Origin of the sequence: Streptomyces roseolus (genome assembly GCF_014649855.1) — a bacterium.
Classification (GTDB): Bacteria; Actinomycetota; Actinomycetes; order Streptomycetales; family Streptomycetaceae; genus Streptomyces; species Streptomyces roseolus.
This window is the reverse complement of sequence record NZ_BMTV01000024.1, coordinates 1-57,671: the sequence shown is the minus strand read 5'-3', so window position 1 is coordinate 57,671 and position 57,671 is coordinate 1. Positions and strand designations below refer to the sequence as shown.

45 protein-coding genes and 4 pseudogenes are annotated in these 57,671 nt (G+C 73.2%); 22 read left to right on the top strand and 27 right to left on the bottom strand.

Translation table 11 applies throughout. The features are described 5' to 3' along the window. Positions 1–214: 214 nt before the first annotated feature. Both IE245_RS26315 and IE245_RS26310 read left to right on the top strand, forming a co-directional pair. Positions 215–2,632 (top strand): bifunctional serine/threonine-protein kinase/ABC transporter substrate-binding protein, encoded by a 2,418-nt coding sequence (locus IE245_RS26315; RefSeq protein WP_189951853.1) that lies wholly within the window; start codon positions 215–217, stop codon positions 2,630–2,632. 169 nt (positions 2,633–2,801) lie between these two features. Then, a pseudogene (locus IE245_RS26310) lies at positions 2,802–3,750 on the top strand (ATP-binding cassette domain-containing protein); the annotation flags it as partial. Positions 3,751–3,823: 73 nt separating this feature from the next. Here the strand turns inward: IE245_RS26310 and IE245_RS26305 are convergent. Beyond that, a complete protein-coding gene (locus IE245_RS26305) occupies positions 3,824–4,438 on the bottom strand; it encodes a response regulator transcription factor (protein WP_308436631.1) in 615 nt (204 codons plus the stop codon). Between the two features lie 529 nt (positions 4,439–4,967). On the opposite strand from IE245_RS26305, the gene IE245_RS26300 reads away from it, so the two are divergent. Beyond that, the gene (locus IE245_RS26300; RefSeq protein ID WP_189951849.1) at positions 4,968–6,059 is read left to right on the top strand and encodes a PP2C family protein-serine/threonine phosphatase; all 1,092 of its coding nucleotides are present in this window, start codon (positions 4,968–4,970) and stop codon (positions 6,057–6,059) included. 117 nt (positions 6,060–6,176) lie between these two features. On the opposite strand, the gene IE245_RS26295 is transcribed toward IE245_RS26300, so the two are convergent. Further along, entirely contained in the window at positions 6,177–8,573 is a 2,397-nt protein-coding gene (locus IE245_RS26295) for a SpoIIE family protein phosphatase (protein WP_189951846.1), read from the bottom strand. Positions 8,574–9,144: 571 nt separating this feature from the next. After that, positions 9,145–9,399, bottom strand: coding sequence for a zinc finger domain-containing protein (locus IE245_RS26290; protein ID WP_189951844.1), 255 nt, complete (start codon positions 9,397–9,399; stop codon positions 9,145–9,147). A 750-nt stretch (positions 9,400–10,149) separates the two neighbouring features. On the opposite strand from IE245_RS26290, the gene IE245_RS26285 reads away from it, so the two are divergent. Beyond that, complete coding sequence (locus tag IE245_RS26285; RefSeq protein ID WP_189951842.1) at positions 10,150–11,298, top strand: AI-2E family transporter; 1,149 nt, start codon at positions 10,150–10,152, stop codon at positions 11,296–11,298. Between the two features lie 400 nt (positions 11,299–11,698). Here IE245_RS26285 and IE245_RS26280 read toward each other — a convergent pair whose 3' ends face one another. Then, on the bottom strand, positions 11,699–11,899 hold the full coding sequence (locus IE245_RS26280) for a CsbD family protein (protein ID WP_229851521.1): 201 nt from the start codon (positions 11,897–11,899) through the stop codon (positions 11,699–11,701). A 106-nt stretch (positions 11,900–12,005) separates the two neighbouring features. Between IE245_RS26280 and IE245_RS26275 the strand changes: the two genes are divergently transcribed. The 3 genes from IE245_RS26275 (at position 12,006) to IE245_RS26265 (ending at position 14,638) form a co-directional block, all read left to right on the top strand. After that, positions 12,006–12,473 (top strand): MSMEG_6728 family protein, encoded by a 468-nt coding sequence (locus tag IE245_RS26275; protein WP_189951837.1) that lies wholly within the window; start codon positions 12,006–12,008, stop codon positions 12,471–12,473. A gap of 60 nt (positions 12,474–12,533) precedes the next feature. Further along, the gene (locus IE245_RS26270; protein ID WP_189951835.1) at positions 12,534–13,712 is read left to right on the top strand and encodes a spore photoproduct lyase family protein; all 1,179 of its coding nucleotides are present in this window, start codon (positions 12,534–12,536) and stop codon (positions 13,710–13,712) included. A gap of 392 nt (positions 13,713–14,104) precedes the next feature. Continuing rightward, a complete protein-coding gene (locus tag IE245_RS26265) occupies positions 14,105–14,638 on the top strand; it encodes an EF-hand domain-containing protein (protein WP_189951833.1) in 534 nt (177 codons plus the stop codon). A 78-nt stretch (positions 14,639–14,716) separates the two neighbouring features. Here the strand turns inward: IE245_RS26265 and IE245_RS26260 are convergent, their stop codons facing one another. Genes IE245_RS26260 through IE245_RS26245 form a run of 4 tightly spaced genes read right to left on the bottom strand, consistent with a single transcriptional unit; the run spans position 14,717 to position 18,991 of the window. Then, positions 14,717–15,712 (bottom strand): class I SAM-dependent methyltransferase, encoded by a 996-nt coding sequence (locus IE245_RS26260; protein WP_189951831.1) that lies wholly within the window; start codon positions 15,710–15,712, stop codon positions 14,717–14,719. Beyond that, on the bottom strand, positions 15,709–16,815 hold the full coding sequence (locus IE245_RS26255; protein WP_189951995.1) for an NAD(P)-dependent alcohol dehydrogenase: 1,107 nt from the start codon (positions 16,813–16,815) through the stop codon (positions 15,709–15,711). Before IE245_RS26255 ends, IE245_RS26260 begins: the two co-directional genes overlap by 4 nt. A 2-nt stretch (positions 16,816–16,817) precedes the next feature. Then, positions 16,818–18,227: an aldehyde dehydrogenase family protein gene (locus tag IE245_RS26250; RefSeq protein WP_189951829.1), complete on the bottom strand. Its 1,410-nt coding sequence runs from the start codon at positions 18,225–18,227 to the stop codon at positions 16,818–16,820. Positions 18,228–18,235: 8 nt separating this feature from the next. Next, a complete protein-coding gene (locus IE245_RS26245) occupies positions 18,236–18,991 on the bottom strand; it encodes a (5-formylfuran-3-yl)methyl phosphate synthase (protein WP_189951993.1) in 756 nt (251 codons plus the stop codon). A 716-nt stretch (positions 18,992–19,707) separates the two neighbouring features. Here IE245_RS26245 and IE245_RS26240 point away from each other — a divergent pair. The 3 genes and pseudogenes from IE245_RS26240 to IE245_RS26230 all read left to right on the top strand — a co-directional run bounded on the left by IE245_RS26240 (position 19,708) and on the right by IE245_RS26230 (position 24,394). Continuing rightward, positions 19,708–21,435: a SpoIIE family protein phosphatase gene (locus IE245_RS26240; RefSeq protein WP_189951827.1), complete on the top strand. Its 1,728-nt coding sequence runs from the start codon at positions 19,708–19,710 to the stop codon at positions 21,433–21,435. A gap of 1,231 nt (positions 21,436–22,666) precedes the next feature. Then, a pseudogene (locus IE245_RS26235) lies at positions 22,667–23,613 on the top strand (GlxA family transcriptional regulator). A gap of 154 nt (positions 23,614–23,767) precedes the next feature. Then, the gene (locus IE245_RS26230; RefSeq protein WP_189951825.1) at positions 23,768–24,394 is read left to right on the top strand and encodes a DJ-1/PfpI family protein; all 627 of its coding nucleotides are present in this window, start codon (positions 23,768–23,770) and stop codon (positions 24,392–24,394) included. Positions 24,395–24,562: 168 nt separating this feature from the next. Here IE245_RS26230 and IE245_RS26225 read toward each other — a convergent pair whose 3' ends face one another. The 4 genes from IE245_RS26225 to IE245_RS26210 all read right to left on the bottom strand — a co-directional run bounded on the left by IE245_RS26225 (position 24,563) and on the right by IE245_RS26210 (position 27,605). Then, positions 24,563–25,261, bottom strand: coding sequence for a DUF3618 domain-containing protein (locus IE245_RS26225; RefSeq protein WP_189951823.1), 699 nt, complete (start codon positions 25,259–25,261; stop codon positions 24,563–24,565). After that, the gene (locus IE245_RS26220) at positions 25,237–25,668 is read right to left on the bottom strand and encodes a phage holin family protein (protein WP_189951822.1); all 432 of its coding nucleotides are present in this window, start codon (positions 25,666–25,668) and stop codon (positions 25,237–25,239) included. The genes IE245_RS26225 and IE245_RS26220 overlap by 25 nt, the downstream gene beginning before the upstream one ends. A 3-nt stretch (positions 25,669–25,671) precedes the next feature. Then, positions 25,672–26,412: a hypothetical protein gene (locus IE245_RS26215; protein ID WP_189951821.1), complete on the bottom strand. Its 741-nt coding sequence runs from the start codon at positions 26,410–26,412 to the stop codon at positions 25,672–25,674. Between the two features lie 152 nt (positions 26,413–26,564). Then, positions 26,565–27,605 carry an ArsR/SmtB family transcription factor gene (locus IE245_RS26210; RefSeq protein WP_189951819.1) on the bottom strand — a complete coding sequence of 347 codons (1,041 nt, stop codon included), beginning with the start codon at positions 27,603–27,605 and terminating at the stop codon, positions 26,565–26,567. Positions 27,606–27,916: 311 nt separating this feature from the next. On the opposite strand from IE245_RS26210, the gene IE245_RS26205 reads away from it, so the two are divergent. Together IE245_RS26205 and IE245_RS37965 are read left to right on the top strand one after the other, a co-directional pair. Next, entirely contained in the window at positions 27,917–28,639 is a 723-nt protein-coding gene (locus IE245_RS26205; protein ID WP_229851520.1) for a hypothetical protein, read from the top strand. Continuing rightward, positions 28,548–29,225: a cryptochrome/photolyase family protein gene (locus IE245_RS37965; protein WP_189951817.1), complete on the top strand. Its 678-nt coding sequence runs from the start codon at positions 28,548–28,550 to the stop codon at positions 29,223–29,225. The genes IE245_RS26205 and IE245_RS37965 overlap by 92 nt, the downstream gene beginning before the upstream one ends. Here IE245_RS37965 and IE245_RS26195 read toward each other — a convergent pair. Next, positions 29,125–29,550, bottom strand: a complete 426-nt coding sequence (locus IE245_RS26195; protein ID WP_189951815.1) for an SSI family serine proteinase inhibitor — start codon at positions 29,548–29,550, stop codon at positions 29,125–29,127. The genes IE245_RS37965 and IE245_RS26195 overlap by 101 nt on opposite strands. 759 nt (positions 29,551–30,309) lie before the next feature. On the opposite strand from IE245_RS26195, the gene IE245_RS26190 reads away from it, so the two are divergent. The 7 genes and pseudogenes from IE245_RS26190 to IE245_RS26160 all read left to right on the top strand — a co-directional run. After that, positions 30,310–31,281: a GlxA family transcriptional regulator gene (locus tag IE245_RS26190; protein WP_189951813.1), complete on the top strand. Its 972-nt coding sequence runs from the start codon at positions 30,310–30,312 to the stop codon at positions 31,279–31,281. 66 nt (positions 31,282–31,347) lie between these two features. Then, positions 31,348–32,127: pseudogene (locus IE245_RS26185) on the top strand (MBL fold metallo-hydrolase). Positions 32,128–32,436: 309 nt separating this feature from the next. Continuing rightward, a complete protein-coding gene (locus IE245_RS26180; RefSeq protein ID WP_189951811.1) occupies positions 32,437–33,297 on the top strand; it encodes a haloalkane dehalogenase in 861 nt (286 codons plus the stop codon). A 417-nt stretch (positions 33,298–33,714) separates the two neighbouring features. Continuing rightward, the gene (locus IE245_RS26175; RefSeq protein ID WP_229851518.1) at positions 33,715–35,583 is read left to right on the top strand and encodes an NAD-binding protein; all 1,869 of its coding nucleotides are present in this window, start codon (positions 33,715–33,717) and stop codon (positions 35,581–35,583) included. A 288-nt stretch (positions 35,584–35,871) separates the two neighbouring features. Continuing rightward, positions 35,872–37,206 carry a nicotinate phosphoribosyltransferase gene (locus IE245_RS26170; RefSeq protein WP_189951808.1) on the top strand — a complete coding sequence of 445 codons (1,335 nt, stop codon included), beginning with the start codon at positions 35,872–35,874 and terminating at the stop codon, positions 37,204–37,206. A gap of 15 nt (positions 37,207–37,221) precedes the next feature. Beyond that, complete coding sequence (locus IE245_RS26165; protein WP_189951806.1) at positions 37,222–38,121, top strand: potassium channel family protein; 900 nt, start codon at positions 37,222–37,224, stop codon at positions 38,119–38,121. A gap of 82 nt (positions 38,122–38,203) precedes the next feature. Further along, positions 38,204–38,353, top strand: a pseudogene (locus IE245_RS26160) (DUF1684 domain-containing protein); the annotation flags it as partial. 193 nt (positions 38,354–38,546) lie between these two features. Here IE245_RS26160 and IE245_RS26155 read toward each other — a convergent pair. The 12 genes from IE245_RS26155 to IE245_RS26100 all read right to left on the bottom strand — a co-directional run bounded on the left by IE245_RS26155 (position 38,547) and on the right by IE245_RS26100 (position 50,450). Beyond that, on the bottom strand, positions 38,547–39,473 hold the full coding sequence (locus IE245_RS26155) for an LLM class F420-dependent oxidoreductase (RefSeq protein ID WP_189951804.1): 927 nt from the start codon (positions 39,471–39,473) through the stop codon (positions 38,547–38,549). 90 nt (positions 39,474–39,563) lie between these two features. Next, positions 39,564–40,133: an EF-hand domain-containing protein gene (locus tag IE245_RS26150; protein WP_189951803.1), complete on the bottom strand. Its 570-nt coding sequence runs from the start codon at positions 40,131–40,133 to the stop codon at positions 39,564–39,566. Between the two features lie 97 nt (positions 40,134–40,230). Then, positions 40,231–40,560, bottom strand: a complete 330-nt coding sequence (locus tag IE245_RS26145) for an alpha-amylase inhibitor (protein ID WP_229851517.1) — start codon at positions 40,558–40,560, stop codon at positions 40,231–40,233. A 150-nt stretch (positions 40,561–40,710) separates the two neighbouring features. Next, positions 40,711–42,186 (bottom strand): non-reducing end alpha-L-arabinofuranosidase family hydrolase, encoded by a 1,476-nt coding sequence (locus tag IE245_RS26140; protein ID WP_189951800.1) that lies wholly within the window; start codon positions 42,184–42,186, stop codon positions 40,711–40,713. Then, positions 42,186–42,947: a cupin domain-containing protein gene (locus IE245_RS26135; RefSeq protein WP_189951988.1), complete on the bottom strand. Its 762-nt coding sequence runs from the start codon at positions 42,945–42,947 to the stop codon at positions 42,186–42,188. Before IE245_RS26135 ends, IE245_RS26140 begins: the two co-directional genes overlap by 1 nt. Then, complete coding sequence (locus tag IE245_RS26130; RefSeq protein WP_189951798.1) at positions 42,944–43,804, bottom strand: DUF6807 domain-containing protein; 861 nt, start codon at positions 43,802–43,804, stop codon at positions 42,944–42,946. Before IE245_RS26130 ends, IE245_RS26135 begins: the two co-directional genes overlap by 4 nt. Beyond that, positions 43,801–44,847: a Gfo/Idh/MocA family protein gene (locus IE245_RS26125; protein WP_189951796.1), complete on the bottom strand. Its 1,047-nt coding sequence runs from the start codon at positions 44,845–44,847 to the stop codon at positions 43,801–43,803. The genes IE245_RS26130 and IE245_RS26125 overlap by 4 nt, the downstream gene beginning before the upstream one ends. Then, positions 44,844–45,884, bottom strand: coding sequence for an endo-1,4-beta-xylanase (locus tag IE245_RS26120; RefSeq protein ID WP_189951793.1), 1,041 nt, complete (start codon positions 45,882–45,884; stop codon positions 44,844–44,846). Before IE245_RS26120 ends, IE245_RS26125 begins: the two co-directional genes overlap by 4 nt. 27 nt (positions 45,885–45,911) lie before the next feature. Then, a complete protein-coding gene (locus tag IE245_RS26115; protein ID WP_189951791.1) occupies positions 45,912–47,315 on the bottom strand; it encodes a glycoside hydrolase family 30 protein in 1,404 nt (467 codons plus the stop codon). A gap of 33 nt (positions 47,316–47,348) precedes the next feature. Continuing rightward, positions 47,349–48,179 (bottom strand): carbohydrate ABC transporter permease, encoded by an 831-nt coding sequence (locus tag IE245_RS26110; RefSeq protein ID WP_189951789.1) that lies wholly within the window; start codon positions 48,177–48,179, stop codon positions 47,349–47,351. Continuing rightward, positions 48,176–49,147: a carbohydrate ABC transporter permease gene (locus tag IE245_RS26105; RefSeq protein WP_373305402.1), complete on the bottom strand. Its 972-nt coding sequence runs from the start codon at positions 49,145–49,147 to the stop codon at positions 48,176–48,178. Before IE245_RS26105 ends, IE245_RS26110 begins: the two co-directional genes overlap by 4 nt. A gap of 13 nt (positions 49,148–49,160) precedes the next feature. Beyond that, positions 49,161–50,450, bottom strand: a complete 1,290-nt coding sequence (locus tag IE245_RS26100; protein ID WP_189951787.1) for an extracellular solute-binding protein — start codon at positions 50,448–50,450, stop codon at positions 49,161–49,163. A 233-nt stretch (positions 50,451–50,683) separates the two neighbouring features. On the opposite strand from IE245_RS26100, the gene IE245_RS26095 reads away from it, so the two are divergent. From IE245_RS26095 to IE245_RS26085, 3 genes are all read left to right on the top strand, one after another. Then, positions 50,684–51,697 carry a LacI family DNA-binding transcriptional regulator gene (locus IE245_RS26095; RefSeq protein ID WP_189951785.1) on the top strand — a complete coding sequence of 338 codons (1,014 nt, stop codon included), beginning with the start codon at positions 50,684–50,686 and terminating at the stop codon, positions 51,695–51,697. Between the two features lie 323 nt (positions 51,698–52,020). Then, positions 52,021–53,553, top strand: coding sequence for a glycoside hydrolase family 43 protein (locus IE245_RS26090; protein ID WP_189951783.1), 1,533 nt, complete (start codon positions 52,021–52,023; stop codon positions 53,551–53,553). Positions 53,554–53,878: 325 nt separating this feature from the next. Beyond that, entirely contained in the window at positions 53,879–55,333 is a 1,455-nt protein-coding gene (locus IE245_RS26085) for an endo-1,4-beta-xylanase (RefSeq protein ID WP_189951781.1), read from the top strand. A 64-nt stretch (positions 55,334–55,397) separates the two neighbouring features. On the opposite strand, the gene araD is transcribed toward IE245_RS26085, so the two are convergent. Together araD and araA are read right to left on the bottom strand one after the other, a co-directional pair. After that, positions 55,398–56,111, bottom strand: a complete 714-nt coding sequence (gene araD / locus IE245_RS26080; protein WP_189951779.1) for an L-ribulose-5-phosphate 4-epimerase AraD — start codon at positions 56,109–56,111, stop codon at positions 55,398–55,400. Positions 56,112–56,137: 26 nt separating this feature from the next. Continuing rightward, positions 56,138–57,646: an L-arabinose isomerase gene (gene araA, locus IE245_RS26075; protein WP_189951777.1), complete on the bottom strand. Its 1,509-nt coding sequence runs from the start codon at positions 57,644–57,646 to the stop codon at positions 56,138–56,140. Positions 57,647–57,671: the final 25 nt, after the last annotated feature.

Sequence of the window (57,671 nt, the reverse complement as noted above, 5' to 3'; positions counted from 1 at the left end):
CGTCGGGTCGGCGTCGCGCCCCTGCGGAACCGGCGAGTTCCCGCCCGTCACCACGGCGGCCGCGAGCACCCGGCGTCCCCTTCCGACCGTCGGCTCGGCGCGGCACCCGCTTCCGGGCCCGCCCTTCCGGGTCTTCGGCCCCTCGCCACCGGGGAGGCGTGATCAAGCCGTCTTTCCGTCACCCGGTCGGCCCATCAGGATCTAGAGTGTGCGCGTGACCGAGGAGAACCACGCGCTCATCGCCGGCCGCTACCGTCTCGTCGAACCTATCGGCCAAGGCGGCATGGGCCGGGTCTGGCGCGGTCTTGACCAGCAGCTCTTCGGACGCGAAGTCGCCATCAAGGAAATCCTCTTCCCTCCGGGCATGGACGAGACCGACCGCGAGGCGCTGCTCAGGCGGTTCACCGGGGAGGCGCGCGCAGCGGTCACTCTCAGCCACCCGGGGGTCATCACCGTCCATGACGTCGTGGAGCACCGCGGCGCCCCCGTCATCGTCATGGAACTCATCCGCGGCCGGTCCCTGGCCGCGGAGATCCGTGACCACGGCCGGCTGCCCGTACGGCGGGTGGCGGAGATCGGCGCCGCCGTGCTCGACGCGCTGACCGAGGCGCACGCGGCGCGGATCGTCCACCGCGACATCAAGCCGGACAACGTGCTCCTGGCCAAGGACCGCGTCGTCCTGACCGACTTCGGCATCGCCCACCTCGCCGACGCCACGACCAAGCTGAGCCGCAGCGGGATCGTCATCGGCACCCCGCAGTACATGCCGCCGGAGCAGCTCGACGGCAAGCACCCGACTCCTGCCAACGACCTCTGGGCGCTCGGCGCCACCCTGTACCACGCCGTCGAGGGGCGCCCCCCGTTCGAGGCGGAGGGTCTCCACGCCCTCGCCGTGGCCGTGTTCACCCGTCCGCACCGGCCGCCGGTCCACGCGGGCCCGCTCGCCCCGCTGCTGGACGCGCTGCTCACCAAGGACCCGGCCGAGCGCGTGGGCGCCGCGGAGGCGGCCGGGATGCTCAGGGTCGTACGGGGCTCCGGCCCCTCCGCCACCGGCCCGGACCGTGGCCCCGGCACCGCGCGGGAAGCCGGAGCGGACGGTGCTCCGGGACCGGAACCCGCTCCCGGCCCGAAGGGGGCTCCGACGCCGGACGCGCCGGTGGAGCCCTCCTCCGCCCCGCCGCCGCCCGAGCGGGACCCCTCGTCGGCACCGTCCGTGCCGCCCCCCACCGTCCCCGACTCCTCCGGGGACGGCGCGGGTCCCGCGCACCACCACGTGCCCGACCGGCCGACCGCGCCGCCGGCCGTGGTTCCGGACGAGCAGCCCCCCACGCTCGACGCGACGGCTCCGCCGGAGCGGGGCGACCGGACGGCCAGGGGGCCGCGGGGCCTCACCCGGCGCTCCGCGGTCCTGGGGACGGTGCTCGCCGTGGTCGCCACGGGCTCGCTCCTGACCTGGTCCCTCACCCGCGAGGACGGCCCGCGGGGCGGCGGTGCGGCGGGCCGCGGGTCGGCGGCTTCCTCCGTCACGGTGCGGATCGGGGTGGACGCGCCCCTCAGCGGCGGACTCTCCTCGATGGGCACCGGCATCAGGAACTCCGCCGAACTCGCGGTCCGGACCGCCAACGAGACCGGGCACGTCCCCGGCGTGACCTTCGAGCTCATGGCCGTGGACGACGGGGCCGACCCCTCCAAGGGCGCGGCCAACGCCACCCGGTTCGTGTCCGACGACAAACTGGTCGGCGTCGTCGGCCCGCTCAACTCCACCGTCGCCCGCACCCTGGTGCCCGTGCTCTCCCGCGCGGGCGTGGTCAACGTGTCGCCGGGCAACACCGACCCCGCCCTGACTCTGGGCCCTGACTGGGCCACGGGCACCCGCGTCCGTCCGTACCCCACCTACTTCCGGACGGTCGGCACGGATGCCGACCAGGGGCCGTTCGCCGCCCGGTACCTGCACGGCGCCGGGAAGACCAAGCTCTACGTGGTCGACGACGCGAGCCCCCACGGAACCGCCGTCGCCTCCGGCCTCACCGCCGAATGGAAGAAGCTCGGGGGAACCGTCGTGGGCACCGAGCGGGTCGATCCCGCCGAACGCGACTTCGCGGGCCTCGCCCTCAGGGTGCGGTCCTCGGGAGCCGAAGCCGTCTGCTTCGGCGGCTACTACGACACCGCGGCACCGCTGTCCCAGCAGCTCAAGGAAGCGGGCGTGACCGTCCCCCTCATGGGCGGCGACGGCATCTTCGACCAGGCGTACCTCACCGGGAACCCCCGGGCCGACGGCGACCTCGCGACCCAGATCGGCGTACCGGCCACGGAGTCGGCGGCGGGACGCGACTTCCTCGCCCGGTACGAGAAGGCGGGCTACGCGCAGCCGCCCGGCTGGTACGGCCCCTACGCCTACGACGCGACCTGGGCCCTCATCGAGGCGGTGAAGGCCGTCGCGAAGTCGAACGGCGGCACCCTTGCCGGCGACACCCGCGCGAAACTGCCGCAGGCCGTCGAACGTCTGGCCTTCGACGGCGTCACCGGCCCCGTCGCCTTCGACGGCGGTGACACCGTCAACCGCCGCCTGACGGTGTACCAGGTGGACGGCGGAAGCTGGCAGGCCAGGACGACCGGTTCGTCCACCCCATGACGGGGCACGGGCGCCCCTCGCGCTCGCCCGCTCAACGCCAGCCGGTATGCCCGTCCTGGTTCGCGGGCCCGGAGTCCGCGCCCATGAGGCCGATCAGGAAGAGGACCACCACGATCAGCGCCAGAAGCACCAGCCAGAAACGGTCCTCGAATCCCGAAGTGTTCCGGCCCCGGGCGCCCTCTTCGGTGCGCTCACCTACCTCCTCCAAGCGCTGCTGCCGGCCCTCCACACGCTCATGGCCGTCCTGGGCGCCGCGGGGGCGCGCCTGTTCGTCGTTCTCGACCGGCTCACCGGACCGGCCCCCGACTCCCCCGCCGTCCCCGGCGGACGGCCCGCTCCCGACCCGCTCTCCGCCACCACCCCCGGCGAGCGGGTGCGCCCCCCGGCGGCGGGGGCGACGCCCGCGCTGGAGCTGCGCCGGGTCCGGGTGGCATACGGACCGGGGGCCCGCGCCGTCCTCGACGAACTGGACCTGACCGTCGAGGAGGGGGAGCAACATCGCGGTCGTCGGCCCGAGCGGCATAGGAAAGTCGACCCTCCTCCAGGTGGCGGCGGGCGTGCTGACGCCGGACCGGGGCGAGGCGCTCCTCTCCGGCCGCCCCGTCGGCGACCGTCCGTCGCCCGGACTCGCCGCCCTCCGCGCCCTGATCCCTCAGGAGGCGTACGTCTTCAGCGGCACCCTGCGGGACAACCTCCGCTATCTGCGCCCCGACGCCCGCCGGTCCGACGTCGACGACTCGGTACGGGCCCTCCGGCTCGAACCGCTCGTCGAGCGCGTCGGCGGGCTCGACCGTCCGGTGCGGCCGGACGCGCTCTCGCTCGGCGAACGCCAGCTGATCGCCCTCGCTCGCGCCCACCTCTCCCCCGCGCCTCTGCTCCTGCTCGACGAGGCCACCTGTCACCTCGACCCCGTGGCCGAGGCCCGGGCCGAACACGCCCTGCGCGCCCGGCCCGGAACCCTGGTCGTCGTCGCCCACCGGTTGTCGTCCGCGTTGCGGGCGGACCGGATCCTCGTCCTCGACGGCACCCGCGCCCGGTGCGGCACGCACGGGGAACTGCTCGTGCGGTCGGCGCTGTACCGCGATCTGGTGGGGCACTGGAACGACGTCCCGCGCTGACGGAGGGCCGCGTACCGGCGGGGAACTCTCGCGGAGACGTCACGCGGAGGCGTTCGGTCCCGACCGGCGGCGTTCAGGTCCACCCGGCTCCCTGGGCTATCCGGATGGCGTCCACCCGGTTGCGAGCGCCGACCTTGCGGATGACGCTCGCCATGTAGTTCCGTACGGTCCCCTTGGAGAGGCACAGCGTCGCGGCGATCTCGCCCACGGGAGCCCCCTTGGCGGCGAGCGAGAGCACGCTCAGCTCACGTCGGGTGAGGGGCATCTCGGCGGCCTGGAGGAAGCCGAGGGCGAGCGTTTCGTCGATGAAGCGCTCCCCCGCGGCGACCCGGTGGACCGCCTGGAGCAACCGGTTCTTCGAGCCGTTCTTGTCCACGAAACCGGTCGCCCCCGCCGCGTGCGCCCGGCGCAGCGCTCCGGGCCGCTGGGCGGGGGCCAGCGCCAGGAGGGCCGATCCGCCGGCCTCCAGTGACGCCGCCACCGACGCGGTCGGCGTGCCGGGCTCTGCCCCGGGGGGCGGCAGACACTCGGCGTCGGCGACGTACACGTCCGGCGCGGGCACGCTCGCAGGCCCCTGCGGCCAGTGGGAGACCGCGGAGACGACCGAGACCTCGTCGTCCGACCGCAGCAGGTCCACCAGCGCGGCACGCAGCAGCTGTGCCTCGTACACGACCGTGACTCTGATCATTCCCACCCCTTCGGTCTGCGTCACGCCCCCGGGGCGTGACGCGATCAGCCCTCACCCCTCTGCCCGTGTCTCCCGCGCGGGAACGCGGCACCGGGCGCACAGGGGGCGCACTTCGGGGCGCCGGGGCCGGTTCCGTTCCCCGCGCACGAACGGTGCGCAGGCCGACCGGGTGGGAGTGCGCACGGCGCCGGTCGGGAATGTCCGGATCCGGACGGATCCCCGGGGCCGGGGACGAGGGTGTGCGGCGTGCCCCGCCCTCCGGTCCGGGCCGGTGCCTCGGGGCGGGTGCCGCCCGGCGCCCGGGCCGGTCCGGCGAGCTCCGGAAGCTCCACGACGGCGACGCCGGCTTCCTCACGGCCCTCGTACGGGTGCGGGGCGCCCGGACGGCGATGCCCGGGCCTTCTGTCGGGTCTCGGCTTCGTGCCGGCGGTCACGGGCGCGGGGGCGGTGGCGTGGTGCCCGGAGAACCGCGAGCCGGGGCCCGCCCGCCACGTCGCTGAGCGGGCCCCGCGCGGATACTCTGGAATTCGTGATCGAGTCCGGACGGCCGCGGCTCCGTCGAAGCCACGGCTACGGCAGGCTCGTGCGGCTGTCGCCGGTGATTCTGACCGTCGTGATCGCCTGCTTGGCCTACGCCACCCCGCCGGAGATGGCCTTCAGCCGCCTCCTGCCCGCGGCGCCGGCTCTGGCCGCCGCCATGTGGCCGGTCCTCCCGACCGTCCTGCTCGGGACCGTCTGCCTCCTTCTGATGATCGGCCTCAGCCTCGTCTTCCCCGACCTGGGGACGTGGTGGACGTGCGGAGGGATCGTCGCGGTCACCGTGGCCGCCGCGTACGGAAGCCACGTCCGGCTCCAGCGGGAGCGCACCCTCTTTCAGGTACGGCTCGTCGCCGACGCGGCCCAGCAGGTGGTGCTGCGGCCCCTGCCGCGTCGTTTCCGGAACGTCGAGATCGAATCGCTGTACCTCGCGGCCGCCGCGGAAGCCCGCATCGGCGGGGATTTCTACGAGGTGGTCGACACGCCGTACGGGGTGCGACTGCTCATAGGCGACGTGCGGGGAAAAGGCCTGCCGGCGGTGGGGGCGGCCGCGGCGATCGTCAACGCCTTCCGGGAGGCGGCCCACGGAGAGGCCGCCATGACCGATGTCGCCCGCAGACTGGACGCCGGCTGCGCCCGGCACAACGCCGCCCATCCGCCCGAGACACCGATGGAACGCTTCGCCACCGCACTGCTCGTCGAGATCCCGCATCGAAGCGACCGCATCGCCATCGTCAACTGCGGACACCCCCCTCCGTTGGTCCACGGTCCGAAGAACGTGCGCGTCCTCGAGCCGTCCGCCCCCTCGCCCCCGCTCAGCCTGGCGGAGTTGATCGGTGACCGGTACCGTGCGGACGTCTTCGACTTCGCTCCCGGCGAGCTCCTCCTCCTCTACACGGACGGGGTCTCGGAAACCCGCGCCCGGGACGGCGAGTTCTTCCCGCTGACGGAATGGATGCGCCGACAGCCCCCCGTACCTCCCCGTGATCTGCTCACGGCCCTGCACCACGACCTCCTCCGTCACAGCAGGGGCGGCCTCGACGATGACATCGCCGCCTTGGCCGTACGCCTGCGCCCCCCATGAGCCGTGCGCACGGAGAGGCCGCGGGCTCCCGCGCCGCTCAGGCTCGGACCGGCCGGTCGGGCTCCGCCGTGCTCGGACCGCCGCTCGGTGCGGCACCGCCCCGGGCCCGGGCGGCCTTCAGGCCACGGGCAAGGCCTGTTCCGCCCAGATCGTCTTCCCTGCCGGCATGTAGCGCGTCCCCCAGTGCTCGGTGAGCTGGGCGACCATGAACAGTCCGCGTCCGCCCTCCTCGTCGCTGCCGGCGTAACGGGCATGCGGTGAGGTGTGCTGCGAGTCGGAGACCTCGCAGATGAGAGAACGGTCCCGGATCAACCGCAGGCCGATCGGGCCGGAGGCGTGGCGGATCGCGTTGGTGACCAGTTCGCTGACCACCAGTTCCGTGGTGAAGACCAGATCGTCCAGTCCCCACCGCCCGAGCTGTTCCGCGGCCGTCGCACGTGCGCGTGCGACGAGGGCGGGGTCCGAGGGCAGTTCCCAGGTCGCCACCTGACGCGCCCCCAGCGCACGGGTGCGCACGACGAGGAGCGTGGCGTCGTCCTGCACCTGGCCCGAGGCCAGCTCCGCGACGATCCGGGCGCACAGGCGATCGGGCGACGATCCCCGCTGCTCGCCGAGTACGGCCGCCAGCCTGTCCGTCCCCGCGGCGGTGCCCTTCCCCCGGCCCTCCACGAGACCGTCGGTGAACAGGACGACCAGGCTTCCCTCGGCGAGCTCCACTTCCGCGCCCTCGTACGGAAGCCGTCCCACCCCCAGAGGAGGCCCCGGCGGCAGACGCAGGAAGCTGACGGGGCCGTGCGGCTGCACCACGGCCGGCGGCAGGTGTCCCGCCGCCGCCCAGGTGCTCGTCCGGGAAGCCGGATCGTAGACCCCGTAGACGCACCTCGCTCCGACGGCTCCACTGCCGTCCGCGTCTTTCCCGTTCTGTTCCGACGCGTCCTTGCCGACCTGGTCGTTCAGCCGGGCCAGGAGTTCGTCGGGCGCGAGGTCCAGTTCGGCCAGCGTGCGCACCATCGCGCGCAGGCGCCCCATGGTGGCGGCGGCCCCCAGACCGTGGCCGACGACGTCCCCCACGACGAGTCCGACCCGTGCCCCCGAAAGCGGAATGACGTCGAACCAGTCGCCGCCGGCACCGAGGTGGCTGTCGGCCGGCAGGTAGCGACTCGCCGCCTCGACCGCGCTCAGCTCGGGCAGCGATCGTGGCAGCAGGCTGCGCTGGAGCACGAGCGCGGCGGTGTGCTCCCGGCGGTACCGCCGGGCGTTGTCGATGCACACGGCGGTCCGCGACGCCAGTTCCTCGGCCACTGCCCGATCGCCGTCGTCGAAGGGTTCCGAGCCCTCGCCCCGCACGAAGGTGACGAGGCCCCAGGGCGTCCCCCGTACGATCAGCGGGACGTACAGCCGTGTCGGCGCGACCACGGCGTCCGTGGTCGACCGGCCCTTGGCCAGGCTCTCGGCCTGCGACGAGCCGGCGGCGTACACGACCCCCGCACCCACCCGGGAGGGTCCTCCGTCGGAATCCGCCACGCGTACGAGGTCCGATGCCGTGACGGGCTTCGGTTCCTCTCCCTCGAGCACTTCTGCCGCCACGTCGACCAGCACGGCGTCGGCGTACCGCGGCACGGCGACCTCGGCGAGCTCCGCCGCCGTTCCGGACAGGTCGAGCGTCGACCCGATCCTCGCGCCGGCCTCCGCGAGGAGCGCGAGGCGCTGCTGCGCACGGTAGTGGTCGGTGACGTCGATGGACTGTTCGCACACGCCCACCGGCTCTCCCCGGCCGTCCAGCAGCCGGAAGTAGGACGAGGACCAGACGTGCTCGCGCCGCGGGTCGGCCGGGGAGCGCCCTCGGAAATGCACGTCGATGACCGGCTCACCGGTCTCGAGGATCTGCTGGACGAAATCCTCCGGCGGCGCCAGGTGCTGGGTGGTGAGGACGTCACCGGGAAAGAGTTCGGCCATGGAGCGGCCGAGCAACGCCGTGAGGTCGCCGCCGAGTTCCCGGACGCTGGACGCGTTGGCCCACAGGAGGCGCGCGCCGGGGCCGTAGATGGTCAGTGTCACCGGTGACTGGGTCACGAGCCCCTGCAGCATCGCCTGTCGGGTCTCCCACCAGCGGAGCCCCTCCAGCTCGGCCGCCACGAGGACGGCAAAGGGGGTCCGGCCGGAAGGGGCCCCGTCGGAGGCAGGGGCGAGGGGGTGCAGGGTCACCGCCACGCGTACGGTGTCTCCGCCGCGGTGGCGCACGTCCACGACGGCACTGCGTGTCCCGTCGAGGCGCAGCCGCTGGTCCGGCCCGGGCCTCTCCGATCTGTCGCGGTCGGCGTGCGAGGGAGCGATCAGGTCCACCGCCCGGCGTCCCAGTACCTCCGAAGCCGGATACCCCAGGAGGGCCTCGGCCTCACGGCTCCACCCGACGAGCACTCCGTCCGCGGCGATCAGGGCGAAGCCGGCCGGGGGCGGGCCGAGGTGCCCGCCTTCGCCCACGTCGCCGAGGGGAACGAACGGTAGCCCTTCCATGCCCCCATCATCCTTCCCCGCGGTCGCGGCCGCAGCGCGCTTGATCCGGGCCGGGCCGCCGCCGCAGGGCGCGGGCGGGCGCGCGGCCTGCCGGGGGCTTCGCCGAGGGGTCTCGTCGAAGTCCGGCGCCGGGAAGTCGTACGCCGTGGAACCGGGCCCGAACCGGAGCGGACCGTCCGGACCGGGCCACCCCTTGTGCCTGCCACCGGCAGGGGAGCAGCGGCGGCGGCCGATCCCGTACGACGGGCACACCCTGGCGGGCACCGCCGAGTACCGACGAGCACCGACGAGCACCGAGAGGAACCCCACGCGGCCGCCGCCCTCGGTGCGACCTTCGATCCGCTGCCGACTCCCGCATGGCGCTCCCGGGTACGGGTGAACGTGCGGATCCGGCGTTACACGGGGTAGGCGGGCGGTCCCGGACGTGACCCGGTGGACGTCCTCGCCGTGCCCGCACGCCTCGATACCGCGCGCGGCGGGCTTCGGTGGCCCGTCCGGTCCGGGCAGCCGTGGCGGTCGACGTCCGTGGCCCCCACCGGGCGGGGCCGTGCCACCACCGTGCCGCGCGATGTCAGCGGCCGGCCGCGACGAGCGGCGGGACGAGCGTGCGGTCCTCCAGGCCCTGCCGGTACGCCCCGCGCCGCTCGGCGTGGACGCTGCGGCGGGCCAGGCACAGCGTCCCGGCCGGCACTCCGCACGTGGGGCAGGGAACGCCGAACGCGCCGTGCCCGTACAACCGCTGCGTCTCGTACGCGGCGTCCAGGACCGCGTCGGCGATCCGGTCTCCGGAGGACGGCGCGCGGCGCGGCGTGAGGGTCCTGCTCATGCGGGCGATCTCCTGGGTTCGGCGGAGGACGGCGTGGTCGTCCCGGGACTTCGGTCGTGCCGTCGTGTACCCGTCGGCGCGGAAAGGAGTCCTGGTTCACGACTCGACTGCGATGAGCACCGTTCTACGGGACGGGTCTGACATCGATGCCCGCAGCGGATTCCGATGGCCTCGACTGAGGGACCGACCGGCGTCCTGCCGGGCTGTCCCGCGACCGTTCCGTCCGGCCGCCGAGATCCGTTCTCCATCGCTCCGGCCGGGTGGAACACGACCTGACGGGCGCTTGGCCAGAGACTCCCCCGATGTCCCGTCCGCCCCACCCGGCCGACGTCGTCCCCGGCCCGGGAAGGCAGCTGACCGGATGACCGTGACGATCACGCCCGCCGCCGAACCGGACGCGGTGTTCGGCGGAGTGGGCTCCCAGGCGGGCACGATCCACGCTGCTGTCATCACCGGCCGGGGCGGCCACGTCCCCGACGCCGGGTTCCCCACCACGGCATCCGCACCGCACCCTCGGGCCCTGCCCGTCGGGACCCGCTCGTGCCGGGTCCCGGCGCCACGGTCCGGCCGGTGGCGCGCACCGGCCGGGCCCGCCCCCTCGGCTCCTCGGTTCCCCGGCTCCTCGGCGCGACTCGTCCCGTCCTCGTGAGCGGCCGGGGCCGTGCCGAATCCCTCGGTGCCCGTCGTCCTGGTGTGGAGGACCGGGGCGCGGGCACAGGGGGCCGCCCGGACGGCTCTAGGGTGATCGGCATGTCTGCCTCTCTCAGTCCTGCGAGAACCCGTGCCGCGCTGCGCGCCTCGGCCCGCATATCGGCGGAGCTGCTGCTGGTCCTCTTGGGCACCGCGGTGATGATCTGGCTGCTCGGCCGGATGTGGTCGATCGTGTGGCCGCTCGTCATCGGCCTGCTGATCACTACGCTGACCTGGCCCTTCGCCCGCTTCCTGCGCCGCCGCGGCTGGCCGCCGGCGCTCGCCGCCTCGGTGGTCACCGTCCTCTTCCTCGCCGTCACCGCCGGCGCCGTCGCGCTCATCGCCGTACCGGTCGCCTCGCAGTCCGGCGAGTTGACCGACGGGGTCGTCGAGGGCATCCAGCGCCTGCGCGAATGGACCGCAGGTCCGCCGCTGAACATCGGCGACGACCAGATCACCAGCGCCCTGGACACCGCCACCGACCGCCTCCAGAACAGCGTCGGCTCCATGCTGACGACGCTCGCCACCGGCGTCGGCACGGTCGTCAACGGCGTCGTCACGGCCGTGCTCGCGCTCTTCCTGATGTTCTTCTTCCTCAAGGACGGGCCGCGCTTCCTGCCCTGGCTCGCCCGTCAGCTCCCCGGCCGCCTCGCCACCGACGCCACCACGATCGCCGAACGCGGCTGGGACACCCTCGGCGCCTTCGTCCGCTCCCAGGCGGCGGTCGGTCTCCTCGACGCCGTCCTCATCGGCATCGGCCTGTGGGTCCTGGACGTCCCCCTCGTCCTGCCGCTCGCCGTGCTCACCTTCGTCAGCGCCTTCGTGCCGATCGTCGGCGCGCTGTTCGCCGGGTTCGTCGCCGTGCTCATCGCCCTGGTCTCCAACGGCCTGACCGACGCCCTGATCGTGCTCGCCGTCATCGTGGTGGTGCAGCAGCTGGAGGGGAACGTCTTCCAGCCCATCATCCAGAGCCGCGGGCTCGGTCTGCACGCCGCCGTCGTCCTGCTCGCCGTCACCCTCGGCGGCAGCCTGGCCGGCATCGTCGGCAGCCTCCTCGCCGTGCCCGTCGCCGCGCTCATCGCGGTGGTGTGGGGGTACGTGCGCGAGCAGTTGTCCGAACCGCCGCGCCACGACCCCGACGGTGGTACGGGGCCGGGCCCCGGCGGCGGCCCCGAGGCCGTCGCCCCGGCCGTGACCCCGGCGTCCTGAGCGGGCCGGCGCCCGCCGCGTACCGCGTGCCGAGCGGTACGGGCACGCGGCCGGTGCCCTCCGCCGCCCCGGGCGTCGCCCGGACGTCGCTGATGCCCCCTGTCCCCGCCAGGGGGGGCGGGGGCGGGCGGGGCGCTGGGCGCGACGGTGCCGCGGTGGGAGGTGGTCGCCCTGCCGGCCTTCGGAGGGTCTTCCCCGGCCAGGAGGAGGCGGGTTCTCTCGCCATGGGTCCTGCCGCCGGGCGGGAGGCCCTGCTGGTGCGCGAGTGCCGTCGTCCTCCCCGTGTGCCCGTGAGACCTGTCGGCTGTCCGTGGACATGCGGCGGCCCGCACGCCCCGTGGGAGGGGCGAGCGGGCCGGCTGCTCGCTCATCGAGGTGCCTCGAACCCGAAGGAGGACCTTCAGGGGTTCTGGCGGCCTCGGAGGGAGTCCTTGACGCCCCTGGCCTGCTCCTCCGCCTTGCCCGCGGCCTCCCGCGTCTTGCCCTTGGCCTGGTCGGTCTTGCCCTCGGCCCGCATCCGCTCGTTGCCGGTCGCCTTGCCGACGGCCTCCTTGGCCTTGCCCTTGGCCTGCTCCATCTTGCCCTTGGCCTTGTCCGCCACGGGTCGACTCCTTTCCGGGATGAACATTCACCCATAAATTAGGGCAGATGCGGGGTTTCCGCTCATCGAGTCGAAGAGGTGGGGCCGGGGCGGGGAGCAGGTGTGCATGCAGACTTTTCTTCCGTACGAGAGTTTCTCCGCCTCCGCCGCCGTGCTGGACCCGAAGCGGCTGGGGAAGCAGCGCGTCGAGGCGCTGCAGGTGTTCCGGGGGCTGACCGTGCCGACGTACGGGTGGCGGCGGCACCCGGCGGTGCGGATGTGGGCCGGGTACGAGGAGGCGCTGGTGCGGTACGGGCTGGACGTCTGTGCCGTGTGGACCGGGCAGGGGCGGGGCGACACCTGCGCGGTGACCCTGCTGGACGACTACCGTGCCTGGCGGCCCTCGGGCACGGTGCGCGAGCAGGCCGAGCTCGCACGGGCGGGTGAGCTGCCGCCGTGGCTGGGGGACCCGGCGTTCCACCGCAGTCACCGTTCGGCGCTGGTGCGCAAGGACCCGGCGCACTACCGGGGCCGTTTCCCCGACGTGCCGGACGATCTCCCGTACGTGTGGCCCGCGTCCGACCGGAAGGGGTGACGGGCGGGGCTCGTAGACTGGGGCAAAGACATCGGAATCGGAATCGGCGGCGGAGCGGGCATGGGGCGGCCTCAGGAGACGGACGGGGAGGCCGAAGGGCTGTTCGGGGTGGCGGAGCTCGTCGCCGCGTCCGCGCCGGCCGGGGCGCGCGAGGGACGGGCGTTCCGGGACGGGCCCGAGGCGGCGCGGCTGCTGCGGGTGGCGGAGATCCACGCGGAACCGGGCGCCGCGGCGTCCTGGCGGGGGCGGCAGATCATCGCGCGGTTCCCCGGCGCCCGGCTCGTCGAGACCGGCTCGCACTGGCGCATCCCGCACCTGCACGGCAACGAGGGGAACGTCGAGCACTGGGTGCGGGTGAAGCGGGAGACGCTCGTCCTCGGCGAGCGCTCCTCCCTCACCGTCCGCCCCAACGGCCGCTCCGCCGACTGGATCGCCCCCGGGCTGTCCAACGGCTGCGCCATGGCCTGCGCGTACTGCTACGTGCCGCGCCGCAAGGGCTTCGCCAACCCCATCACCGTCTTCACCAACGTCGAACGGGTCCTGGCCGCGATCGGTCGGCACATCGCCGCGACCGGACCGAAGAAGGAACCCAACCAGTGCGACGAGCGGGCGTGGGTGTACGACGTCGGCGAGAACGGAGACTGCGCGGTCGACGACCTGATCAGCGACAACACCGCCGACCTCGTCCACGCCTTCCGCCGCTGGCCCACCGCCAAGGCGTCCTTCGCGACCAAGTTCGTCAACCCCGACCTGCTGCGGCTCGACCCCCGCGGGCGCACCCGGATCCGCTTCTCCCTCATGCCGCCGGACGACTCCCGGCTCCTCGACGTCCGCACCAGCCCCGTCCCCGCCCGTCTGGCGGCCGCCGGCGACTTCCTGGACGCCGGGTACGAAGTGCACTTCAACCTGTCGCCGGTGGTCGTCCGGCCCGGGTGGCGGAACGCCTGGGGCGAGCTGCTGCGGATGATGGACGACGTGCTCCCGCGGCGGGTGAAGGAACAGGCCGCGGCGGAGATCATCATGCTCACCCACAACGAGGACCTGCACGGGGTCAACCTCGGCTGGCACCCGCGCGCCGAGGACGTCCTGTGGCAACCGGACCTCCAACAGCCCAAGAGGTCGCAGAACGGCGCGCTGAACGTCCGCTATCGCACCCCGGTCAAGCACGAGGCCGTCGAGGCGCTGACCGGCATGATCGCGGAACGGACGCCGTGGCTGCGGGTGCGCTACGCCTTCTAGGACCGCGACGGTCCCCGTCGTGACGGTCCGACGGTCGGTTCGCCGGCCTGGTCACGGGGGCGGAGGCGGCCGAGGCCCGGCCTTGGGCGAGGCTCGTCGAGAGGCGCTGCACGAGGTGTCCGAGATCGTGCGCGGTGGGACGGCGCCGAAGCGGACGGCGCGTCGTGCCCCCACGACCCTGGCGGTGGGCGAGACCCGCCGGGGAAAGCGGAGGGCATCGCCCCGGACCGTGGGTGCCCGGTCCGAGCCGCCCGGGCCGACGGCCGGCGAACTCACTCCTTCGGGTACTCGCGACCGCCGCACCGCCACGGCCCTCCCCCCGGTGCGGTTACCTGGAAGCAATCATCGAGCCAGGCCCGCCACCGGCGGGCCGCACGAGACAGGTGACGGGCATGCGCGCTGAGGCCGCCAAGCGGGTCGAGCTGGTCTTCTCCCTCTTCGACGCCAACGGCAACGGAGTCATCGACTCCGGCGACTTCGACCTCATGACGGAACGCGTTCTGGAGGCGGCGGTCGCCTCGAACGCCGATGCCAGGCAAGCCATCCGGGCCGCGTTCCGCCGCTACTGGACGACACTGGCCACCGAGCTGGACGCCAACGGCGACGGCGTGATCACCGTCGAGGAGTTCCGCCCCTTCGTACTCGACCCCCAGCGCTTCGGTCCGACGGTCACCGAGTTCGCCAGGGCGCTCTCCGTCCTCGGCGACCCGGACGGGGACGGGCTGATCGAGCGCCCGCTCTTCCTGTCGCTGATGACGGCGATCGGCTTCGAGGAGGCGAACATCCACGCGCTCTTCGACGCCTTCGGCCCGGACGACGCGGACCGCATCACCGTGGCCACGTGGGCCGCCGGCATCGAGGACTACTACGCACCGGACCTGGCCGGGATTCCCGGCGACCAGCTGGTGGGCGCCCCGGCCGTATGAGCCGTACGGCACGGTCCGGTCGGGAGGGTCCCGGGGCGGCGACGGCCGTCCCGGGGCGCACCGGCGGGCCCGCGGGCGTCACGGTCCGGGCTTGTGGGCGAAGACCCACCGGTTCCCCTCCAGGGCGTCGTTCGGCTCGGGAAGCGGACCGCGTCCGTGCCGGCGGGTGAAGTCGAAGGGGGTGCGCACCGACGTGGACCAGCCCCTGGCCGTCAGGTGACCGGCCGAGTCGGGGCGTGGTCCCAGGTCGAACAGGTCGAGCAGGTCGATCCCGATCCGCTCCCGCGTCGCCGTGTAGATCGCGCTGTCGCGGTACGCCAGCAGGTCCTTCTCCAGCTTGGCCTCGAAGGCCAGGGCACTGCCCCCGGTGGTCAGCCGGTCCACCCTGTCGACGAGGTGCGTCTCGACGGGGCCCGGCAGGTAGAAGAGCAGCCCCTCGGCCAGCCAGACGCTCGGTGCGGCCGGGTCGAAGCCGGTGGAGGTCAGCGCGGTGACCCAGTCCTCGCGCAGGTCGGCCGGCACCGGGACGCGCTTCGCCCTCGGGGCGGCCGACAGGTTCGTGAGCACCTGCTGCTTGAAGGCCAGCACGCCCGCCCTGTCGATCTCGAAGACGACGCACTCGGACGGTAGTTCCAGCCGGAAGGCACGCGTGTCGAGTCCCGCGCCCAGCAGGACCACTTGACGGGCGCCGTCGTGGACCGCCCCGAGGACGAAGTCGTCGAGGACCCGGGTCCGCAGCCCGAAGTAGCGGGCGAACCTGCCCCACAGCGGGTCGTCGTCCCCTTCCGGGACCTGCTCGATGCGTACCGGCCAGTCCACGCACGCCGGGGCCGCACGTACGAAGTGTTCGGCGTGAACGTCCTGGGCCAGGCTGTCGTGGCGGTGGGTCTCGATCGCCCGGGCCGCGGCGACCAGGAGGGCGGTCAGCCCCACACCTCCGTCCACGCCTTCCGCATCGGCCGGCCGACTCGCCGTGGCGGCCGTTTCTCCTCCGGTGGTCGTTTCTCCTCCGGTGGTCGTTTCTCCTCCGGTGGCCGGATGGGGGGACTCCTCGGTGAGGGAGGTTTCGCTCATCGGTCTCTTCTTTCCGGCAGCAGGACGGGTTTGACCACGCGGCCGGCGTCGCAGTCGCGTTCGGCCTCGTTGACGTCGGCCAGCGGGTAGGTGCGGATCAGCTGGTCGAAGGGGAAGCGGCCGGCCTGCCACAGGCCGATCAGCCGGGGTATCAGCAGTCCGGGTACCGCGTCGCCTTCGCAGATGTGGCGGATGCCCCGGCCCCGGTCGAGCGTGCCCGGTTCGAGCGTCAGCCGGCTGTGGAGGCGTGCCACGAGGCCGAGTGTGCCGGTGGGACGCAGTGCCCGGAGCGCGTCGTTGATGAGCGGGGCCGAGGCCGTGGTGTCCAGGACGTACTGGGCTCCGCCGTCGGTCAGCCGGCGGATCCGTTCGGGGAGTCCGTGCGATCCGGCGGACAGCGGGGTCGCACCGAACCGCTCGGCCAGGTCCAGCCGCTCGGGACGGCGGTCGGCGGCCACGGTCCGCACGCCGGCGGCGGTGGCCGCCATCACGGCGGCCAGGCCCACGGCCCCCGCGCCGAGGACCACGAGGGTGTCGCCGGGTCCTGCCGCAAAGGTGTTCAGTACGGCTCCGGCACCGGTGAGGAAGCCGCAGCCCAGCGGCCCGAGCAGTTCGACCGGCAGGGCGGGGTCGACCCGGACTGCGTTGCGGGCCTGGACGAGCGCGTACGCCGCGAAGGAGGACTGGCCGAACCACCGGGGAGCGAGGCCCTTTCCGGTCGCGTCGGCGAGTCGCGGCGGATCCTCCTCGCGCCCCCCGAAGAGGTTGAGGGAGGCGAAGGAGTCGCAGTAGGCGGGGGCCGCGGCACGGCAGCTCCGGCAGTGTCCGCAGGAGTCGAAGCTCAGCACGACGTGGTCGCCGACCTCGGGCGCGGCACCGGGGCCACCGCCTGTCGCCACCACGACTCCGGCGCCCTCGTGGCCGAGGACCGCCGGGAGCGGGCTGCGGCCGGCAGACCGCCGTACCGCGAGGTCGGTACGGCACATCCCGGCTCCCGCGATCTCCACCAGGATCTCGCCGGGGCCGGGTTCCGCACCCAGGGTCACTTCCTCGATCGTGAACGGGTCCTCGTAAGAGCGCAGCACGGCCGCCTGGAACCTCATCGTCACGCCTCCTCCTCACGCGGCCGGTGGACGACGAACGGCCGGAGGTTGCCGTAGAGGCCCCACGGGCCGCCTGCGACACCGACGCCACTGTCCTTCACGCCCGCGAAGGGCTGGGCCAGGGAGAGTTCGGCGTGGTGGTTGATCCAGGCCGTGCCGCATTCCAGCCGGTCGGCCACCGCCTCGGCCCGGTCGAGATCGGTGCCCCAGACGGAGCCGCCCAGTCCGAAGCCGGTGCCGTTGGCCGCGTCGAGGGCCTCGTCGAGGCTCCGGTACGGCAGTACCGGCAGGACCGGTCCGAACTGTTCCCCGGTCACCACCGGGCTCTCGGGCGGGACGTCGCTGAGGACCGTGGGAGCGAAGAAGTACCCCGCTCCGTCGAGTCGGTGGCCGCCGGCCGCGGCCCGGGCGCCGTCCGCGAGGGCCTGTCGTGTGACCTGCTCGACCCGGGCCAGCTGGGGAGCGTTGTTGACCGGACCGATCCGGGTGGCCGGGTCGAGTCCGGATCCGACCGGGACGGTCTTCGCGCGCTGGGCGAGGGCTTCGACGACCTCGGCGTGGAGGCGGGCGGGGGCATAGACGCGTTTGACCGCCATGCAGACCTGCCCGCAGTTGCGGAACGCGGCCCAGAACAGCCGGTCCGCGATCCGGTCGACGTCGACGTCGTCCAGGAGGACGGCGGCGTCGTTGCCGCCCAGTTCCAGGGTGACCCGGGCGAGCGAGGCCGCCGCGCCCTCGGCGACGGCCCGGCCGGTCGGCACCGAGCCGGTGAAGGTGACGTGACGGATGCCCGGGTGGGCGGCCAGACGGGCACCGAGGGGCTCTCGGCCTGTGACGACGGTCAGGACGTCCTCGGGCAGGACGGTGGCGAGGACGCGGCCGAGCAGTCGGGTGGCGAGGGGGGTGTGAGGGGACGGCTTGAGGATCACGGTGTTGCCGGCCGCGAGGGCGGGCGCGAACTTCGCCGCCGCGAGCTGGAGCGGAAAGTTCCACGGCACGATCGCGGCGACGGGCCCGACGGGCCGCCAGCGGACCTCGCTGTGCACGGGTCGGCCGTCGTCGATCCGACGGGTCCTGGGGGCCAGGCCGGCGAAGTAGCGCAGCCGGGCCGCCGTACGGGCGATTTCGGCGTACGCCTCGTCCAGGGGCTTGCCCTGTTCCCGCGTGAGCAGCCGGGCGAGGTCGTCGCCCGCCGTTTCCACGGCGTCGGCGGCGGCGCGCAGGGCGGTGGTGCGAACGACACGGTCGGCACGCCAGCCGCGCCAGGCCCGCTCGGCCCGGGCGACCACCTCGTCCACCTCGTCCGGCTGCTGGTCGGGGGCCTCGTCGAAGGCCTCCCCGGTGGCCGGGTCGACGACGGCGAAGCGTGCGGCACGACGCCCGGGGGCGCGATCGGCTTCTGGTGTCGGCATCCGGGCGGTCAGCTCACGGCCGGGGTGCCGACGGCGTGTTCCCGGGCCTGCCGGTCCATCTCGGCCCGGAAGGCAGCGACCAGATGCGGCTGGATCCTCCCGACGTTGCGGTCGCCGCCGGCACAGACCGCTCCCCGCACGCCCACGATGTCCGTGCCGATGCGGGTCAGCGGACCGAGATCGGCCTGTTTGACGCTGCCCGCGAGGGCGGCGAGCAGACCGGACGCGTGGGCGCGCCGGACGAACTCGGCGCAGGCGTCGGGCGGAACGTGGTCGAAGAGCCGTGTGCCGTCCTTGATCGCGGTGTCCAGCATGGCCGCGTCGGCACCGGCGCGGGCGGCGATGTCGGGCAGGGCGAGCGGGTTGACGCAGCCGACGCGGTGGGCGTCGGCGTAGCCCGAGGCGACCACGAGCGCCTCGGGGCGGTGGTCCTTCACCGCACGGACGACCGCCCGCATGACCTCGACGCCCTGCTCGGGAGTCGTACAGCCGTACAGGCCGACCTTGATGTACGTGGCGCCGGAGACGACCGCGCCGAGCGCGGCCTGCGCCACCGTGCCGGGCTTGTACGGCACGTCCCCCACGGTGGCGGACACCGGCTTGTCCGTCGGCACCGCGTCGCGGATCTCCCGGATGACCCACGGGAAGTTGGCGCCCAGAGAGCCCTCGTCGGGCTTCTTGACGTCGACGATGTCCAGGTGTTCCGCAGCCTTCGCACAGTCGAGGGCTTCCTCCACACCGTCCGGGGAGATGAGAAGCAACACCATGAGCTCCTTCCGCCGCTTGCCCGCCCGGCCGAGGACAGGGGGCGCGGATCACCTGGTTCGTCCGCGGTGCGCTCATCCTTTCCGTCGCCCCGCGGGCACCGGTAGAGCGCACGGAGCTCTCCGGAGGTGCGTGGAGGCACGCGCACGACGCGATGGACACCGGCGTGCACCGGCGTCCGCCGGTGCACGCCGCCCCTGCCTCCGGATGCGCACTTGCCTGCTCCGCGCTGGTGGGGCCGGGCGAGCGGAGGCGACGTGCGGTCGGTCGGTCCGGAGCCGCTCGAGTCCGCCGGGCGGAGGGGTACGAGGTGTTGCGGTGCGCGTGGAGGTCGGCGGCCGCCCGGGTGGTGTCCAGCGGCTCAGCCCTCACAGCCGTACCCGGAGCCCCCGGCCCTCCGATCCTACGAATGACCGGTCAGGCCCACGCCGGGAAGGGGGGGACAGCCCTGAGACCGTTCCCTTCGGATCATCCGGTCGTCGGCGACAGGGCACCGCTCGCGGCCCCGGCAGCTCGGCCCACACTCCTATGGCCGCGTGGGCGCCGTACGTGGTCGCCGATACTCAGCGTGTACGGTTCCTGTGTTACCCAGCCGTCCCTGAGCAGCGGCAGCGCCGCGTCCGTGCGCGGTTGCCGGTGCCGTGGCCGGTCCCGCCGTCCGGCCCGGGGCCGGGTGCCGGGCGCACTGGCCTTTCCGGAGCGTGGAGGTGCGGGGATGAACGACACGACGGGTCCGGTGAGCCCTCGTGAGCGGTTGGCCATGCTGCAGCGTCTGCTGGGCGGGGCGCTGGACCGGCTGGGCGCCGGGGCCTACGCCGTGGACGCCGACTGGGCTCTGGTCGCCATGAACGCGCAGGCCGAGATGCTGCTCGGCCGCAGCGCGGACGAAGCGCTGGGGCAGGACGCGCACGACCTCCTTCACCGCCAGGCCAACGGAACGCGCATGCCGCGCAGCCAGTGCTCGATCATGGAAGCCTTCATCGGCGGCCAGGCACGCCAGGAAAAACAGGGCTTCTTCGCACGCGGGGACGGCACGCTGCTGACCGCGTCCTGGCTGGTGACCCCCTTGCGCTTCACCCCCCGGGAGACCGGGGCCCTGGTGGTCTTCCACGCGTACGACCCGGCCGGTGTCTCCCTGCCGGCGTCCACCCTCCACACAGGGCTGCTGCCCGAGCTGGAGCGGCTGGCACTGCTGGCCGAGACCACCACGCAGCTGACGGCCACCCTCGATGTCAACGAGGCGCTGGACCGGCTGGTCGGGCTGGTCATCCCCATGCTGGCCGACTGGATGGCGGTCGACCTGATCACGGAGAGCGGCCATGTCCAGCGCACCCTCGTCGCCCACGGTGACGAGGAGGGCGTCACCCGCAGACAGGACCTGCAAGGAACCCTGCTCTCCGTCCCCGAGACCTCTCCGCTGCCGCTGTCCCGCGCGCTGCGCGGTGCCGGCTCCACCTTGGCGACCCCCCAGACGTATCAAGGGCCGCCCGACACCCACATCGCCATCGAACAGCGCAGGCTCTTCGACGCCACCGGCATGCACTCCGCGGTCATCGCCCCCATCCGGGGCCTGCGCGAGGTTCTCGGCGCGCTCACCCTGGGCCGGTCCAGGCAGCCCGAGCCGTTCACCACCGCCGAGATCCCGCTCCTCGAGGACATCACCCGCCGGGCCGGTCTGGCGCTGGACAACGCCCGCCTCTACCAGCGTCAGCGCAAGGTCGCCGACACCATGCAACGCCACCTGCTGCCGCAGCTGCCGAGCGTGCCCGGCCTGGAGATGAACGCCCGCTACCTCTCCGCCCCCTACGCCTCCCAAGTGGGCGGAGACTGGTACGACGTCTTCCGCCTGCCCGACCAGGCGCTCGCCCTGGTGATCGGCGATGTCGCCGGACACGATCTGGACGCCGCGGCCGGCATGGCCCAGCTGCGCAACATCCTGCGCGCCTACGCCTGGTCCCAGCAGGAACCGCCGAGCGTCATCGTCGACCGCTTCGACCGGTCCCTGCCCCACATCACCGATGTCGGCATGGCGACGATGGTCCTGGGCCGGCTCCAGCCCCGGACCGGCGGGCAGTGGCAGCTGCACTGGACGAACGCCGGCCACCCTCCTCCCCTGCTGGTCACCGACGACGGCCGGGCCCGCTACCTCACCGGCGGGCACGGCATCCTGCTCGGTGCCCAGGCCGGCCTCCGCCGCACCGACGCCACCAGCACGCTGCCGCCCCGGTCGACACTGGTGCTCTACACCGACGGGCTGATCGAGTCCCCCAGCCACCCCATCGACGACGGACTGGACCGACTGCGCCGCCACGCCGCCCGCCTCGCCCGCCACCCGTTGGAGAATTTCATCGACGTCCTGATGGAAGCCCGTCCCTCCGACAACGACGACGACGTGGCCGTGCTCGCCCTCCGGGTACCTCTGGCCGGGGCCCCCTCACCGTGAACCGTGCCCTCTGTCCGAGGCGCTCGGACGGTCCGAAGGAAACGGCCTGGACCGGGCGGTGGGGCCGCTTCCGGCGGACTCGCCGGTGGCTCCGGCCCGGGCCGGGTGGGCGCGGGCTCGCGCGCGGGAGGACGCCGTGGCATGCGGCGAGGGCCTGGAGCCGCAGGGCGCGGTCCAGGCCCTGCCGGGGCGCGGCGGCGCAGTCGAAAGCGGCTCCGGGCCGGGGCTCCGCGAGCAGGCCGGAGTCGAACACGCCGCCGATCACGACGCACTTGCCGCGTGCCGCCGCCTCGGGCATGAGTTCCGCGTGGGCGCTCTGGTCGAGGAGGGCGGACCGGCCTGCGCACAGCACCACGTCGTCGTCCGTGTCGCGGGCGAACCGGTTCGGCATCCCGGTCCGGTTCGTGCCCGCGCCGATGGCGCCGATCACGCCCCGGGTGCGCAGCCGTTCCGGTTCCGGGTAGGGCCTCCTCGGCGTGGTCGTCCGGGTGGTGGAGGCAGACGATGCCGATGCGGTCGTGCCCGAGGGGTTCCCGGCTCTCGCGGATGCCGCGGCGCACGCCGGCGGCGACGCGACGGTGGGTGGCGGGCACGGCGAAGCCGTCGGTGAGGTCGTCCCCGCCTCCTGTGCCGGCCGGAGCGGTCGCCCGGCCTTGGCGGAGAGCCCGTGCGCGCCGCACGGGCGGTTCCGCAGGGCCGTGCCAGGCGCGCCTCGAAGCGGCCGGGCCCGTGTGGTGCGGGGCGGTGTCGAAGCAGCGGACGCCCGCGTCCCAGGCCGCGTCGACGGCGCTGCCTCCCTGTGCCACGTCGACCGGGGTGCCGGCTCATCGGGTGACCGGCGGAGTCCACGACGTTCCCGGGTGCTGCGGATCGACGCTTCGCAGGGGACTTCGACCGTGCACCAAGATCCGGCCCATTCCCGGGCCGGCTCGCTCTCCGGGAGCGACAGCGCCGACGTCTCCGCAGGCCAGGGTCTCGAAACGCCTGTGCCACCAGCACACGAAGAACATCCTCCAGAGCGACGGCCCCAGGAAGCCCGGATTCTTCTGACGGGGGGGAAAGCCGGGTGCTCGGAAGGAGCATCGTCCTTCGAGCGCCTGGTGCCCGGGGCCTGCGCCCGGGGCCACCGAGCGGTGCTCCGGCCGGGGTGTCCGTCCCGGGGCTGTTCCGGTCGCAGTGGGTGCGCAGGAGGCATCCGGGGGGCATGCGGGGGGTGCGTAACCTCGGACGCATGCACATCGTTGCGGTTCTCGCGCTCGACGGGGTGTCGGCCTTCGATCTCGCCATCCCCTGCCAGGTGTTCGCGCTCGTCACCGGTCCCGACGGATCTCCGGCCTACGAGGTCCGCGTCTGCGTCGACCGGTCCACGGCGGCGACGGCCGGGCCCTCGGCGCCCTTTCGCGTCTCCTCGTCGTACGGCTGGGACGGCGTTCTCGGCGCGGACACGGTCATCGTGCCCGGCGTCCCCGCCGAACGCGTCCCGGCTCCCCGCGCGTTACGGCTGTTGAGGGAGGCGGCGGAAGGCGGAGCCCGTATCGCGTCGATCTGCACCGGCGCCTTCGCGCTCGCGCACGCGGGACTGCTCGAAGGCCGACGGGCGACGACCCACTGGCGGTTCGCCGGCGCGCTGGCCGAACGGTTCCCCGGGATCGACGTGGATCCGTCCGTGCTGTACGTGGACGAGGGGCGGGTGCTCACCTCGGCCGGCATCGCCGCGGGCCTGGACCTGTGCCTCCATCTGGTCCGCCAGGACCACGGCGCCGCGGCCGCCGCGAGCGCCGCGCGCGTCCTGGTGATGCCGCCCCAACGAACCGGCGGCCAAGCCCAGTACATCGAATACCCACACCCGAGACCGACTCCGCCGACCTCGGCGAGACGCCGCAGTGGATGCGCCGGAAGCTGAGCGAGCCGCTGTCCCTGGCCGACATCGCGGCGCACGCGATGATGAGCCGGCGCAGCCTGGCGCGGCACTTCCGGGCCCAGACGGGAACCACGCCGCTGCGCTGGCTGCTCGCGCAGCGCGTCGAGCGCGCCAGGGAGCTCCTGGAGACGACGGAGCTGCCCTTGGCGCGGGTCGCGGAGGCCACCGGCTTCGGGGCGGTCGAGACGCTCCGCCATCACTTCGCCCGGCAGGTCGGCACGACGCCGTCGGCGTACAGGTCCGCTTTCCGCCGCTGACGGAAGCCGGGGGCCGGGCTGGCCGTATCTTGCGCACCGGGGGCACGCGTGCCGGTGTCGCCGGGGAGCGGCCGCCGGAAGACTGGACGCGTTCCCGCCTCGCGGCCCGGTCCGCGAGGCACACGTCCCCCCCTTTCTCCCCGGAGGCCCCTTCATGCCTTCTCCGTCCGTACGTCCGCGGCCCGCGCGCCCTCTGCGCGTCCACACCGTCCTCTACGACGGGGTGGAGGAACAGGACTTCGCCGGACACATCGAGGTGTTCGGCATCGTCGGCGGGGAACACCTCGCGCAGTCCTTCGTCACGGCGGACGGAACGCGCCGGGTGACGACCTCCTCCGGTATGGAAGTCGTCTGCCGGGACGCCTGGTCGCCGCGTTCCGCCGACGTGATCGTCGTCCCGGGCGGAGGCTACGGCGAGGGCTCCGGTCTCCAGCGGGAGATCCGGCGCGGCACCCTGCCCCGGGCACTCGCGGCCGCCCGGCGGGACGGTCTCGTCATGGGCGCGGTGTGCACGGGCACCATGCTGCTGTCCGCCGCCGGCCTGACGGCCGGACGCCGCTGCACCACCCACCACATCGCCCAGGAGGAGCTTCGGGCCCAGGGCGGTCACGTGGTCGGCGGCCGGATCGTCGACGACGGCGACCTGGTGACCGCCGGCGGCGTCACCTCCGGCCTGGACCTCGCCCTGTGGCTGGTCCGCCGCGAGCTGGGCGTCGACGCCGCGCTCGGCCTGGAAGCCATGCTGGAGTACGAGGCCCGCGGCACCGTCTGGACCGGCTAGACCGAGTCCCGTGCGGCAGGACGCGGCAGTCGCTCTTCGCGCGCGGCCAGGTTCCGGGGGCGGAAGCGCGGGCGGCGCCGTGGCCGGGAGAGGGGCCCACGAGCAGGGAACGGGCGGGCCTTCGCAGGCCCGCCCGTTCCACGGCGGAGGCGTCCGGACCGGGAAGGGTCAGGAGGCCGCCGACCCGGGGGTGCCGGGGGTGCCGGGGGTGCCCGGGCCGTCGGGGGTGCGGCGCACTTCCTCGGCGGCGTCCTGGCCCACCTGGCGCAGGCCCTGGGCCGTCTCCTGGCCGGCGCTCCGGGCGTGGTCCTTGGTCGTGTCCACCGCTTCCTGGGCCGTGCCCTTCACCGATTCCACGGCCTGGGCGGCGGGCTCCCGCATCTCCTCCTTGGCCTCCTGGGCCGCGTCGCGGACCGTCTCCTTGACGGGCTCCAGAAGTTCACCGGAGTGCTCGCGCAGCTTCTGCCCCGCGCGTTCCTCCGCCTCCGTGGTCGGGAGGAGGGCGGCGGCCAGCATGCCGGCGCCGAAGGCGACCAGTCCCGCGCCCAGCGGACTGCCCTGGGTCTGCCGCTTCACCTGCGAGGGCGCCTGCTGGACGGCCTCGCTCACGGTGCCGCCGACCTCCCTGGCGGTCGTCGTCACGCTGTCCTTGGCCTGGCCCAGGTTCTCGGACGCTCCGCCCGCCGCGCCCTGTGCGGTTCCCATCACGCGCTCCTTCACTCCGCTGACCCGGTGGCGCACCGAGTCGACCTTGCGCCGTGCCACCCTCCGCGGGGTCATCCTCTCGGCCAGAGCGTCGACGTTGTGCGCCAAGTGCGCGCGCCGGTACTCCGCGTCGGTCCTCAGCTCGTCGGGTGTCGGGCCCATCGTGCGTCCTCCTTCAGCGATTCCACGGCCTGTTCGGGCTTGAGATGGACGTTGCGCCAGCCGGCACGGCCACTGACGTAGAGCGCCGCGCCCACGGCGGCCCACAGGGCCGTGACGATCAGCGCCGCCCACGCGATGTCGACGACGTGGGCCAGGGCGAATACGGCGGTGAGGCTGCCGAACAGCAGCACCATGTGACCCGCGTAGCCCGCACCGCCCAGCATTCCGGCCGCCTTGCCGGCCTTCGCCGACTCCTGTTTCAGCTCGGCCTTCGCCAGTTCGATCTCGGTACGGACCAGGCCCGTCAGGTCCTGGCCGATCTCACCGACCAGATCACCGATCGACGGCTCCGGTGCCGCCGGCGGCGGTCCGGGACGGGTCGGCCGTTCCTGGTATGCGGTGGCCACGGGTCACCTCCCCTCGCCCGGGCGCGGCGAGCCGCCGTACGGCTGCGTGCCGCCCTGCGGCGGATAGGACGGCGGGGTCGGAACCACGTGCGGGGGCTGCGACTGGCCGTAGGTGTCGGTGAGGTCCTCATAGCCGGCGGGCACGCCGGAGCGGGCGGCCGGGGCGACGCCGCTCGGGGCCCGCTGCGGCGCGCCGGGGCCGTCGCCCCCGGTGTCGGTGCGGCCGCCGGTGTCGGGGGAGGAGGCCGCGCCCACTCCCTTGCCGGTGCGGCCCACAAGGAACCCGGCGACCGCGGCGCCCGCCAGGAAGGCCCCGGGGCGGCGGCGGGCGAAGTCCTGCAGGTCGCCGACCAGCCCGTCGGGACCGCGCTGCTCCATGCGTGCGGCGGCCTGTTCGCCCCCATCGGCCAGCTGACGGGCCACGCCCGCCATGGTGGAGTCGGGCTTGCCGCCCTCACTCATCTCCCGCAGCTCCCGAGCGAGCCGACGCACGTTCTCCGCCAGGCGCTCGGTCTGGGACTGCGCCTGTCCCTGGAGCTGGCCCCGCAGGTCATCGACAAGGCTCCGGGCCTGGGCGGTGGCCTCGCCGACGACGTTGGCCGCCTGCTCCTTGGCCGTCCCGCCCACCTCGGCGGCCTTGCCGCCGACCAGTTCGGCGCCCTCGCCCGCCTTGTCCTGGGCCGTGTGTGCTACCGCCGCCGTGGTGCTGTCCTGCCGGCGGCTCGATTCCTGGAAGTCACTCAAAGCTCCTCCTGGTCGATCGAAGGATCATCTTTCCCTCCCGTCCGCGCTTGCCCATGTTTCGCCCCTTCACCCCTCATATGGAACGAAGACGGCGGATCGGGACGCCGGCCCCTGATCACGGGCTCGAGGGGCCCGGTCGGGGCGGGTCGCGGTCACCCCCGGTCCCGCACCTCCGGACCGGGGTCGTCGGCGGTCCGGGCGGGCGCGACGAGCCGCTCGGCGGCGAGGTTCCGCAGATCGGCCGGGCGGGGGCGCGGGAGGCCGGGTCGGCGGTTGTCTGCGTGGGCCGTCGAGCTGTCGGTGCGGATCGTGGGCGGCTGCGCGGCACCGGACGTCCGCTCTTCCGCCCGGGAGGTCACGAGTGCCGTCCCGAGGCCGGTCCTCGTGTAGCGGACGACCCGACCTCGGCGGTGCCGGTCGACCAGTCCCGCCCGCAGCAGAATGCCGAGGTGGTACGACACGGTCGCGCTGCTCCAGCCGGTCCTCCGGCTCAACTCGACCGTGGACGCGGGCACGTCGAGGGTGGTCAGCAGCGCGGCCCTGGTCACGCCCACGAGTCCCGTCAGGGCCGGTTCCGCCGCGGCCGCCGGGCGCTCCCCGAGAGCGCCGATGCCGCGCGCCCGATAGAACAGCACCGGCGTGTGCGGACGTTCGGCGGCGAACAGCACCGGGCCGACATGCGTCGTGGCCGGCACGAAGAGCACCCCTTCGTCGGCCCAGTCGATGATCCCGGAGTAGGTGCGCTCCAGTACGAGCTCGGTGCCCGTCCACCGCATCCGCTCGCCGAGATCGTCGAGCACCGCCGCCGCGCCGTGCGCGGCCATCCGGTCGGCGCGGTTGCCGATGTCGGCGTCCAGAACCGCTCGGACCCGTGGCCAGTCCGGGGCCAGTACGGACTCGAAGAGGGTCGCCATCGCCGTGGCGGCAGCGGTCGCGACGGCGGCGCCGCCGTCGCGTGCCACTCTCGCGAGCGCCGGGGGCATCGGTCGCCGCCACCGCTCGTAGGCCGCCTCGCTCCGGTGCAGTGCGAGGACGTCGGGCCACACGCGCCGGCCGCGGATCGCGATGTCGAGCTGGTAGTCGACCTCGTCGCCCGGGGTCGCCGCGATACGGGCGGCCACTTCCGGCATCGACTCGCCGTGGCGCGGCACGGGTGTCAGGAAATCCGGGGCGTAACTGTGATCGGCGGGCACCAGGGCCTCCAGCAGCGCCAGCCGGCCCGGCGGGAGTGCCCTTCGGGCACGAGCGTGCCACTCCCGTGCGTGAGCCGCCGGATGGCGGTCGCGGTGCCGCAGCACACCGAGAACCTCCATGGCCGCGGACGTGGCGAACCGCGACCTGCTCCAAGCCCGTGCGTCCAGCCGCACCCTCATCGCCATTCCGGGAGTGTCCCATCGCCACCGGGGCGGGCCGAGGGATTCGAAGGGCCTCGAATGAGTGGAAGCCACCGCCGCCCGCGCCGGATGGTGATCCGCGACCGTGTCACCACGACCGAGGAGGCTCCTTGAGCTCCCCCCGAACGCCTGCGGAATCCGGCCACAGCCGGCCCGCCACCCCCGCCTCCGCCTCTGCCTCCGTCAGCCGGCGGGGCATCGTCCGCATGGGCGCCGCCCTCGGCTCGATGGGGCTCCTGGCCACCGCCGCCCCGGCATCGGCGGCCGGCGACGCTCCGGGCAGCGATCCCGAGCTGCGCAAGCCGATTCTGGTCGGCGCCAACCCCGGTCTCCAGCTCTTCGACGGGACGGGCTCGTGCACGGCCTACATCTCCGTCTGGCAGGTGGAGTGGTCCGCCCATGGTGCGGGAAACGTCGTGGTGCTCTGGCGGCCGGACGGAGTGCGGACCGTCGGGGAGGACCCCCGCCTCGCGCTCTGGCTGGCCGATCACTTCGTCCGCCATTTCCCCGAACTCGACGGCCTGCCGTGGTCCGCCCCCCGGTTCCACCGGTCCGCGGTCCGGGTTCGGCTCGATCTCGCGTCCGGCTTGCGTGCCCGGGGCGGGGGGATCGACGTGCGCATGGCCGAGGTCCTCGACCGGCGCGCCTTCACCACCGACCGGTTCCCGCTGGCCGGCGTCGAACACAGCCTGAGCCTGGTGTTCGGCCCGTGCGGACGGGCCCGGGCACTCGTCGACGGCCGTGTCCAGCCCGGCGAGATCAGCCGGGGAGGAACTCCGGACCGCCCGTCGTCGTCGGCGTTCCTCGCCGCGGCCGAGGTGTGGCGCGCCTGACCCGCGACCGAGACGGCCGCGGTCGGGTGCGCCCGGCTTCGCGCCGCCGCCGTCCTCGTCCTCCTGCGCCTCGGCGACGGCCGGCCCGGCGGGCGCCCGCCGGGCCGGCCACCCGGCTTCGCGGGCGGCCCCGTGTCCCGTACGGTCGCTCGACGACCTCACGGTGCTGCCGCCTCGTGAGCTCCCGGCCGGCGGGCAGCGCACGCTCCGCGTGGAGGACTTCCGCCGGCGTGTCCGCCGGGGCCGCCACCTCCTGGTGGAGGGCGGAGGGCCGGTGGGCGGCGCCTGGAACCTCGGTCACGAGGACCGCCGGCCGCCGCCACGGGGAGGGGCCTGGCGCCGGATCCGCGTGGTACGCCCGGTGCGTCGGTGGCGCCGCGTCCTTCCGGTGAAGGAGGCGGGGCCACCGGGCGCCGACCGGGGCCACCGGACGCCGACGCGGACGGCCGTCCCGTCCAGACCGGCCGGGACGGCCGCCCGCTCCGTCAGAACGCGAAGACGCTGCCGTAGGTGCTCTTCACGCAGGTGTTGCCGAAGGTGCGCTCGTAGGAGACGTTCCGGCCCTCCCAGACGCCGTCGACCGTGACGACGACGGGGTCGAAGTGCATCGGGCACATCACGCCCGGCGTGGGCCGCAGGGCGTCGAGGTCGCCGTCCACGCGGCGCAGCTCGGCACAGGCCGACGCGGCGTACGGGTGGGTGCCCGAGGCGGAGGGCGAACAGGTGAGGGTGGCCTCGCTGAACCGGAGGGCGGCGGGGTCGGCGGTGAGGGTGGTGTAGGTGTCTCCGTACCTGGCGGTCAGCACCAGGGAGGAGGCCTCGGGGGCCGCGGTGGCGGCGCCGGTGAGGGGACCGAAGGCGGCGGTGGCCGCCAGGCCCAGAGCCGCTGCCCAGCGCGCGGTGTTCCGCATGATGTGCGTCCTTACGCTCGATTCGAGGGTGTCGCCGGCCGGCAGGTCGTGCCGGAACGGCGAGCGCGAGTCTGCCGAGACCGCCGTGGGCGCTCACCTCGACCCGATGCGTTTCAGAAACCGTACGGATCGTACAAGTGGCAGGAAAGCGCACAATCTGTGGGCCGGCAGCTTGAGCGCAGGGCCCTTCGAGGGATCCGATCCGCCGGAATGACTCAATCCGCGTGTTCGATGATCGACCAGAAATCTGCCACGGGAGGAGGAGCGGGGCGCGTCGCGGGAGAGGGCTTCGTCGACGACCGGCAGGCGACGGACGACGGGCGACGAAGGGGAAGCCGGCGTCCGTGGGCGGCTGCGTCCGCCGCTCGGCGTGCCACGCGGCCGCCTCCCCTGCCCGGCCGGGCCAGGCGCGGGCCGCGCCCGCCGCACGCCAGGTTCTCGACGACGTACGGAGCACCAGCGGCCGCCGCCCCTGACCCGTACCGTCAGCGCGTCCGCGGCCCCGTCGAGGATCAGGGCCACGTCCGGGCTTCCGTCGTGCGCCGCCGTCGTCGTGACCGGCTCGGCGGCGTACGAGCGCCGGCGCCGCCGCCACGCCCTCGGGGGCGTCCCGGAGCCGTGCCGACGCCCGCGCGAAGCACCGCGGGGCGAGCGCGGACACGGCGACCGCGACAGCGCTGTCGATCCTGCCGCGAGCGTGGCCGAATGTGACAGAAGCTGGTCATTGCGGCCCTCGGGGCGGGGCGACATGATCGGCACATGCTCCCACCGCACAGAGTCGTCGTCGTGGCCTTCCCCGGCGTCGAACTGCTCAACGTCACGGGTCCGGCCGAGGTGTTCTCCGTCGCGACGCGGGTCGCCGGCGGGTCCGGCTACACCGTCCGTATCGCGACGGCCCAGGGCGAGCCGGTGACCACCTCCAGCGGGATCCGGCTGATGGCCGACCTGTCCCTGGACGAGGTGGACGGCGATGTGGACACCCTGCTGGTGTCGGGTGCCGTCCGGGTGCGCGACCACGACGTCGAGCCGGTCCTCGATCCCGGGATCATCGACTGGCTGCGCACCGTGGGCCCCGGTGTCCACCGGCTGGGTTCCGTCTGCTCGGGCGCGCACCTGCTGGCCGCGGCGGGACTGCTGGACGGCCGTTCCGCCACGACCCACTGGCGGACGGCCGCACGGCTGGCGGCCGACCACCCGCTCGTCTCCGTCGACCCGGATCCGATCTTCATCCGGGAGGGGCGGCTGTGGACGTGCGCCGGCATCGCGTCGGGGATGGACATGGCCCTGGCCATGGTCACCGAGGACAATGGTCCCGAGCTCGCGCTGGCCACGGCCCGGACGATGGTCATGTACGTCAAACGCGCGGGCGGCCAGAGCCAGTTCAGCGTCCCGCTCGCGCGTCCGGCCGAACCCGGCGACCCGATCGACGACCTGCGGACGTGGATCGGCGAGCACCTCGCCCAGGACCTGTCCGCCGAAGCCCTGGCCGCACACCTGCACCTGAGCGTGCGTCACCTCTCCCGGCTGTTCCGACGCCGCACCGGTACCACCCCGGCCGCGTACGTCGAATCCGTCCGGCTGGAGGCCGCCCGTCGACTGCTCCAGGACAGCACCCACACCCTGCCCGAGATCGCCGCGCTCAGCGGCCTCGGTTCCGTGGAGAGCCTGCACCGCTCGTTCCGGCGCCGCCTCGGGACCACCCCCGCCGCGTACCGGCGCCGCTTCCGCTGAACAGCACCCCGCTCACCCCATCGCTCACCCGACCACCCGCCCGGCACCGCGCGGCGGTGGACCGTCATGCCCAAGGAGAGAACCATGCCCCGAGCCAAGGTCGTCCCCCTCCCGGTCACAGGCCGGCACCACATCAACGCGTACCTGCTGCTGGGCCGCCGCCCCGTCATCGTCGACGCGGGGACGCCCGGCAGCGGCCGGAAGATCTACGAGCAGGTCGCCGACCACGGTGTGGACCCCGCCGACGTGTCCCTGATCGTCCTCACCCACGGCCACATCGACCACTTCGGCTCCGCCGCCGAGCTGCACCGCCTGACGGGGGCGCCCGTGGCGGGACACGTCGCCGACCTCGGCCCCTACCGCAGCGGCCGGGCCCGCGAGCCCTAGCGGCCCACCGGACCGATGGGCCGCCTCATGGCCAGGCACAAGAACCTGCACATCCGCGTGGAACCGCTCGAACCCGACGTCCTCGTCACCGGCGAGACCGACCTGGAGGACTTCGGGGTGTCGGCCCGCATCATGCCCACCCCCGGGCACACCGCCGGCTCGGTCTCCGTCCTCACCGACCGTGGGGACCTCGTCGCCGGCGACCTGATCGCCAACTCCTTCTTCGGCCTCGTGCGGGGCCGGCCCGCCAACCCGCCGTTCCACGACGATCCGCTGGGCAACCTCGCGAGTCTGCGCGAGATGCTCGCCCTGAACCCCACCCGCCTCCACGTCGGCCACGGCACCTCGCTGGAACCCGACCGGGTCCGGCGCTGGGCCGACCGGGAACACGGGCGGCTCTCCCGACGCGAAGCGGCGGGACGGCTCCCCGTCCGCGGGGAGAGCGGCGCGTCCCGGTAGAAGCGGCACGTCGGCCGCGGTGGCCGGGGCGTCCGGGGCGGCTCCCCCGGAGAGCCGGCCCTGCCGCCGGAACAGCCGCAGGACCGTGTCCAGCGCCACGTCCGGACCGAAGCGCCTGACGTCCCGCCGCCCCTTGCCAGGACGAGCGTCCTGGCGTTCCCGCCCGTTTCACGAGCTCCCCCCGCCGGCGGAGCGGGCGCGGCGGTCCCGTCGGGGACGAAGGCGGCGTCAGGGTGTCGCCCCGCACACTACATCTGTAGTATCACGGACGCGTCGGCATGACACCTCACCGAGCCGGAGGAGAGCGCCATGATGATCGACTTCGTTCCCGATCCGGGCCTGTACCCCTTCACCTCGCGGTGGTTCGACTCTTCCGCGGGCCGGGTCCACTACGTGGACCAGGGGTCAGGACCGCCGATCCTCTTCTGCCACGGCTCCCCCACCTGGAGTTTCCTCTACCGCCACGTCGTGGAGGGCCTGCGCGACCGCTACCGCTGCATCGCCGTCGACCACCTCGGCTTCGGCCTGTCCGAGCGCCCGGCCGGCTTCGGCTACACCATCGCGGAACAGACGGCGGTCCTGGGTGAACTGATCGACCACCTACGCCTCGACGGATTCCTCCTCATGGGGCAGGACTGGGGCGGACCGATCGGTCTCGGGGCGGCAGCCGCACGGGCGGACCGCGTCAGGGGGATCGTGTTGGGCAATACGGCGTTCTGGCCGATCGAGTCGCCGGCGAACCGGGCGTTCAGCGCGATCATGAGCAGCCGCCCCCTGCAACGGCGCATTCTGGAGAAGAACTTGCTCGTGGAGAAGCTTCTGCTCGGCAGAACCGGTCCCGCCCTGACAGCCGCCGAAGCCGACCACTACCGCCTGGTGCAGCCCACGAAGGAAGCCCGCCGCGGCCTCGCGGTCATGCCCAGGGAGATCCGCGCCGCACGGCCCCTGCTGGAGGAGCTCGCCCGGGAGGTCCCCGCCCGTCTCGGCGACAAACCGGCCCTGGCGGTCTGGGGCATGCGGGACATGGTGTTCCGGCCGGAGGCGTGCATCCCCCGCCTTCGCTCCTCCTTCACCGAACTGAGCGTCGTCGAACTCCACCGGGCGAAGCACTTCGTCCAGGAGGACGCGCCGGACCGGATCGTGGACGCGATCGCCCGACGGTTCCCCTGATTCCGGGTACGCACGAGCGAGTCCCCGGGTGACGCGTCTCCGAGCGGCCTCCGTGCGACCTCCGTGTCTCCGTACGGCCTCCGTACGGCCCCGGCACCGAACGGGCCACGAGATTGCCGGATCCGGGCAGTCGACGCGCCGACCAGGCCATGACACCCTACGCACGGCGAAGGCGCACCGACGCACGGCGGGGGCCCTGACGCGGGCCCCGTGCGGGCCCCGGTGCGGGCGAGCGGCGCGGGGGTCCGCGTCATGTGGGTCCGCGTCGCGGGAGTCCACGTCACGGCGTCCCACCGGCGCGTTCCTCGTCCTCGCGCTCAACGACCTTGCCAGGGGCGCCACTTACACGGTCGAGTATCACCGGGCCGGGCCGGGCCAGGCCGGGACGGTCGGTCCGGCGCCTCGGAGGGGGGAGACATGACCGCGCTGCCGTACCAGGAAGGCCCGTGGACCGACGGTCACATGGTGGTCTGTGGCGATGACGGGCTCGCCCGCCGGCTGGCCGCCGAACTGCGCGACATCTACCGGCGGCACGTCGTCCTCGTCGTGCCCGACGGTCAGGCGGGCGAGGCGGGGACGGAGCCGGCCGCCGCGCGTCGTCCCGGGGTGGCTCCACCGCTGCGGGAGCTGTCCGCCCCGGCGCCGACGCGCGAAGCCCTGCGGCGTGCCGGGGTGGACGAGGCGGCCGCGCTCGCCCTGCTCTACGAGGACGACGAGACGAATCTGCGGGCGGCGCTGGCCGCGCGCAGGCTCAACCCGGGGCTGCGGCTGGTCGTCCGCATGTACAACCGCAAGCTCGGCGACCACCTGGAGGGGCTCCTCGACCAGGCCGCCCTCGTCACCGCGTCCGCCGCGGACCGGACCGTCCTGGACGCGTCCACGACCGTGCTGTCCGACGCGGACACCGCCGCCCCCGCGCTCGTGGCCACCGCCATCGCCGACACCCGCAAGGTCGTCCAGGCCGACGGACTGCTGCTCCGTGCGGCGGAGCGCCCGGCCCCCGGCCGGGGCGAGGTGTCCGATCCCGGCCTGTGCACCCTCGCCCTGCTGTCCTCCACCGCCGGCGACCCCGCGGGGGCCGAAGGCTCCGACACCAGCGGCTCGCAGGGGCCCGAGCTCCTCCCCGAGGACCGGACCGTCCAGGCGTCCCAAGGACGGGGAGCCGTCGTCCTGGAAGCCGTACGCCGGTCCGGGCCCGCCCTGCCGCCCCGGCGGTTCGCGCGACGCGGAGCGCCGCTGGGCGAGGTGTTCTCCAGCCGGTTGCGGTGGGCGGTCGCCGGCGTCGTGGCCGCGGTCCTCGCGCTGACCGCCACCACGGCCGTCCTGACCGACGCCGACCCCACGCACGCGGCGTACCTGACCCTGCTCGACCTCTTCTCGATCAACGACCCCGCGCTCGACGGCTCGACGACCCGGCAGGTCCTCCAACTGCTGTCCGGTCTGGTCGGCCTGGCCCTGCTGCCCCTGCTCGTGGCCGGAGGCCTGGAGGCGCTGGGCACGTTCCGCGCGTCCGGTGCTCTGCGGCGCCCGCCACGCGGACTGTCCGGGCACGTCGTGCTCCTGGGGCTCGGCAAGATCGGCGCCCGGGTCCTCGCCCGGCTGCGGGAGTACGACGTCCCCGTCGTCTGCGTCGAGCAGGACCCGGACGCCCGCGGCATCCCCCTCGCCCGGGACCTCGGCGTCCCCGTGATCCTCGGCGACGTGACCGAGGACGGCGTCCTCGACGCGGCCCGCGTCCACCAGGCCGACGCCCTGCTCGCCCTCACCAGCTCCGACACCACCAACCTGGAAGCGGTCCTCGCCGCCCGGGCCCTCAAGGGCGACCTGCGCACGGTCCTGCGGATCTACGACGACGACTTCGCCACCGCCGTCTACCGCACCCTGCGCTCCGCCCACCCCGACGCCGTCACCCGCAGCCGCAGCGTCTCCCACCTCGCCGCACCCGCCTTCGCCGGCGCCATGATGGGCCGCCAGATCCTCGGCGCGATCCCCGTCGAACGCAAGGTGCTGCTCTTCGCCGCGCTCCTCGTCGCCGGCCACCCCCAGCTGGAAGGCCGCACCGTCGCCGAGTCGTTCCGCCCGAACGCCTGGCGCGTCCTCGCCCTCGACACCGCCGACCCGGCCGCCCGCCGCCCCGACCTCGCCTCCACCCCCCACGGAGGCGAGCAGCCCCAGCTCCTGTGGGACCTCCACCCCGGCTACGTCCTCCAGCCCCGGGACCGGGTCGTCATCGCCACCACCCGACGCGGCCTCGCCGAACTCCTCGCCGTCGTGCCCGGCCGTTGACGTGCCGACGCCGTCCGGCCAGGGCCTCCGCCGACCGCTCCGGCCCCCTCCCTGGACCGTGGGGGCCCTTCGGCCGGCTCCGGGCCGAAACGGCGTACGAACCGGTCCGCCCCCTGCGGGTCGCCCGCTCCCCCTCGTTCCGGGAAGGGATCCGAAGGGGCTCAGGCAGACGGAGACACCTCTTTCTACAGATTTGTAGAGGAGTGGTGGTCGCTGGTCGGGAGCCGGCCCGGAACGCCCCGCCCCCGGCGACGTGCGCGGCGCCGGTCGGCCGCGCATGCTCGAAGCATGTCCGAGGTGACGACCACCGACCTGTACGAGGTCACCATGGCGCTCTCGTACCTGCGGGAGGACATGCGGGCACCGGCCACGTTCAGCCTGTTCGTGCGGGACCTTCCGCCGGGGCGGGGCTTCCTGGTCGCCGCCGGCCTGGAACCGGCCCTCGACCGTCTGGCGCGGTTCCGGGTCGGCGACGCGGACGCCGAGGAGTTCGCGACGGCGCTGCGGCGGCCCGTCGCGGACCTCGCACCGCTGCGCGGACTCTCCTTCGACGGGGAGGTGCGGGCCGTTCCGGAGGGCAGGATCGTCCTCGCCGGAGAGCCGCTCCTGGAGGTCACCGCGCCGCTCCCCCAGGCGCAGCTGGTGGAGACCTGCCTGCTGTCGCTGCTCTGCCACCAGACGGCGGTCGCCTCCAAGGCCGCCCGGTGCGTGCTCGCCGCCGCCGGGCGCCGACTGGTGGACTTCTCGCTCCGCCGGACCCACGGCCCCGGGGCCGGCGTGCAGGCGGCCCGGCTGTGCGCCCTGGTTGGGTTCGCGGGCACCAGCAACGTCGCCGCCGCCTGCCGGTACGGCATCCCGGCGGCCGGCACGATGGCCCACTCGTACGTCGAGTGCTTCCCCTCCGAGGAGCGGGCGTTCCGCGCCTTCGCCCGGACCCACCCCGGTCCGGTGACGTTCCTGGTCGACACCTACGACACCGGGCGCGGGGTCGCGACCGCGGCCCGCGTGTTCGCGGACCTCGGGCTCGCCGCAGGATGCGCGGTCCGGCTCGACAGCGGCGACCTGGGGGCGCTGGCCCGCCGGGCCCGTGCCGCGCTCGACGCCGCCGGGCTGACGGACGTCCGGATCATCGCGAGCGGCGGCCTGGACGAGTACGGGGTGGACCGGCTGGTGCGGGAGGGCGCGCCGATCGACGCGTACGCCGTCGGGACGAAGGTCGGCACGGCCTCCGACGCGCCGTATCTGGACGCCGCGTACAAGCTGGTCGAGTACGACGGCCGGCCCGTGATGAAGCTGTCGTCCGCCAAGGTCACGACGCCGGGCCCGAAACAGGTCTTCCGCGGGCCGGGGCTGCGCGACGTCGTCGGCCTGGCGAACGAGGAGCCGCCCGAGGGCACGGAGCCGCTGCTGCGGACCGTGATGCGCGGCGGGCTCCGCACCGGGCCACCGGACACCCTCGCGGCGGCCCGGGCCCGCTTCGAGGCGGACCTCGCGGAACTCCCGGAGTCGGCACGGAGCATCGACGGGCCGGTCCCGCCGGTCCCCTCGGCGTCGACCCGGCTGTCGGCGCTGACGGCCGTGGTCCGGCACCGGCTCGCCGCCCGGACCGGGGCGGGACCGTAGCGGAAGGGAGGCGCGATGGCCTGGCTGGTGACCGCGTCGGGGGCTCTCCTGGTCCTCGTCATCCTCCGGGACGTCTTCCACACCCTGTGGCATCCGACCCGTCACGGCGGCCTGAGCAGGCTCGTCATGCGGACCGTCTGGCGCGTGTCGGCCCATCGCGGCTCGCGCCGGCGGCCGGCCGGGCTCGCCGGCCCGCTCGGCATGGTCGCGGTCGTCGCCGTGTGGGCCCTGACGGTGGCCGTGGGCTGGGCGCTCGTCTACTGGCCCCACATGCCGGACGACTTCTCCTACGCGTCCGGGCTCGCCCCCGGCGAGCACGCGAGCCCGGTGGACGCCCTGTACGTCTCCCTCGTCACCCTGGCCACGCTCGGGCTCGGCGACATCGCTCCGGCGACGGGATGGCCGCGCGTGCTGGCCCCGATGGAGGCCCTCGTGGGCTTCGTCCTGCTGTCCGCGACCGTGGCGTGGATCCTCGGCGTCCACCCGGCCCTCGCCCGCCGCAGAACGCTCGCGCTGCGCCTCTCGCACCTGCGCCGCAGCGCGACGACCACCCGGTCCCTCGACTCCGGCGGCGGTGCGGCGATGCTCGACGGGCTGGCGTCCGGCCTGGCCACCGTCGACTTCATGCAGTACGCCGAGTCGTACTACTTCCACGACGCCGACGAGCACACGGCCCTGCCCCGGCAGCTCGGCTACGCGCTGGGCCTCGCCGCGCGGGCGGCGGAGGCGGACCATCCGGACGTGCGGCTCTCCGCGTCGGTCCTGGACAGGGCGCTGGACGACCTCGCCGGCGTGCTCGACGAACGTTTCCTGCGCACGGGCGGCGGACCCGGGCAGGACTTCGCGGCCTTCGCCCTCGACCACGGGCAGCCCTGGGAGACGGACGGCCCTCCCGCTGCCCGTGGACGCGGGTGACCCTGAGGACTCGACCGCTTCGGGGAGCGGGCGGCCTCGGGGCCGGACCCGTCGCCGGCCGGTCACGGCGGCATCGGCGCTCCCCCGGGCCGACGACGCTGTGGTGCTCCACTTCAACCGCGCCGCCGATCTGCCGTGCGCCTACACCGGCTTCGCGACCTGCCCGCTGCCGCCGGCCGAGAACCGGCTGCCCGTCGCGATCGAGGCCGGAGAGAGGATCCCCCGCGAGCGCCGCCGCTTCCGTCGCGGTCGTCCGTGGGCCGGCCCCCCGGCCGAACCGGTCACCGGGGTCGCCGGCCCGAGGGTGACCAGGAGCACGCCGGCGCCCGCGGTGACCAAACGGCCGCGGGCGCCGGTGAGCCGGCCGATACCGATGGGGCCCGGCTTCCGGCCCCGGTCGGCATGCCGACCGGAGGGGGCGGGGCTCAGCCTCGCGACAGCTCTCCGAGCAGTTTCCAGGTGCGGCGGCGGTCGTCCTCGCCGCTCAGGTCCGTCGCCGTGAACACCACTTCCGTCGCGCCCGCGTCACGGTAGCGGCGGATCTCGGCGGCCACGGTCTCCTCGTCACCCAGGACGGCCAGGTCGGCGGCCCGGCCGGCGCCGGAGAGTTCGATGACGCGCTGGTAGGAGGGGACCCTCTCGTAGAGCGCGAGCGCTTCCGCCGCGCGCCGCCGCACTCCCTCGGCGTCGTCCGTCACCGCGCCGGGCACGAGCGCCACGATCCGGGGCGCGGGCCGGCCCGCCGCGTCCGCCGCTGCGGTCACGGCCGGGACGATGTGCTCGGCGAGCGCACGTGGCCCGGCCAGGAACGGAAGGATCCCGTCGGCGAGTTCGCCGCTCACGCGCAGGGCCTGCGGCCCCATGGCCGCGACGAGCACCGGCACCGTCGGCCGGGCTCCCGGCACGGACGCCGAGTAGGGCGTCGTCGCGGTCAGCAGCTCGCCGTGGAAGTCGGCCTCCCCCGTTTCGAGGAGGGGCCGCAGGGCGGTGAGGAACTCCCTGAGCAGACCGATGGGCCGCTGGTACGGAAGCCCGAACGCGCCCTCGGTGAGGTGCCGGGTGCCGAGGGCGAGCCCGAGGTGGTAGCGGCCGCCGGTGGCGGCCTGTGCCGTCTGCGCCTGACTGGAGACGAGCAGCGGATGCCGGCCGAAGATCGGGAGCGCGGCCGTCCCCACGTGCAGGCCCGGCACCTCGCGGCCGACGATCGCGGCCAGCGAGGGCGAGTCGTACGCGAAGGACTGACCGAACCATCCCGAGTGGAGACCGGCGTCCCTCGCCTCGCGCGCGAGGGCGACGGTGTCGTCCAGGGGGAGCTGCCGGGAGGTCGAGCTGAGCGTCACTCCGAGATTCATGTACGCCCCAACAGGTGCCTCCCTCCCCGGAATTCCTGCTCCGGGCGAATCGCCCGGGGGACCGCCACCGTCGGGGCCGGGACGGACGGCTCAGCTCCGGTCGGCGACCGGCTGCCCCATCCACCAGTTGCCGGCGGCTTCGGGATCCGGGCTGGTCCAGAACTCCACGACGGCGCTGGTGAATTCGGCGGGCGACAGCGTGCCGTCGCCGTCGGTGTCGAGGTGACGGAACGCCTCGGCCGCGTCCTCCTCGGTGAACCCGGGGAAGTGCCCACGCTGGAAGGCGAGGAACTCGGCGGGGCTGACCCGCCCGTCCTGGTCGATGTCCGCGATCCGCAGGTAGGTCTCGGCGATCCTGCCGAGGGTGGCCTCGGCGACGCCGGGGCTGTCGGCCAGCGCGCGGGTCGAGGCGACGAACCGCTCCCGCGGGATCCCGTCCTCTCCGGCCGGCAGGAACGGCAGGTGCACCTCCCGCCAGATGCCCAGGTAGGCGTCGACGATCCGGCGCGCCTCCGGGGAGCCCTCGGCGTGCCCGAGGGAGGACGCCACGCGGCGTCCCATCACCACGTGGTCGTCCTCCGTCAGCACGCCGTTGCCGTTCACGTCGAGCTGGTCGAAACCACGCTCGATCTTCGCCGTCAGAAAGTCCCGACCGGTCATCGCCGCTCCTCGTTCCGCGTGTCCTGCGGCAGGACGCGGGGTGCGCCTGCCACGCGGGGCAACGAGGCGCCGCCCGGAAGGAAACGCTCTGGCCGGATCAGCTGCCGGTGGTCGCGGCCGGGTCGCACGTCCGCAGCCCGGTCACGTAGTTGCCGTCCGTCCCGTAGCCGGCGAAGGTCGCCCGCTCGCCGGACGGGATCACACGGCACGGGGCCCACTGTCCGTTCGTGTAGTCGACCGTTATGGCGACCGCGTCGCCGCAGCCGTTGTGGACGTCGGTGTAGCGCCAGCCCTGGGCGTACTCCACGCAGGCGGGGGCGGCGGACGCGGTGGCCGCGGCGGCGGACGGGGCGGCGGGCAGGGAGAGCAGGAGCCCCGCCGAGGCGAGGGCCGCCGCGCGCGGCAGACGGTTCATCAGATCGGTCATGCGATGCATCTTCGAAGCACTCCCAGCCTTGCGCAAGTGTCTGCAAACATTTTCAGACAGATCCGACGCTCGGGTGTATCACCGCAGTTCACCTGACCTTCAGGGATCTGCAAGCGCTTCCCTTTTTTCAAGTCCGCCTGCCGCAGTTCGTCAGCGCTGCAGCGTCAGCAGGCCCGGACGGTAGGGCCACTGGCCGTAGTCCCCGCCGGAGCCGGGGGCGCGGCCCTGGTAGAGGAAGCGCAGGTTGCAGGGGTCGACCGTGAAGGTCTGGTCGGCGCTGGTGCGGATCAGTTCGCCGTGGCTGATGTCGTCGGTCCAGGTGGCGCCGCTGTTGGCCTTGCCGGCGAAGGGGTTGCTCTCGGTGGCGGCCTGGGGCGTCCAGGTGCCGTTCAGGCTGGTGGCCGTGAACGAGCGGAAGTACCGGCCCTGGGAGCCGATCGCCTCGACGATCATGAGGTAACGGTCCTGGCCCTGCAGCTTGTAGACCTGCGGGGCCTCGAACAGGTTGTTCGTCGTGTCGCTCATGATCGTCGTGTACGACGAGCCGAAGCTGGCCGGGAAGTTCCCGATCGGCATGCTCGCCCGGTAGATCCTGCCGTTGTCACCGGCGAAGAACAGGTGCATGTTCCGGTCGTCGGCGATCAGCGTCTGGTCGATGGGCCCCGTTCCGGAGCCGGTGATGGATCCGGAGAAGAGCTCCTGCTCAGCCGACCAGCCGTTCGGGTTGGTGGGGTCGGTCGACGTCCGGTAGGAGAAGGCGGTCCTGCCCCACTGGTAGGCGAGCACCCAGATGTTCTTCGGCGCGAAGTAGAAGAGGGTGGGGGCGACGACGGACGTCGACATCGCGTTCTGGGACGCCGAGGCCATCTCGGACCAGTCGGTGAACGGGCTGAAGTTCATCGAGCCCCAGCCCGCGCCCGTGCCCGCGGCGCCGTGCGTGGTCGCGTAGACGAGGTGCCGCCCGTTGTGGGGGGCGACGGTGAAGTCCTTCAGCGAAGCCCATCCGGCCTTGGGCTGCGCCAGCGCGCCCGTCGACGACCAGCGGTACGTCGAGGGGAGGGCACAGGTGCCGGGGGTGCCGCCGCCGGCGACCTTGACGAGCTGCCACTGCTGGTTGGCGCCGCCCCAGTCGTCGTACTGGACGACGTTCGCGCCGTCGGCGGTGGAGCCGCCCTGGACCTCCAGGGCCTTGCCGCTGTGGCGGGCGACGAGGCGGACGTGGCCGTCCGGGCTGTCGGCGAGCCGCCACTGCTGGTTGGTGCCGTTCAGGTCGGTCCACTGGACGATCGCGCCGCCGTTGGCGGTGGAGAGGTTGTGGACGTCCAGGACCTTGCCGGAGTGGCGGGACTTGACGCGGTAGTAGCCGTCGCCGGAGGCGACGAACTGCCACTGCTGCTGGTTCTGGTCGTTCCTGGTCCATTGGGTGATGCGGGCGCCGTCGCCGGTCGCGAGGTTGTGGACGTCCAGGGCCTTGCCGCTGTTGCGGTTGACCAGGACGTACCAGGCGTTGGTGTCGACGGTCGCCGCGGCGGCGGGCGGGGCCGTGAGGAGAGTGGCCCCGAGCAGCAGGGACGACAGGACCGCGAGGACGAGCCCCAGGACCAGGGGCGGGCGGTGGAATCTCATCAGGAGAGCTCCTTCGGGGAAGAGGGGTGGGGTGCGTCCGACGAGCCGCGCGGCGGCCGCGTCGGAGGATCGGGGGCGGGGGCGGGAGCGGGGGCGGCGTAGGGGTGGAGGAGGCCGCACATGCCGAAGCCCGGTTCCGCCGGGTGCTCCAGCCGGGCCACCTCGCCGTGGTCGAGGTGGGAGAGGTCTCCGGCTCTGAGGGCCGCCAGCTGGGAGCCGGTCGCGAGGGCCGCCGCCAGCGGGCCGTCGCGCCAGCGGAGCCACCAGGCGTCCAGGAGGTCCCGCTTCAGCCGGTGGGCCGCGGCGTGGAACTCCGCCAGCCCGCCGTCGCGCAGGGCCAGGAAGCCCTCGACCGCCAGGTCGCGGCGGCGGCGTGCCGCGACGGCGTGGTCGCCGGTCAGGGTGGCCGCCGCCCGGTAGGCCTCGGGATCGGCGAGGACGGCCGGGGGGAAGGTGAGGACGGCGTCGCCCGCCTCGGGGAGCCCGCTGTTCTGCATGAGCACCACGAGGCGCAGTCCGCCGGTGTCGACGAGGCGGTGGATCGTGCCGGGGGTGAACCGGACGACGTCCCCGGGACGCAGCGGGGTGTCGGCGAAACCGGAGGCGGTGAGGGTCTGGACGCTGCCCTCACCGGCGATGACGACGTACGCCTCCGAGCAGACGAGGTGCATGTGGGGGGTGCCGCCGCGGAGCCCGTCGGCGGCCTCCCAGTCGTACACGGTCAGCGCGGAGATCCCCACGCCGCCGGGGAGGGGGCTCACCACGGGTGTTCCTGGACGTGGCGGGAGAGGCGGGCGGGGGTCCACGCGCCGCTGGCGACGACGATCCGGTAGCGGCGCGCCAGGGTGTCTCCCGGGGCCAGCGGCAGTTCCTCGTCGAAGGCCAGGGACGGGTTGACGGCGGGGATGGGCTCGCTGCGGACGAACCAGCGGCCGGGGGCGGCCGGATCGTCGAGGAACAGCAGCGTGGAGGCACGGTCCACCTCGTCGTGCCGGCCGACGAAGGCCAGCCGGTCGCCCTTCTCCCCCATCGCCGGGCCGATCACCTCGCCGCCGGTGAAGTCGCGCGGGCCGCGCCAGAACAGGCCGGAGTATCCGGCGAGTTCCCTGCCCTGGGTGCCCGGGCTGCCGAACACCAGGGTGCTGTCGTGGACGTTGGTGAGCGCGGTGGTGACCTCCAGGGTCCAGGAGTCGGCCTCGACGTCGCACGCGGTCAGGGTGCGGCGTTCGTCGATCCAGTGCTCCCCGGCCATCGTGTGCCAGGCCAGGTCCTCGGTGATCCGGGCGCGGCCGTGCTCCGTCGCGGCGGACACGGCGAGGCTGCGCATCGTGCCGAGGTTCGGCAGGTCGACGTAGCCCCGGCCCCGCAGGTAGGTGCCGCCGCCCCAGAAGTTCTGGCCCGACACCCACGACGCCGTGAACTGGACGCCCTTGTGCCAGCGGTGGTCGTGCGGCCGGTAGCCGGTGACCGTGTCGCCGGCGAGCGTGCGGACCGGATGCAGATAGGGCTTGGGTGCCTCGAAGGGGTCCATGACCGGCCGGTGCACGTACCGGAAGAGGTCGACCCCGCGCGTCCTGACGGTCAACGAGTCGTCCTGTTCGACGATTTCGAAGGTCATCGGAACACCTCCGGGCGGCCGCCGTGGAGCGAGCCGTAGAACGGGTCGGCCGGGTCGATCTCGCCGCGCCGGACGGGGCGGCCGGTGATCGCGGCCTTGTACAGGGCGGTGACCAGTTCCATCGTGGGCCGGCCGAGGTCGGGCCGGGTGCCCGCCTCGTAGGCGTCGAGGAAGGCGGCGAGCTGGGCGGTGTGCGAGCTGGGCAGGTCGTCGGGCGGCTCCCACGTCACGTCCGGCGACCCGGGGGTGAACGTCCAGTCCGCGTTGGAGTAGCCGTAGAGGTGCCGCAGTTCGACCGTGGCGTCGGTGAGGTCGAAGCGCAGGTAGCTCTCCTCGCGCGGGGACAGGACGCTGTTGACGACCGTCGCGAGGGCTCCGTTCTCGAAGCGGACCAGGGCCGCGGAGACGTCCTCGGTCTGGACGTCGCGCTCCAGGCGGCCGGCCATCGCGCGGACCTCGGCCCACGCCCCGAGCACGTCCAGCATCAGGTCCATCTGGTGGATGCCGTGGCCCAGGGTCGGGCCGCCGCCCTCGCTCCCCCAGGTGCCGCGCCAGGGCACGTCGTAGTAGGCGTCGTCGCGGTACCAGGCCGTGACGCACTGGGCGACCAGGGGACGGCCCAGGGTCCCGGCGGCGATCCGGTCGCGCAGGTACCGGGCGCCCGAGCCGTACCTGTGCTGGAACACCGCGCCCGCGGCGGCGGGGCCCTCGGCGGCCTGGATCCGGTCGAGCTCGGCCAGCGACAGGGCCACCGGCTTCTCGCACCACACCCACGCTCCCGCCTCCAGGCAGGTCACGGCCTGTTCGGCGTGCAGGAACGGCGGCGTGCACAGGTGCACGACGTCGGGGCGCTGCTCGCGGAGCATGGTGGGGAGGTCGGTGTGGACGGCGGGGATGCCGTGCTCGGCCGCGAAGGCCTCGGCGCGCAGGGCGTCCACGTCGACGGCCGCCACGATCTCGGCCCGGTGCGCCTGTGCCCGGAGGGCGGGGACGTGGCAGATGCCGGCGATCCCGCCCGTTCCGACGATCGCCGTCCTGATCATCCGCCCAGCACCTTCCTGATCGCGTGGTAGGCGGGCTTGGGCGCCAGGTTCTCGTCGTAGGGCAGGGCGGCGCCCTCGCCGGGGAAGACGGAGGGGATCCACGAGTACTTGTCGGTGTAGTCCCAGATGGTGACGCCGACGCACTTGCGGACCTCCAGGCAGGCCTTGACGTAGTCGGCGTACCAGGCGGCCTGGGTGGCGAGCTTCTCGGGGGTGGCCGGGAGCTCCATCCGGATGTCGAGTTCGGTGACCGCGACCTCGACGCCGAGGTCGGCGAAGCGCTGGATGTTCTCCTTGACGCCGGCGGGGTAGCCGTACTGGAGCGCCAGGTGGCCCTGGAGGCCGAAGCCCTCGACCGGGACGCCGTCGGCCTTGAGCTGCTTGATGAGCGCGTAGTAGGCGTCGCTCTTGGCGTTGATGCCGTCGACGTTGTAGTCGTTGAGGTAGAGCTTGGCGTGCGGGTCGGCCTCGTGGGCCCAGCGGAGGGCGTCGGCGATGTAGCCGGGGCCGAGCGTCTTGTAGAAGATCGACTCGCGGTAGGTGCCGTCCTCGTTGAAGGCCTCGTTGACGACGTCCCAGTGGATGACCCGGCCCTTGTAGTGCCGTGCGACCGTCTGGATGTGGTTCTTGAGGACGGGGCGCAGCTCCTCGGCGGTCCAGGTGCGGTCGGTGAGCCAGGCGGGGAGCTGGCTGTGCCAGACGAGGGTGTGGCCGCGGACCTTCTGGTGGTGGGCCTTGGCGAAGGCCACGACCTCGTCGCCGGCGGTGAAGTCGAAGACACCGGGCTCGGGTTCGGTGGCGTACCACTTCATGGCGTTGCCGGGGGTGGTCTGGCCGAATTCGCTGCCGAGGAGCTTCAGGTAGGCGGCGTCGGTGAACTCGGGGTTGTCGGTGGCGGAGCCGAAGTACTTGTGGTGCTTCTTGGCGAGTTCGCCGAGCGTCTTCGGGCGGGGCTCGGCGGTCGCGGGCGCGGCGGCGAGGCCGGCCGCGAGGCAGACGGCGGCGGACAGGGCGACGAGGTGCCGGGGCAGGGGCATGGGGTGCCTCCTCGGGGGTGGTCGGGCTCAGTCGAGGACGATGGTGGTGAGCGCGCGGGGGGCGAGCTCGGCCGTGAGGGTGGTGCCGTGGACGGAGGCGACGGCGGCCGGGGCGATCGAGCGGGTCTCGTCGGTGACGTAGGCCTCGGGGTGCCGGTCGTGGCCGCCGCGCAGGCTGAAGGTGGTGGAGGTCTCGGTGGTGGCGGTGTTGAGGATCTCGATGACGCGGCTGCCGTCGGTGTTGCGGAAGGCGGTGATCCGGAGGGCCGGGTCGGGGTCGGTGACCGGCACGCGGACGGCGTCGGGGCGGATGAAGCGGCTGAAGGCGGCGAGCGCCCAGTACCGCTTGGAGACCCGGTAGTCGTCACCGGGGTCGGCGAGCTGGATGAGTCCCCGGGTCGCGCCGAGGGACGCGCCGGTCCAGTAGACGTAGGCGCTGGCGTTGCCGACGGTCAGGGTGTTCTGGATGTCGGCCGCGACGGTGAGGCCGTCGTAGCCGCTGCCGTCGTCCCAGTTCTCGTTCCAGGTGGTGCCGTCCGGTGACCATTCCGACATCCACACGCGCTTGTCGGTGGGCTGCGGGACCGTGGTCGGACCGCTGTAGCGGTGACCGGTGATGGTCTTCACGGTCTTGTCGGCCTCGGGGTCCGCCTCGATGGCCTCGGTGAAGGCGACCTGCCGGTCCCAGCCGGCGGCGTCGCAGCAGACCACTTCCGTCTTGAGTCCGGAGGCGCGGACGGTCGGCCCGAGCACCTTGAGGAAGTCGACGGCCTGCTGCGGGGTGAACCGCATCGAGGCGTAGGTGGCCGTCCAGTCGGGTTCGTTGGTGAACCCCAGGTCGGTGATGCCGATGCCCTCCCGCTGGTAGAACTTCGCGTACTGGACGAGGTAGTTCGCGTACGCCCGGCGCCATTCGGGCCGCAGCTCGCCGCCGTCGTTCTCGCTGTCGTTGGTCTTCATGAAGGCCGGCGCGCTCCAGGCGTCGGCGAAGAACCGCTTGACGCCGTACTTCTTGGCCTCCTTGGCGAGCCAGACCTGGCCGCCGTCCCAGCCGTCCCAGACGTACTGCGGGGTGGCGTCGGGGCCGCCGGGGTCGGTCGGCAGGATCGTCGGCATGTGGTCGTAGACCCGGTCGGTCGACGAGCCGATGCCGAGGCGCAGGATGGACAGGCCGGCGCCCTTCTCCTTGCTCAGCAGCAGGTCGAGCACCTCGCGCCGCTTGGCAGGGCTGAGGCCGCGCGCGCCGTGCAGCAGGTCGGCCCGCTGGAAGGCCATGGAGAAGCCGAATCCGTCGATGGGCTGGAGCGCGCCGCGGAAGTCGACGGTGGTGCGGGCGGTGGCGGTGGCGGCGGGAGCCAGTGGGTCCGCCGACGCGGCCTGAGTTGTGAGCGCTAACAAAATGACGGTCGTCAGTGCGGTCAGACGTTTCACGAGGGTCTCCTGGGAGGGGGACGGGGGCGCGGGTCAGCCCTTGGTGGCGCCCGCGGCGAGGCCGCCGATCAGCTGCCGTTCGGCGACGGCGTAGAAGGCGAGGGCGGGGACCATGGCGAGCACGATGTACGCGAGGACGAGCGCGTAGTCGGTCGAGTACTGCCCCTGGAACTGCTGGACCCCGACCGGGATCGTCTGCCACTTCGGGTCGTTGAACACCAGCAGCGGCAGGAAGAAGTTGTTCCAGCTCGCGACGATCGCCAGGACCGAGACGGTGCCGAGCGCCGGCCGCGCCATCGGCAGCAGGATCCTCCAGAAGAAGCGGAACTTGCCGCAGCCGTCCATGACGGCCGCCTCCTCGACCTCCGCCGGGATGGTCCGGAAGAAGCCGCGCAGGATGATGATCGTCATGGGGAGCCCGAAGGCCGCCTGCGGGAGGATCACCCCGAGCGGGTGGTCGAGCAGGCCGAAGGTGCGCAGCATCAGGAAGAGCGGCAGGACGGCGACCGCGAACGGGAACATCAGCCCGATCGTGAACAGCCCGTAGAACAGCTCCCGGCCGCGGAAGGCGTACCGGGCGAGGACGAACGCCGCCATCGCGGAGGCCGCCACCGTGACGAAGGCCGTGCCGATCGCGATGCCCGCGCTGTTGGCGATCTGCCGCCAGAACATCCCGTCGCCGAGGATGCCGGTGTAGTTGCCGATCTTCCATTCCTCCGGCAGCCCGAAGGGGTTGCCGGTGAGCTCGCCGGTGCTCTTGAACCCGGAGATCACCGCGTAGACCAGCGGTACGACGACGAACGCGCCGATCAGCCAGATCACGGAGTGCAGCGAGAGGCCGCGTGCGGTCCGGCGGACGTTCATCGGCCGCCTCCCGAGGTGACGGCGCCGCTGAGGTCACGGCGGAGCACGTAGCGCTGGTAGAAGAGGGAGAAGACCAGGCTGATCATGAACAGGACCACGCTGATGGCACTGGCGTAGCCGACCTGGTACCGCTTGAACCCGAACTGGAACATCGCGATCGCCATCGTCTCGGAGGAGTGGTTGGGCCCGCCCGCGGTCATGACCCAGACGAGGTCGAAGAGCTGGATGGAGCCGATGACCGAGAGGAAGACGCTGATCCGGATCGTCGGGCCGAGCAGCGGCAGCGTCACGTGCCGGAAGCGCTGCCAGGCGCCGGCGCCGTCGAGGGACGCGGCCTCCAGGATCTCCGACGGGATGCTCTGCAGCCCGGCGAGGAAGAGCATCATGTGGAAGCCGAAGTACTTCCAGACCATGACGACGAAGAGGGTCGGCATGACCGTCGAGGGATCGGCGAGCCACCTGCCCTGGAGGCTCTCCAGGCCCAGGAGCCCGGCGAGGTGGTCGGCCATGCCGGAGCCGGGCAGGAAGATCATCGTGAAGAGGACCGCCGTGACGACCTCGGACAGGATGTACGGGGCGAAGAACAGCATCCGGTAGACGGCCCGGCCCCGCAGCCTCTGGTTGAGCAGGACCGCGGTGAACAGCGCGAACGGCAGCTGCACGGTGAGCGACAGGACGATCAGGTACAGCCCGCGCCCCAGGTCGCCGAGGAAGACCCGGTCCTCGAAGAGCCGGGTGTAGTTCGCGAAGCCGACGAAGTCGTCCAGGGGGCCGATGCCGCCCCACTTGTAGAAGCCGGTGAAGACGGCGACGACGATCGGGGCGAGGACGAAGACGAGGAAGAGGACCAGGGCCGGGACGAGGAACCAGGCGACCGCGGCCCAGTCCCGCCACCCGCGCGGCGACGGACGGCCCGGGGCGGGCGGGCGGCGTACCGGCACGGCGTCCTCCGTCCGCTCCTTCGCCAGGGCGGGCACGGAACTAGGCACTCTTCGCAGCCTCGGTGATCGACGCCGTGACCTGATCGGGCGTCTTCTTGCCCGCGATGAGGTCGGCGACGCTGTCGTTGACCTCCTGGCCGACCGCCGGCGGATAGGCCTGGTCGAGGAAGAGCTGGAAGCCCGTCGCCTTGACCAGGCTGTCGGCCACCACCTTCTTGTTCGCGTCGGTCAGCCCGCTCTCCGCGCCCTTCACCACCGGCAGGTAGCCGTTGGAGGCCAGCAGCTTGGCCTGGTTCTCCAGGACGAAGAACCTGAGGAAGTCCAGGGCCTCCTTCGGGGCTCCCTTGCGCAGCGCGAAGCCGCCACCGCCGCCGAACACCTCGGTGGCCTTCCCGACGCCGCCGTCGACCGTCGGGAAGGGGAAGAACCCCAGGTCCGCTCCGAGGTCGGCACCGGCGTCCTTCTGCACCGACGGGCCCCACTGCCCCATCAGCTCCATGGCGGCCTTGCCGTTGCCCATGGTCGCCGCCTGGCCTCCGGGGGTGGCGTAGCCGGCGCCGAGGAAGGACGGCTGGAAGGGCTGGAGGTCGACCAGCTCCTTGAGGTGGGCGCCCGCCTGGACGAAGCCGGCTCCGGTGAAGTCCTTGCTGGTGGAGGCCTGTTGCAGTGCCGGGAGGCCGGCGACGCGCATCGCGAGGTAGGCCCAGTAGTAGTGGCCCGGCCACTTCTCCTTGCCGGCGAGGGCGATCGGGGTGACGCCGGCCGCCTTGAGCTTGCCGACGGCGTCGAGGAACTCGGCCCAGGTGGCGGGGGGCGCGGTGATCCCGGCCCGGGCGAAGAGCTTCTTATTGTACCAGAAGCCGACCATGCCGATGTCGTACGGAACCCCGTAGGTGCGGCCCTCGATCTGGTAGGCCTGCAGCGAGACCGGGGTGAGCTCGGACGACCAGTCGAGGACGTCGGTGAGGTCCTCGACGAGCCCCGCGTCGACCTGCTGCCGCAGCACGCCGCCACCCCAGGTCTGGAAGACGTCCGGGAGCTTCCCGGACGAAGTGGTCGCCGTGAGCTTGGACTTGAACGCCTCGTTCTCCAGCGAGGTCGTGTGGATGGCGACGTTCGGGTGAGCGGACGTGTACGCGGCGGAGATCTCCGGGAAGAGGGACTTGCCGGGCTCGGTGGTGGCGATGTTCCACCAGTCGAACGACACCTTGCCGTCGGCGGATGTGCCGCCGGAACCGTCGGCCCCGCAGGCCGCGGTCAGGGAGACGGACAGGGCGGTCAAGCCCGTGAGTGCCAGGAAGCTGCGTCGGCTCGTGAGGGCGCTGGCCATGGGACCTCCGGGATGGGGAATGCCGGGGCGGGCGGCGAAACATTTTCGAAATACTCTCGAATTCCGCGCTGCCACAAACTAGGAACGTGAGGCTAATCGGTCAAGACCCCGCGCCAATTTCTTTGCGTCTCCCGTCTGTTCGCAGGGTTGACAAGCAGTCGGACCGCCCGGAAACTCGTCGAAAGTTTGCGATACCCGTCGTCGGCCGGAAGCATCCGCGCAGAGGAGAGAAGTTGAGCGAGCAGCGCCCGACCCTGGCCGTCATCGCCGCGGAGGCGGGGGTTTCCCAGGCCACCGTGTCCAAAGTGATCAACGGCCGCTCCGATGTCGCCCCCTCGACGCGCGAACGGATCGAGGGCCTGCTGCAGGCACACAACTACCTCCCGCCCGGACGGCAGGGCAGAGGCCGCGGATCGGGTCTCGTCGACCTGATCATCGGCGGCCTGGACAGCGCGTGGGCGGTGGAGATCCTGCGCGGCGTCGAGGCCGAGTGCGCCCGGCGGAGCGTCGCCACCGTCGTCTCGCTCGTCCCGCCGGGCGAGGCCTCGCCGTCCGGCTGGACCGCCCTGCCGGCCCTGCACCGCAGCGACGGCGTCATCCTCGTCACCGCCTCGGTCACCCCGTCCCAGCGCGCCCAGGTCGAGCGGACCGGGGCCGCGCTGGTCGTCATCGACCCGATCGACCTGCCGGGCAACGGCGTGCCGAGCGTCGGGGCGACCAACTGGGCCGGTGGCCTCGCCGCCACCGAACACCTGCTGGAGCTCGGACACCGCCGGATCGCCGCGATCGGCGGACGCAAGGAGATGCTCTGCAGCCAGGCCCGCATCGACGGGTACCGGTCGGCCCTGGAGCGGGCCGGTGTCGAGGTCGACCGCGCTCTGATCCGCTTCGGCGACTTCCAGCACGAGGGCGGCTTCCGGTGCGCCCAGGAGCTGCTCGCCCTCCCCGAGCCGCCGACCGCCGTCTTCGCCGGCAGCGACCAGCAGGCGATGGGCGTCTACGAGGCCGCCCGGCAGGGTGGACTGAGCATCCCGCGGGACCTCAGCGTGATCGGCTTCGACGACCTGCCGATGTGCGACTGGCTGTCGCCGCCGCTGACGACGGTGCGTCAGCCGCTGGAGGAGATGGGCCGGGTCGCCGCCCGCACCCTGTTCCAACTCATGGACGGCCAGCCCCTGGTGAGCCCCCGGATGGAGCTCTCGACCGAGCTCAGGGTCCGGCTCTCCACCGCCCCGCCTCGCCCCTAGGAGCATCCCTTGAACGAGCCCCGGCGCACCCCCCTCCCGCCCCTGCCCGGGCGTGGCGCCTTCGCTCCGCACGCCCCCGCGGACACCCCGGTCGGCCGCGCGCCGACCCTCGTACGGCCCCCGTCCGAGCGCGCGCCCGCCTCCTTACGGCCCCCGCTCGGACGGGGGCCGGCTTCCGTACGATCCCGGTTCGGCCCCGCACCGGCCTCCGCACGATCCCGGCTCGGCCTCACGCCGACCTTTGTACGGCCGCCGGCCGGCCACCCGCCGGTCCCCCTGCGTCCTCCGGCCGCCCGCCGGAGGGCCGACGTCGTTCCGGTCCCGTGAGCGCGTCCTTCGACGAGCCCGTGCTGCCGGGGTTCCGGCCCGATCCGTCCGTCTGCCGGGTGGGAGCGGACTACTACCTGGTGACGTCCAGCTTCGAGTGGTTCCCGGGCCTTCCCGTCTTCCACAGCCGCGACCTCGTGCACTGGCGCCGCATCGGCTCCGCGCTCGACCGGCCGTCCCAGCTCGACCTCGACGGGTGCGGACCCTCGCGCGGCCTGTTCGCGCCCACGATCCGCCACCACGACGGGGAGTTCCACCTCGTCTGCACGCTGATGGACGGTCCCGGCCATTTCGTCGTCACGGCGACCGACCCGGCGGGGCCGTGGTCGGAGCCGCGGTGGCTGGAGGGGGACGGCTTCGATCCGTCACTCTTCTTCGACGACGGCGACGGCGACCACAGCACGCGCGGCGACCGCGCGGGCGAGAGCGGAGAGGGCGAGGGCGAGGGCGGAGAGGGCGAGGGCCGCGGCCGCGCCTGGTTCACCGCGGCCCGCGTCCTGGACGAGGCCGCCGGCCGCACCGAGATCTGGATGCGCGAGTACCTGCCCCGCGAACGGCGGCTCACCGGCCCCGAGCACGTCCTCTGGTCGGGGAGCCGGGCGGACGCCCGATGGCCGGAGGCCCCGCACCTCTACCGGATCGACGGCTCCTACCTCCTGCTCACCGCGGAAGGCGGCACCGAGGCCGGCCACAGCGTGGTCGCCGCCCGCGCCCCCCGCGTCACCGGCCCGTACGAGGGTGCCCGCGGCAACCCCGTGCTGCCCCCCGCCACGGGCCCGGTGACCTGCACCGGGCACGCCGACCTCGTGCGGACCCCCGAAGGCGACTGGCGGGCCGTCCTCCTGGGCGTCCGCCCGGGCTCCGCCATCGGGCGCGAGACCTTCCTCGCCGGGGTGACCTGGAGCGACGGCTGGCCGGTCTTCTCACCCGTCGCCCTCGGAGACGACCGTCCCCGCCCTCCCCTCCACGACGACTTCGCGGTCCTCTCCGCCGACTGGAGCTGCCTGCGCACCCCGCGCGTGCCGTTCTGGACCACCGGCGACGGACTCCGGCTCCGGCTCCGCCCGGAACGCCTCGGCGAACGCGGCAGCCCGTCCCTCCTGGTCCGGCCCCAGGAGCAACCCGACTGCGACGCGTCCACCGAACTGCACTTCGCCCCCGCGGCGCCGTACGAAGAGGCCGGCCTCGCCGTCGTCCTGGACGACGACGCCCACCTCCTCCTCGTGCGCACGACGGAGGGGCTCGTCCTGCGGCGCGGCCCCGACGTCCTGGCCCGCGCCGGGCTCTCCCCCGACCCCGTGCGCCTGGGGGTCCGCGTCCGCGGCCTCACCCACACCTTCGCGCACGCGGGACCGGACGGTGCCTGGCGGGACCTGGCCACGGTCGAAGCCGTCTTCCTCACCCCGCTGTTCACCGGCGTCCAGGTCGGTCTCTACGCCACCTCCCACGGCCGCCCGTCCACCCGTGACGCCCGTTTCGCATGGTTCGACCTCAGGTATCCGCATCCGCGGGATTCTCCGGGCCGGTAGCGGCGCCAGCGGGCGGCGCATTAACGAGCATTTCTCCACGCCGACCGGGGCATTCCAGCCGCTCCGCTATTCCCTGTGCCTTCCGCGACGAAATCTTTCGTCACAGGAATTCCGAAACATTCTCGAAACTGTTGACATGCCCCTGTCGCATTTCCACACTGATTTCCGAGGCGGCTCGACTTATTCGCCGCCACCACGGTGTCGTTCCTCGAATCTCGCGTCCTGCCGACGCACGCCCTTTTCGCATGGGCGCGGACGCGCAGACGGGGATTCCTTCCACCGTGCTCACATCATTCCGCGATGTCCCCCCCCTGGAGGTCCAGCAATGCGTTCACCCACTCTTCTCGCGTCCGGGGTCCGCCGGAGAATCGGCGGCCTGGGCGCGGCGCTGGTCGTCGGTGTCCTCGGTTCCGCCGCCGTCCTGGTCGCGCCGCAGGCCTCGCAGGCCGCCGAGAGCACCCTGGGCAGCGCGGCGGCGCAGAGCGGCCGGTACTTCGGCACCGCCATCGCGTCGGGGCGGCTCGGCGACGCGACGTACACGACGATCGCGAACCGGGAGTTCAACTCGGTGACCGCCGAGAACGAGATGAAGATCGACGCCACCGAACCCCAGCAGGGCCGGTTCGACTTCACCGCCGGCGACCGCGTCTACAACTGGGCGGTGCAGAACGGCAAGCAGGTGCGCGGCCACACCCTGGCCTGGCACTCCCAGCAGCCCGGCTGGATGCAGAACCTCAGCGGCAGCGCGCTGCGCCAGGCGATGAACAACCACATCACCGGCGTCATGACCCACTACAAGGGCAAGATCGCCCAGTGGGACGTCGTGAACGAGGCCTTCGCCGACGGCACTTCGGGGGCCCGGCGCGACTCCAACCTGCAGCGCAGCGGCAACGACTGGATCGAGGTCGCCTTCCGCACCGCCCGCGCCGCCGACCCGGCCGCCAAGCTCTGCTACAACGACTACAACGTGGAGAACTGGACCTGGGCCAAGACCCAGGCCATGTACGCCATGGTCAAGGACTTCAAGCAGCGCGGCGTGCCCATCGACTGCGTCGGCTTCCAGTCGCACTTCAACAGCGACAGCCCCTACCACAGCAACTTCCGCACCACCCTGCAGAACTTCGCCGCCCTCGGCGTCGACGTCGCCATCACCGAACTCGACATCCAGGGCGCCTCGGGCACGACGTACGCCAACGTGACCAACGACTGCCTGGCCGTGCCGCGCTGCCTCGGCATCACCGTCTGGGGCGTGCGCGACACCGACTCCTGGCGGGCGGAGCACACGCCGCTGCTCTTCAACGGCGACGGCAGCAAGAAGCCCGCGTACACCTCCGTCCTCAACGCCCTCAACGCCGTCTCCCCCACGCCGACTCCCACGCCCACCCCCACCCCCTCCCCCGGCTCCGGCCCGATCAAGGGCGTCGCTTCGGGCCGCTGCCTGGACGTGCCCGGCGCCGTCACCACCGACGGCACCCAGATCCAGCTGTGGGACTGCAACGGCCGCGCCAACCAGCAGTGGACCCTCACCGCCGCCGGTGAGCTCAGGGTCTACGGCGACAAGTGCCTGGACGCCGCCGGCACCGCCAACGGCGCCAAGGTGCAGATCTACTCCTGCTGGGGCGCCGACAACCAGAAGTGGCGCCTCGCCTCCGACGGCTCCATCGTCGGCGTGCAGTCCGGTCTCTGCCTCGACGCCGCCGCGAGCGGCACCGCCAACGGCACGCAGATCCAGCTCTACTCCTGCTGGAACGGCACCAACCAGCGCTGGACCCGTGCCTGACCGGGTCCGTTGACACCCGCACCACGGAGGGGAGCCAGGACGTTCCTGGCTCCCCTCGGCGCGCTCAGGCGGAGGAAGGGTTGCCGTAGTAGGCATCCGGGCCGTGCTTGCGCGTGTAGTGGCGGTCCAGGAGGTGCCGCGGAGGTTCGACCGTGCCCAGGGCCATCGTGCGGAGGGCCATCTCGGCCACCGCCTCGCAGATGACGGCGTGCTCCAGGGACGCGGTGGCGTCGGCGCCCCAGGTGAAGGGGCCGTGGTGGGCGACCAGGGCGCCGGGGACCTCGCGGGCCCGGGTGTCGTCACGGCCGAGCAGGTCCACGATGACCTGGCCGGTGTTGTACTCGTAGTCCGTGGCGCACTGCTCGGGGGTGAGGGGCGCGGTGACGGGGACGGGGCCGTTGAAGGTGTCCGCGTGGGTCGTGCCGAGCACCGGTATCGGGCGCCGGGCCTGGGCGAAGGCGACGGCGTGGGTGGAGTGCGTGTGGGTCACGCCGCCGATGGAGGGGAAGGCCAGGTAGAGGCTCCGGTGCGTCTCCGTGTCGGTGGACGGCCGCAGGTGGCCCTCCACCACGCTCCCGTCCGCCAGCGAGACGACGACCAGGTCGTCCGCGGTCAGGACGTCGTAGGTCACGCCCGAGGGCTTGATGACGAAGACGCCGGCCTCCCGGTCCACTCCGCTCACGTTGCCCCAGGTGAGGGTGGCGAGACCGGCTCGGGGGATGCGGAGGTTGGCCTCCAGCACCTCGCGGCGCAGCTCCTCGGAGACGGCGGTGCTCACGGTGGGCTCCCTCCTGGTGGGCGCGGTCACAGGCCCTGCGCCAGACGGTGGTAGGCCTGGTTCCAGCGCAGCTCGTGCGTGAAGCGCCGGACGGTGGTGTCCTCGTCGATGACGGCGAGTTCGGTCCGCAGCATCTCGGCGAGGTCGTCGAGCTCCTCGCCGCCGAGGGCGGTGGTGAGGACGGTGTGGTGGGGTGCTCCGGCCGTCAGCCACGCCTCGGTGGAGGTGCGCAGGTCGGGGCGCGGGCGCCAGACGGCCCGGGCGACGGGGAGGCGGGGCAGCGGCTCGGGCGGGGCGACGACGTCGATGTGGTTGGCGACGAGGCGGAACCGGTCGCCCATGTCGGCGAGACCGACGACGACGGCCGGACCGGGGTCCGCGTCGAAGACGAGACGGACCGGGTCCTCGCGTCCGCCGATGCTCAGCGGATGGATCTCGCAGGAGGGCCTCGCCGTCGTGAGGGAGGGGCAGACCTCCAGCATGTGGGCGCCGAGGATGAGCTCCTGGCCGGGCGTGAGGTCGTAGGTGTAGTCCTCCATGAAGGAGGTGCCGCCGGGCAGGCCGTGCGCCATCGCCTTGAGCGTGCGCAGCAGGGTGGAGGTCTTCCAGTCCCCCTCGCCGCCGAAGCCGTACCCGTCCGCCATCAGGCGCTGCACGGCGAGCCCGGGGAGCTGGCGCAGGCCCCCGAGGTCCTCGAAGTTGGTGGTGAAGGCGCGGAACCCGCCTTCCGTGAGGAAGGTGCGCAGCCCGGCCTCGACACGGGCGGCGTAGCGCAGGGAGTCGTGGCGCTCGCCGCCGGGCCGCAGCTCGGGAGCGAGGGCGTAGAGGTCCTGGTACTCCTTGACGAGGGCGGTGACGGTGTCGTCGTCGGCGGCGTCGACCGCGGCGACGAGGTCGTTGACGCCGTACGTGTTGACCGAGACCCCGAACCGCAGTTGCGCCTCGACCTTGTCGCCCTCGGTGACGGCGACGTCGCGCATGTTGTCGCCGAACCGGGCGAGCTTGAGGGTGGTGAGTTCGGCGCGGCCGACGGCGGCGCGGGCCCAGCCGGCGATGCGGTCGACGACGTCGGGGGCGGAGACGTGGCCGGCGACGGTCTTGCGCGGGACGCCGAGGCGGGTCTGGACGAACCCGAACTCGCGGTCGCCGTGGGCGGCCTGGTTCAGGTTCATGAAATCCATGTCGATGGTGGACCAGGGCAGTTGCCGGTTGGCCTGGGTGTGCAGGTGGAGCAGGGGCTTGCGCAGGGCGTCGAGGCCGGCGATCCACATCTTGGCCGGGGAGAAGGTGTGCATCCAGGCGATCAGGCCGATGCAGCGGTCGTCGGCCTCGGCCTCCAGGCAGACCGCGCGGATGGCGGCCGCGTCGGTGAGCACCGGCTTCCACACCAGGCGGACGGTCATCTGCGGCTGGCCGGCGAGGGTGTCGCAGATGGCGCGGGACTGGTCGGCGACCTGGGCGAGGGTGTCGTCGCCGTAGAGGGACTGGCTGCCGGTGAGAAACCAGATCTCACGGTCGGGCTGGGCGGGCGTCATGTCGGGTGTGCTCCTCGGAGGTACT

Bases quoted from the DNA above. Each gene is read 5' to 3' on its own strand.
- IE245_RS26270 (WP_189951835.1), top strand. From the start codon at position 12,534: ATGGGGCGGCCTCAGGAGACGGACGGGGAGGCCGAAGGGCTGTTCGGG.
- IE245_RS26145 (WP_229851517.1), bottom strand. From the start codon at position 40,560: ATGACCGATCTGATGAACCGTCTGCCGCGCGCGGCGGCCCTCGCCTCG.
- IE245_RS26085 (WP_189951781.1), top strand. From the start codon at position 53,879: ATGCGTTCACCCACTCTTCTCGCGTCCGGGGTCCGCCGGAGAATCGGC.
- IE245_RS26110 (WP_189951789.1), bottom strand. From the start codon at position 48,179: ATGAACGTCCGCCGGACCGCACGCGGCCTCTCGCTGCACTCCGTGATC.
- IE245_RS26140 (WP_189951800.1), bottom strand. From the start codon at position 42,186: ATGAGATTCCACCGCCCGCCCCTGGTCCTGGGGCTCGTCCTCGCGGTC.
- IE245_RS26295 (WP_189951846.1), bottom strand. From the start codon at position 8,573: ATGGAAGGGCTACCGTTCGTTCCCCTCGGCGACGTGGGCGAAGGCGGG.
- IE245_RS26230 (WP_189951825.1), top strand. From the start codon at position 23,768: ATGCCTTCTCCGTCCGTACGTCCGCGGCCCGCGCGCCCTCTGCGCGTC.
- IE245_RS26120 (WP_189951793.1), bottom strand. From the start codon at position 45,884: ATGCCCCTGCCCCGGCACCTCGTCGCCCTGTCCGCCGCCGTCTGCCTC.
- IE245_RS26255 (WP_189951995.1), bottom strand. From the start codon at position 16,815: ATGAGGTTCCAGGCGGCCGTGCTGCGCTCTTACGAGGACCCGTTCACG.
- IE245_RS26130 (WP_189951798.1), bottom strand. From the start codon at position 43,804: ATGACCTTCGAAATCGTCGAACAGGACGACTCGTTGACCGTCAGGACG.
- IE245_RS26225 (WP_189951823.1), bottom strand. From the start codon at position 25,261: ATGGGCCCGACACCCGACGAGCTGAGGACCGACGCGGAGTACCGGCGC.
- IE245_RS26125 (WP_189951796.1), bottom strand. From the start codon at position 44,847: ATGATCAGGACGGCGATCGTCGGAACGGGCGGGATCGCCGGCATCTGC.
- IE245_RS26305 (WP_308436631.1), bottom strand. From the start codon at position 4,438: ATGATCAGAGTCACGGTCGTGTACGAGGCACAGCTGCTGCGTGCCGCG.
- IE245_RS26260 (WP_189951831.1), bottom strand. From the start codon at position 15,712: ATGAGCGAAACCTCCCTCACCGAGGAGTCCCCCCATCCGGCCACCGGA.
- IE245_RS26265 (WP_189951833.1), top strand. From the start codon at position 14,105: ATGCGCGCTGAGGCCGCCAAGCGGGTCGAGCTGGTCTTCTCCCTCTTC.
- IE245_RS26180 (WP_189951811.1), top strand. From the start codon at position 32,437: ATGATGATCGACTTCGTTCCCGATCCGGGCCTGTACCCCTTCACCTCG.
- araA (WP_189951777.1), bottom strand. From the start codon at position 57,646: ATGACGCCCGCCCAGCCCGACCGTGAGATCTGGTTTCTCACCGGCAGC.
- IE245_RS26250 (WP_189951829.1), bottom strand. From the start codon at position 18,227: ATGCCGACACCAGAAGCCGATCGCGCCCCCGGGCGTCGTGCCGCACGC.
- IE245_RS26100 (WP_189951787.1), bottom strand. From the start codon at position 50,450: ATGGCCAGCGCCCTCACGAGCCGACGCAGCTTCCTGGCACTCACGGGC.
- IE245_RS26195 (WP_189951815.1), bottom strand. From the start codon at position 29,550: ATGCGGAACACCGCGCGCTGGGCAGCGGCTCTGGGCCTGGCGGCCACC.
- IE245_RS26150 (WP_189951803.1), bottom strand. From the start codon at position 40,133: ATGACCGGTCGGGACTTTCTGACGGCGAAGATCGAGCGTGGTTTCGAC.
- IE245_RS26275 (WP_189951837.1), top strand. From the start codon at position 12,006: ATGCAGACTTTTCTTCCGTACGAGAGTTTCTCCGCCTCCGCCGCCGTG.
- IE245_RS26175 (WP_229851518.1), top strand. From the start codon at position 33,715: ATGACCGCGCTGCCGTACCAGGAAGGCCCGTGGACCGACGGTCACATG.
- IE245_RS26190 (WP_189951813.1), top strand. From the start codon at position 30,310: ATGCTCCCACCGCACAGAGTCGTCGTCGTGGCCTTCCCCGGCGTCGAA.
- IE245_RS26155 (WP_189951804.1), bottom strand. From the start codon at position 39,473: ATGAATCTCGGAGTGACGCTCAGCTCGACCTCCCGGCAGCTCCCCCTG.
- IE245_RS26240 (WP_189951827.1), top strand. From the start codon at position 19,708: ATGAACGACACGACGGGTCCGGTGAGCCCTCGTGAGCGGTTGGCCATG.
- IE245_RS26285 (WP_189951842.1), top strand. From the start codon at position 10,150: ATGTCTGCCTCTCTCAGTCCTGCGAGAACCCGTGCCGCGCTGCGCGCC.
- IE245_RS26290 (WP_189951844.1), bottom strand. From the start codon at position 9,399: ATGAGCAGGACCCTCACGCCGCGCCGCGCGCCGTCCTCCGGAGACCGG.
- IE245_RS26170 (WP_189951808.1), top strand. From the start codon at position 35,872: ATGTCCGAGGTGACGACCACCGACCTGTACGAGGTCACCATGGCGCTC.
- IE245_RS26165 (WP_189951806.1), top strand. From the start codon at position 37,222: ATGGCCTGGCTGGTGACCGCGTCGGGGGCTCTCCTGGTCCTCGTCATC.